Source organism: Acidimicrobiia bacterium (assembly GCA_009694375.1).
In the GTDB taxonomy this organism is placed as follows: domain Bacteria; phylum Actinomycetota; class Acidimicrobiia; order Acidimicrobiales; family VFJN01; genus VFJN01.
In genome coordinates this window covers 54,166-110,434 of sequence record SHVB01000005.1, presented here as the reverse complement: position 1 = coordinate 110,434, position 56,269 = coordinate 54,166, and the positions used below count along the sequence as shown (strand labels likewise).

The window sequence follows — 56,269 nt, the reverse complement described above, 5'->3', positions numbered from 1 at the left end:
GAGGAGATCCGATGAGCATCGACGTGTTTATTCTCGGCGGCTATCAAACCGACTTTGCCCGCAACTACGCCAAAGAGGGCCTGGAAATCAGCGACCTCGTGGCTGATGCCGTGGCCGGCACCCTCGCCGATGCCCAGGTTGCGCCGTCCACGATCGAAACGATCCACGTGGGCAACGCCTTCGGACAACTCTTCAACGGACAGGGCCATCTCGGGGCCATGCCCGCCACGGTTGCCCCCGACCTCTGGGGTATCCCCGCCGCCCGCCACGAAGCCGCCTGTGCCTCGGGCGGCATTGCCGTGCTGGCGGCGATGGCGGAAATCGAGGCCGGCCGCTACGACTGCGCGCTGGTGCTCGGCGCCGAGCAGGAACGCAACGTGCCCGGCGACCAAGCGGCTGGGCACCTCGGGGCAGCCGCCTGGGTGGGCCACGAGGGCACCGAGGCCAAGTTCATGTGGCCGCACATGTTCAACCTGCTCGCCGATGAGTACGACCATCGCTACGGGATCGACGACCGGCACCTCGCCGCCATCGCCGAGCTCAACTTCCGCAACGCCAAGGACAACCCCAACGCGCAGACGCGGGCGTGGTCGCACACGCCCGAGAGCTTTACCGCCGATGAAGACCTCAACCCAGTGATCGACGGCCGCATCCGCCGCACCGATTGCAGCCAGGTCACCGACGGCGGCGCCGGCGTGGTGTTGGCGGGGCGTCGCACCGCGGAGGCGTGGGCCGTCACCCAAGGTCGCGACCTCGACGACGTTCCCCGGCTCCTCGGTTGGGGCCACCGGACCGTGGGTTTGCCCTATGCGGAGAAGGTACGGCGCTCGGCGAACCACCCCTACGTCCTCCCGCATGTGCGCCGGGCCATCACCGACGCGTTCGGGCGCGCCGGGGTGGCCGACGTGTCGGGGATCGATGCCATCGAGACCCATGACTGCTTCACCCCCTCGGAGTACGCCGCCATCGACCACTTCGGCATCACCCCACCCGGACAAAGTTGGCAGGCCATCGAAGACGGCACCCTCGAACGCGACGGGGCCACCCCGATGAACCCATCGGGCGGGCTGATCGGCGGCGGCCACCCCGTGGGCACCACCGGTGTGCGCATGGTGGTCGATGCGGCCCGCCAGACCAGCGGGAGGGCGGGAGCCACCCAGGTTGACGGCGCTCGACGGGTGGCCACCCTCAACATCGGTGGGTCCACCACCACCACGGTGACCTTCGTCGTGGGAGTAGGGGCCTAACGGTGGCCTCGATCCTGCGGAACACCGTTGCGTCCACCCTGCCGGCCGACGACCAGCACCCGTATCGGAGCGGGGCGTGGCGGCCGAACGTGCGGGAGTGGGACGCGGATGACCTCGAAGTGGAAGGGGAGCTCCCGGCCGATCTCTCCGGGGTGTACCTCCGCAACACCGAGAACCCGGTGCATCCCGCCATCGGGGCGTACCACCCCTTCGACGGCGACGGCATGCTCCATCAGATCGCCTTTCACGACGGGGCGGCCAGCTACCGCAACCGCTTCGTGCGCACCGACGGGTTCCTCGCCGAGCAGGAGGCGGCCGAGTCGCTCTGGACCGGCATGCTCGACACCCCGGAGCACTCCAAGCGGGAAGACGGTTGGGGCGCCCGGGGCCGCATGAAGGACGCCTCCAGCACCGACGTCGTGGTGCACAACGGCCAGGCCCTCACCAGCTTCTGGCAGTGCGGCGACCTCTATGCCCTCGATCCGCGCACGCTCGAGCAGCACGGCAAGGCCACCTGGGCGAGCAGCTTCCCGTCACCCACCGGGATCTCCGCCCATCCCAAGGTGGACGAGCGCACCGGCGAACTGCTCGTGTTCGGCTACGGCAAGGAGCACCCCTACCTGCACCTCGGGATCGTGAACGCGAAGGGCGCACTGGAACGATCCATCGATGTAGAGCTCCCCGGCCCGCGCCTCCCGCACGACATGGCCTTCACCGAGCACTACGCCATCCTCAACGACCTGCCTCTCTTCTGGGACCCGGAACTGCTGGCGGGCGGGATCCATCTCCCGCGCTTCTTCCCCGACGTGCCCAGCCGCTTCGCTCTCGTGCGGCGCGACGGCACCGGCCCCGTGCGCTGGTTCGAGGCCGACCCCACCTACGTCCTCCACTGGATCAACGCCTACGAAGACGGCGACGAAGTGGTGCTCGACGGCTTCTTCCAGCACGACCCCTCCCCGCGCAAGCGCGGGGCCGTCGATCCCCACCTGGCGTCGGTGTACCGCTACCTCGACATCCACCAACTCCAAACTCGTCCTCATCGGTGGCGGTTCAACCTCGTCACCGGCGAAACCCGCGAGGAGTCATTGTCGGATCAGATCATGGAGTTCGGAATGATCAACGCACAGCGCGCTGGTCGGCCATACCGCTACACCTACAGCGTCACCGGCGAGCCGGGTTGGTTCCTGTTCAACGGCCTCGTGAAGCACGACCTGCACACCGGTGCCGAGCAGTCCTACGCCTTTGGCGATGGCGTGTTCGGCAGCGAAACCCCCTTCGCTCCCCGCCCCGGCGGCACCGCCGAGGACGATGGTTACCTCGTGACCTTCACCACCGATGTGGGCCGTGATCTCAGCGAGTGCCTCGTGTTCGACGCCGCCGACATCACGACCGGCCCCATCGCCCGTGTGCGCCTCCCCGAGCGCATCAGCTCCGGGACCCACTCCTGCTGGACACCCGAGTCCTCCCTGCCGCCCGACTGACTACCGATCCGCTCGACCAACCGAGTGCCGGTACAACCGCGCTCAGAACCGGCCTGAGGGTGGGAGCAAGGGCACGTCGAGGGCGTCGTACAATCCCGGCTCGGCCGCTCGCAGGAACGGGATGGCATTCACCAGTCGTCCCACCGCCGTGGCGTTGCCACCCGCCGCCCGGTTGCCGCCCTCGTCGGTGGCCTCGACTGTCACTTCAATGTGAGGTTGGCCCTCGATGATGATCCGGTGGGCACCGTCGCCGCCGTCGGGCGGCATCGGCCAGTCGGTGGCGCAGGTCGGGCTGATGCGCGTGACGTGCTCGATGATGATCACCGGCCGACCTCCCACGATGCCCTGCACCTCAAAGCGCAGAGCCCCTTGGGTACCCGCCTCGAAATCGCCCATCACATTGGTGACCATGTGCTCGAGCGGTCGACGTTCGAGGGTCTCGCGGATCTCGTCGAGTTCCATGCCGAGAGCGCGGGCCATGAGCCGCACTTGCCCGCCCCACACCATGGTGGGGATGGTGGGGGCCACCATGGGCGGTTGGTAATCCATTGGCTGGCCCATGCCCACGAGGTAACGCACCGAATTCGGCTGGTCGTAGGAGGAATAATCGAAGATCTCCTGGCAGCGGATCTGGGTGATAGTGGACCCAAGGCCAGCCACGAACAGGGGGAGGATGTCGTTGCCCCAGCCCGGGTCGATGCCCGACACGAACAAGGCCGAACCTCCTTGCTCAGCGGCCTCGATCACCGGATCGCGCACCTCGCTGGGTGCCGAGCGCGGGTCGTAGAGCGCATAGATCGCGGGGGTGACCACCACGGCCCCGGCCCGCAGGGCGCAGGCGACATCGGCCAGCGCGTCGTCGGGCCGGACGTCGCCCGACGCGGCGTAGACCACCGCCCTCGGACCCGCCTCCAGTACCGCCGTTGCGTCGTCGGTCGCCACCACCCCCAGGACCTCATCCATCCCGGCCAGTTCCCCCGCGTCGCGGCCAACCTTCTCGGGGTTGTGCACCACTACCGCGCTGAGCCGAAGTCCCGGGTGAGCCACCACGGCACGAATAGCCGCCCGCCCCACGTTGCCGGTCCCCCATACCACCGTATCGATCATCTATTCGTCCCCTGCTGCCACAAGATCAGTACATCTTTCCACGCCCGGGGGCATACACTCCTTCCGGTGACCACCCTGAACGACTTCACCGCCTCATCTCTCACTGGACAGGAAGTCAACCTCTCCGACTATCGGGGCAAGGCCGTGTTGGTGGTAAACACGGCCTCCACCTGCGGCCTCACCCCGCAGTACGCCGGCCTCGAAAAACTGTACGAGCAGTACGAGGAACAGGGCCTGGTGGTGCTCGGCTTCCCGTGCAACCAGTTCGCTCGTCAAGAAGCCGGCGATGCCGAGGAGATCAAGGAGTTCTGCCAGATCAACTACGGCGTGACGTTCCCCATGTTCGCCAAGATCGAGGTGAACGGATCTGGCACCCACCCCCTGTTCCAGTGGCTGCGCCAGGCCAAGAGCGGCGTGTTCGGTAACCGCATCAAATGGAACTTCACCAAATTTCTCATCGGCCGTGATGGCCATGTGATCAAGCGTTACGCCCCCAACACCCCGCCGGAAAAAATCAAAGACGACATCGAAGCGGCCCTCAAGACGGGGTGAGGCGAAACACCCTCAGCGAGCGGCCCGAACGATCCTCGTACCGGTCATAGATTGGCCACACGTCACGCAGCCTGGCCCACGCCTCCTCCCGTTCATCATCGGTGAGCAAGCGGGCCACCACCGCCACGGAGGTTCCATGACGGGTCACCCGCGCCACGGGATTGGCCAGGAGGTTGGCCGTCCAGGCCGGGTGATGCTCTTTGCCGAAGTTGCTGCCCACCACCAGCCAGGTGCCCCCGGGTTCGCTGGCACAGGCAAGGGGGGCGTCGCGCCCTTCCCCGCTGCGCCGCCCAGTGGTCCTGAGCACCAACGAGTCCACGAACAACTGGCTTGTGAGTATCCGGCCGCCCGTAACTTTGTGCACCGCCCGGTCGAGAGGCGGGAAGATCCGAGGGCCGATCCGAGCAAACGCGGCGCTGCTGGCGATCGGGTGCACCACCCGACGCGCCAGCCATGCCTGCCACCAACGCCAGCGTGACGGCCGGGCGGGCGGTGACCCGGCCGGCGCCAACCGGCCGGCATGGTGCGGCGCCAGATATCCCTCCGCCGCCAACCAGCGCAAGGCCTCCTCGACGGAATCGCGTACCGAAACCCGAGTGAGGTCGAGCAGGGTCTCGGTGTCCGAGTCGTCGGTGGGAACCATCGACACCATGATCTCAGCGCCGTCTCGCGTGAGGGGATAGCGGGAGCAGCCGATGCGATGTGCCACATCGAACAGCGCCCCCAACCCCATCATCAGCCAGTCGGGCACCACCACCCGCCGGCACGCCACGCCCGTGAGTTCGTCGCACAGATCGGCCAAGTCGGTCCAGGTAAGGAAGTCGCCACCGAGCATCAACCGGCGCGGTCCCTGCCCGACCACCACCATCCGGGCCAACGCCTCCGCCAGGTCCTCCACGTGGATCAGAGCCACCCCACTGCGGGGCATCGGCCACACCGCACTCAGGGCTCCCGCGAGGCCCTCCATCATTGAGTCGTGGGTGGGTTGGTGCGAACCCACCACGCCCCCGGGGTACACCGTGGTTACCGGGGCTCCCTCCTCCTGCAATCCCCGGGCGAAACGCTCCACCGACAATTTCGCACGCCCGTAGGCGGTGCGGGGCGAGGCCAGCGCGCTATCGGCGGTGATGACCGACCCGTCCGGCGGGATGAAGACGGCCACCGAAGACACATGGATCACCGGGTCCAGGCCCCGCTCCGCGGCGCCTCCCAGCACCACCTCGCCACCCACCACGTTTTGGGCCGAGCCGTCGGCCCGAGTGCCGGTGACCGCCACGGCCGCCGCCGCATGGATCACGGCGTCGGCGCCGTCGAGCAGACGCGCCACCGCCTGGGCGTCCACCATGTCGCCCTCGATGAGTTCGAGGCGGGTCATGTCCACCCCCAGCGCCCCCAGCACCCTGGCGGCCTTAGCCGGGTTGCGCACCAGGAGTCGAGGGCGATGACCGTGCGCCAGCAGACGCACCACGGTATGTGATCCCACAAAGCCAGTGGCTCCGGTGATGGCCACGGTCATTCCAGTCCGGTCATCCTCAGCCAAAAGACACCCCGTCGAACCGGTCGATCACGGCGAAGTCGCTCACGGGGCGGCGAGTGAGTTTGGTGGCCCGCCTCACCGGATGCCCGAGGAACACCATCGACGCCAGCGCCCAGGTGTCCGGAAGGCGCATTAGCGGGGCGGCCGCCGGTTCGGCCCGGGCCAAGAAGGTGGTCATCACCCCGCCGAGGTTGCGATCACGAGCCGCCAGCAGAATCGAGTGCACGAACGGGTACACCGATGCGCCCCCGGTGAGCGGCACCCGCGCCAGGTCCTTGTCCATCATGGCGATCTGCCCAAGATCGGCGGCCACCACCAACACAACGGGCACCGATTCGATGGCGTCGAGCAGCGGGTTGGGCTGCGGACCGAGCGGCTCGATCTCCGGCGGCGGCCCCACCACCGAGAACGGCGTGGCCCCGGTGATTCCCTCCGCCAGATATTCCGACCACACCGGGCCACACAGGTCCGCCAGCGCCCGCCGCAGCGACGGTTCCTTGATCACCGCCACCCGCCAGGGCTGGCGATTTCCGCCGCTGGGGGCAAACCGCGCCACCTCCAGCAGGGCCGCCACCTCCTCATCGGACACCGGCTCGTCGGTGAACTCACGGACGGAGGGATTGCTGCACAGCGCCTCGGCCAGGTCCATACCCCAAGCGTAGGGGCTGCGCTCTGTCAGGCTGTCAGGCATGCCTGGCGAAGATGTGTTCCCCGACCGTGACATGAGCCATCGCGACAAGGTGGTGTTCATGCTCGAGCGCGAGGGCTGGGCACTCGATGCGGTGCCCACCCGGGCCGATCTGGACCCGCCGTTCCCTCGCTACGCCTACACCATCGGTATCCAGGAGCGGTTCGGATTTCCCGAGCTCTGCGTGGTGGGGCTCTCCCCGGTGGCCTGCCGCGGCCTCTTCGATCTCGTGGTCGACGCCTTGGCGGCCGGCAGCGAGTTGCCCATTGGCGCGTCGTTCATCGGGCTTCTCGACGGAGGCCAACCGTGCGCACTCCTCCCGCTCGACGCCACCGCTAACGCCGCCCTCTTTCCGTCGCTGACCGAGCATCAACAACTCGCCGGCCGCCCCCCCGACAACTTCGACATGGTGCAGCTGGCCTGGCCCGATCGGGCCGGGGTGCTCCCCTTTGAACCGGGCTTCGCATCGGATCTGGTGGCGCACCAACTGCTCTTTGCCGAACCGCCGGGCTAAGGGGGATGCCGGCATCCAAGCGATGTCACCGTCAGTCCAGCGACGCCCAGAACCCGTCCAACACCGCCAACGCCTCCGCCGGGTACTGGTAGGGCCAGAAATGTCCAGCCCCGGTAATGGTGGCGAACTGCGCTCCCAATGCGGCCGCCACCTCCATCGCCAATGTCTCATCACCAAAGGGATCGTCACTGGCGTGCAAAACCAAACCGGGGGCCACCGTGGGCGACCACGGACCCCAATGGTCGTGAAGGTTGGGGGTAGCGGACCGATAGAGATCGAGGATGCAGGCCCCCATGGTGGCGTCGAAGGCCGTGGCCATGGCCAGCGCATCGGCGGCCGGAACGCCCATGAATTCGAACGGGCCGGCTCGCTCACGCGGGGTCTGGGCGTCGGTGTTCTCTACAAACGCCTCGCCATCACCGGGGGTCTGCCAGATCTTGGCGAAGTCGTGCCACTGGTAGCGGGGGTGGATGATGTTGCCCACATCGGCGGCCCAGGAGTGCAGTCGGTCGCCGAAGGCGGTCGCCACCCGGTAGGTGAGGGCGGCCCCCCAGTCGTGACCCACCAGATCGATCGGCCCCTCGAGGGGATCTAACTCGCCCAGCAACCAGTGCACGTAGTCGTCCTTGGTGGCCCCGAAACCGTTGGGACGGGCGCAGTCGAATCCCGGCATCGCCAGAGCGAGCGAGGGCCGAGACGAGCGACTGCGGATGCTGTCCCAGATAGCGGCGGTTTCGGGTACTCCGTGGACAAAAACGATCACGCGCCGAACCTAGTTTCTGCGCTAGAACCCTGCGCAAGCCCACCCATCCCCGCTACTGCGATCGGACCCTGCCATGCCGGAACATCAGCGTCCCCGCCCCCCTCGGCTACTAACCGAGCAGCCCGTGAACGATGGCGGTCGCGTCTGATGTCCGGCGCTCGTCGCGTTTCGGTGATTGGAGATGCGCGTCATTACGTGGGTCCGGAGTTGGCTCGTCACCTCGCCGCCCGGGGCCATGACCTCGTGCTCGGGGATCCCACCCCGGAACTCGTAGCCGAAGTTCACGCCGCCGGCGCGGCGGTGGAAGTAGTACCAAACGTCAGCAACCTGGCGCGGCCCGAGTCCGCCCCGGCCCTGGCGGAAGCGGCCCTGGCCCGCTTCGGTCGGGTGGACTCAGCGGTGGCCTTCGCCGGGCAGATCGTGACGGGTCGGTTCACCAACTCCACCATCGAAGACCTGCGGACCGTTCTCACGGGATGTCTGGAAGGCCCCTACCACTTCCTCAAGGCGATGGTGGACCCGATGATCGAACAGCGCTCCGGGCAAATCCTCCTGATCACCAGTGCCGCCGGAGCCCGCCCCACGCCCGGAGCGCCGTTGTATTCAGCGGCCCGGGCCGGATCCACGATGCTGGCCCGCAACGTGGCGGCCGAGGTGGCGCGTCACGGGGTGCAGGTGAACGCCGTGGGCACGAACTTCATGGATTTCCCGGAGTTCCTGGCCGCCTCGGGGGCCACCGACCCTGAGGTACGAGCCCGCGTGGAGGCCCAGGTGCCGATGGGACGGCTCGGCACGATGGAAGAGTTCGCTGCGTTCTGCATGGCCTTTGTCGATGGGACCAGTGGCTTCACCACCGGCCAGTTCGTGGCGTATGCCGGCGGCTGGGCCTAACCCAGGGCCCGGCCGATCCTGATCCCCAAACCCCTCGTGGGGTTGGCTCCCACCATTAGGTTCGCGTTGAGCGATGGAGGCCGCCGGTATGAACCCGTTACGCATCTTGCCCATGGCCATCGTGATGGTCGCAGGCCCGCAGATGATCACCGCCATCATGCTGGCGACCAGCCAGCGGGCCAAAGCCAACTCCGCGGCGTTCCTGGCGGGGGTGACCGCCGCCACCACCATCGCCATGTCGGTGTTTTACCTGGCGGCCGTCTATGCTCAGAGCTCGAGATCGCCTTTCGCTCTCGGCCAGGCATTCGACATCGCGGTGGTGGTCCTGCTCCTGGTGCTGGCCCTCGTGGTGTACCGGCGACGAAGCCGGTCCGAGCCACCCTCCTGGATGGGTAAGTTGCAGGACGCCAGGCCAGGCTTCTCCTTTCGCATCGGCTTCATCCTCTTCCTAGTGATGCCTACCGATGTCATCACCATGTTCGTGGTGGCCAACGTGCTGGCCAGCCAGGGCGAACCGTGGGTGACCATCTTTTTGTTGGTGGCTGCAACCGTCATGCTTGCGGGCATCCCGCTGTTCATCCTTCTCGCCTTCGGGCATCGAGCTGAGCACGACCTCCCACGCCTGCGTCATTGGACCACCACCCACTCGTGGATCGTGAACGAGGCGATCATCGGCGTCTTCCTGGTGATGTCACTGCGCGACGTGCTCCCCAGCTAAGTGGCGGTGGCGGGTTCGGCGGTAGCCGACGCGCCCGGTTGACTCGCCAATCGCTACTCTGAGGGCGCGCCCTGACCGAAAGGAGTTGGCGTGGCCCGCTTACCAACTCCTGTCGATACCCGACCACCTCAACCCAGGGTCACCTGGGTTCGCCATCCGGCCGATGTTGCCCGCATGGTGGTCGCTGCCATGATCTGGCTGTCCTTCACGGCCATGAGCGTTGCGTACTCGGGTCAAACCCTCGGTCTCTCCGAGGACCTCGTTCAGTTGGTAGCGGCCCTCCCCGATTCGCTGGCCCAACTGGTGGTCGGACTGGTCCAACTGGCGGCGGTGGCGGCCCCGTTGGTGGTGCTGATGCTCGTCCGCCGGGGCCGCTGGCGCGAGTTGGTATTAGCCGCCGGAGCCGCCGCCGCTACGGTCGTCGCCACCGTCTTGACCGCCCCCTTCCGGGCCCCAGCGGTTCCCTCCGAGGTGATCGCCGCCGGCGAGCAACCGTCCTGGGTGACGGGCGCAGCCTTCCCCTCCGGGACCTATCTAGCCGCTGCGGCCGCCGCCGCCACCGTCTTGTCCCCCGACTTGCCCCGCGGTTGGCGACGGCTGATCTGGTCCAGCGTGGCGGTGATCTCCTTCGCCCGGGTGGTCACCGCCCTGGAAACCCCCGTCGGCCTGCTCACCGGCATCGCCGCGGGCGTGTTCATGGGCTCGCTGGTGATGGTGGTGGCCCGGGCACCCCTGCGCTCGCCGCCAGTGGCCGACATCGAAGCCGCCCTCATAGCGGCGGGCGAGCCGGTTATGACGGTGACGCTCACCCCCACCCGTCACCGTCACGGTCCCACCTACGAGGCCACGGGGGCCGACGGCCGCCGACGATTCATCAAGCTCGTAGGACGCGACGAGCGAGACGCCAAGTTACTGATGCGCGCCTGGCGTGCCTTGAGGGTGGCCAGCCCCGCCAACCGAACCGCCGTGGGGGTCTCGGAGACCATCAACAACGAGGCCCTCCACCTGCTCTTCGCCGCTCGCGCTGGCGCGTCGATTCCCCACCCCGTTGCGGTCGCCAGTGCCCCGCAGTACGGGGCGATGCTGGTAATGGACTTCGTGGAGGGCCAAGGCCTCGACACCATCGACAATCCATCCGACGAACTGCTCCGGGGCGCCTTCGATCAACTCAGCATGCTGCACAAGGCTCGGATCACCCACGGCTGGCCCAGCCTGCACCACATCTGGGTCGGACCTGATCAGACGGTGAGCCTCATTGACCTTCGCTGGGCAAGGTTCTCGGCCACCGAAAGTCACCTGGCCCAGGATCTCGCCGGGATGCTCATCGCCGTGGCCGCCGCCCATGGCGTCACTCGCTCCGTGGCAGCGGCGTCAGCCTTCTCACCCCAGCAACTGGGTGTCACCCTCCCGCTCATCCAACCTCTGTCCCTGGATCCCGAGACGCGAGCGGCGGTGCGCGGAACCAAGGACCTGCTCAGCGAACTTCGCACGGAGATACAACGGGTCGCCCAGGTGGACACCTACGAAATGGCGAAACTTGAGCGGCTGAGTTTCCGCAAGCTCATCGTGTTCGTCGCCACCCTGCTGTTGGCCACCGTTCTGTTGACGTTGCTGGGGAACATCAACGAAATCTGGGCGGCCATCAAAGGGGCCAACCCGGCCTATCTCCCCTTCCTCCTAGTCATTCCGCTGCTCGGATACCCCGCCGGGGCGGTCAGCCTCATGGGGGCGGTCCCAAGACCCATCGCTTTCCTTCCCACCACCGAGGTGATGTTTGCCCAGGCTTTCCTGAACCGGTTCACCCCCGCCAACGCCGGCGGGATGGCATTGCGCACCCGGTATCTGCAGCGCAATGGCATTCCGCTGGTCAACTCCGCTTCCAGTGTGGCGATCACCAGTGCCGCGTCGGGGGTGGTGCAAGTGGTCCTGGCGCTCGTCTTCTTCACCTGGGTGGGGAGCTCCAATAGCGCCATCAACGTGTCGTTCCCCGCGGGAATGCTTCTCGCGGTAGTGGCCCTCGTGCTCCTGACCGTGGTGGGAGTTGTCTATGCCACTGCGAAGGGGCGCAAGTTGCTCCGATACCTCCGGGTAAACCTCGCCTCCGCCTTCCGGGATCTACGGACGCTCGCCCACCAGCCTTCCAAGTTGCTGCTGCTCTTCACCGGAGCGCTGGCCGGAAAACTCGCCTCCATCATCACGTTCGCGTTGACGATCGAGGCGTTCGGTACCTCATTGAGTTTTGCGGCCGTGGGGGCCATGTACATCACTGCCACCACGATCGCTTCCGCCGCCCCTACCCCCGGTGGCGTCGGTGCTATCGAAGCCGCCCTCATCGCCGGCCTCGTGGGCTTGGGGGTAGAAGCCGGGGAGGCCGCCGCTATTGTGCTGGTGTTCCGTCTGTTCAGTTATTGGTTGCCCATTCTGCCCTGCTGGTTGTTCCTCGCCCGAGTGCAACGATCAGATCTTGTCTAAGCCGCCGCCGGCACGCCGCTTAATCCGCAGGATTGGCCTTCGTGGCGTTGGTCCGCCAGCGCCGCGAGCCCTAAGTTTTGAAGCCTCGGTTGCCTACAGGAGATCACATGACGAAAGTAGAGGCCAGCACGCAAGAGGGCCGCTCGCGGCGCGTTGAGGTTCCCCGGTCGTCCCACGCTGAGTGGGTGCCGGCGGCCAACCGACGCAATCCGGTTGCTGTGCTCCAGCAGGAAAACTCCACCCGTGTCCCCGAGTTGGTTCCGATCCGCATGCAGCGCATGGCCGATTCCCCATTTTCCTTCTTCCGAGGAGCCGCCCGGGTCATGGCCCTCGATTTACTCGAGACGCCGATCACTGGGCAGAAGGTACAAGTCTGCGGCGATGCGCACCTGACCAACTTCGGGCTCTTCGCCACCCCGGAACGTAAACTCGTATTCGACCTAAACGACTTCGACGAGACACTTCCTGGGCCTTGGGAGTGGGACGTCAAACGGCTCGCAGCGAGCGCGGCCATTGTGGCCAAGTGGCGCGGCTTCCCGCGCTCGGTGGGCCAGGAAGCGGTGCACGCTGGCGTGACGGCCTACCGAACGGGCATGGCTCGCCACGCCCGACAATCATTGGTGGATGTGTTCTACGAGCAACTCGTACCCGAAAACGTGCGAGCCACGGCCTTGGAACAGTTGCGGGAGGTTTCGTTCCAATCCACGATCGCCGCCAGTCGCAAACGAACCTCAGACCGGCTGCTGCGTAAATTAGCGGTCAAGGTAAACGGCTCGTACAGGATCGTCGACAACCCCCCGCTCATCAACCATCTCAACATCCTGACTAACGAACCCGAGGCCCTTCTCGGCCTGTACAACGGGTATCTGTCGTCCCTCCCTCCTGAGCGGGCCGAACTGGTGGCCCGCTACGAGGTGGTGGACTTTGCCCGCAAGGTCGTGGGGGTAGGCAGTGTGGGTACTCGCTGTTTCGTGGCGCTGCTCATCGACCCCACCGGGGCGCCGCTGTTCCTTCAGATCAAACAGGCTGTGAATTCGGTGCTCGCGATCCTTCCCGATGCCCCCACCGTTGAGCACAACGGCAAGCGGGTGACCGACGGGCAGCGCCGCATGCAGGCCGCCAGCGACCTCTTCCTCGGCCACAGCCAAGCGTTGGACTTCCAAACTTACGTTCGCCAACTAGCCGACATGAAGGGGAGCATCGATCCCGCCACGATTCCGGCCGCCGCACTAACCAGTTACATTGCGCGCTGCGGAGAAGTGCTGGCCCGGGCGCACGCCCGCTCGGGAGACCCCGCTGCCATCAGCGGCTATCTGGGGAGGGATTCGGAGGTGTTCGACCGGGCGATTGTGGAGTACGCCGATCGCGTGACCATTCAGAACGAGCTCGACCACGCCGAACTCGTGCAAGCCATTGCGGATGGCAGCGTTCCCGTTGCCGACCTGTAACCGCACTGCAGGCCCCTGGCCTTCGGGGCCTCGGTCGAACTCGGCTGCGGTGCCGAGCTGGCGTTCATCCGGGCCAACTTCCGCGTCGACGCCCTGCTCGGGCCGGGCATCGGTGGTGAGGTCGATGTCACCCCCGACCGGACGGCCCAGCACCAGGTTCCGCACGCTGCCGCCCACCAGGTAAAGGTGGTGGCCGTCGGCCTCGAAGCGCGCCACCAGCGGGCGCCCGCCGCGAGGATCGGGGCCAGCCGCTCGGGGATCACCCGCGACGGCTGCTGGGGGGCGGTCACCGGGTCCGAACCGCCCGGCGCCCTCCGAAGGCGCTGCCGCCGCCCGCCTGGGAGAGGGCGATGCGTAAGTCCTCGGGGTCGCTCGACACCGCGAGGGCGTCCCGCAGTCTCACCAGCCCGTCCCGGACCAGTTCCGAACGGTGGGAGCAGGCCAGGGGGTCATAGGCTGTCGCCTGTGCCGGACCCCGCCGCGCTTGTTGATCTCGGTCGCTATCCGGTGCTGTCTCCCACCGGTGCGGGTGCATCGGTGATCGGGCACCACGCCGCCGAACTGCAGAAGCACGGGGTGTCGATCTTGCCCGGCTTTCTGCGCGACGACGTCCTGGCCGCATTGGTGGAGGAAAGCGACGGCCTGGCGGCGGGGGCCCACCGCCAGGATGTGCAGTCCACTCCGTACCTAGAAGTTCCCGATCCTGAGGCCTGGCCAGCGGACCACCCCCGACGGGCATGGGCCCGGTCGTCGGTGCACACGGTGGCCTACGACCGCTTCTTGGCGGCCACCTCGGGCTTACGGGCGCTGTTCGAGTGGGACGCCCTGCTGGATTTCGTGTCTCGGCTACTCGGACGCGCCCCCCTCTATCGCTACGCCGATCCGTTGGGGGCGATGAACCTCACCGTGATGCACGAGGGCGACACCCTCGGATGGCATTTCGACCAAACAGACTTCGTCGTGTCGCTGGCTCTTCAGTCCAGCGATGGCGGGGGCGAGTTCCAGAACGTGCCTTGTCTGCGCGGGGAAGTAAGTGAGGAAGCCGATGAGCACTACGACACGGTGGGACGAGTGCTGGCGGGCGAGGCCCCGGAGTTGATCACCACCGTCCCGATGGTTCCCGGCACCCTCGTGGTGTTCGAGGGACGGGGGTCCCTGCACCGGGTCACCCCCGTGCAAGGCCCCACAGCACGGTTGGTTGTCTTGTTGGGCTACGACACGAAAGAGGGCACCATGAGTTCGGATGTGCTGAAAGAGATTCGCTATGGACGCCGTCACCCCGGGGGAGTGTCCGGATGATGGAAATCGGTGAATGTTTCGTGGGTTCGGGGGCCGCCGCCGCCCACCTCAACACCGTGCTGGGTCTTCGAGACGGGCCGGTCGGCCAGGCCTGGGCCACCGCCCTGGCCACCCCCACCGCCGGGCACGCCCCGTTTGTGGTGGTACTGCGGCCAGGGTTGCCGGTGGTGCCCTTCACCCTCTTCGTGAACAAGGCCCGCATCGACGGCGACGAGCACGCCCGGCTCACCTGGGGTGCTGCGCAGGCCGGGGTGGCTGCCGGGGTGGCCGATGCGGTCGTCGCCGGCACGATCACCGAGGGGTTGGTGCCATCACTGGTGGTCATCGCGGCGGTGTGGGTCGATCCCCTGGCTCGGGACGCCGAGGTGGTGTTCGCCAACAACCGGGAAGCCACCGCCGGCGCGCTGGCCCTGGGCCGAGCAGGCCTGCCGGAGGCGGCTGACGTGGTGGCCCAGCGCGAGTTGGCCTGGAACCCCTTCTTCCGTCCAGCCTGATGCGCGAACTCGACGATGCGGGGACGCGCTCGGTGGTCGCCGTGCATCGGTTGCAGAGCGCCTACGGCGATTCCGTTACCCGGCGGGCTTGGGATGAGGTGGTAGCCCTCTTCGATGCCGACGCGTCGGTGCACATCGATACCCGCACGCGCCCGGCCTTCACGCTCACTGGTCCCAAGGCGATTGCGACCTTCATCGAGCAGAGCCTGGAGGGGTTTGCCTTTTTTGAGTTTGCCATTCTCAACGCGGTGGTCGAACTTACGGGGGAGGCCACCGCCACCGGGAGGGTGTACATCTGCGAGTTGCGTCACGATCATGCCGGGGAGTGGACCCAGGCCTACGGCCTCTACCGGGATCGATATCGGCGTAGTGACGGCCACTGGCGCATCGCCGACCGTCGGTACACTTCGCTGGCGCGCACCGGTGCGCGCGTCGAGTCCTTCGCGTTCCCGGACCCGCCCCGCTAGCGCGGCGGCGGCGTGGGGGGTTTCCTTCCTTAGCGTTCGAGGGCGGTCTTGAGGCGGGCGAGGGTCTGCTCCATGCCGCGGGCCACCACTTGGGGCCGACGAAGGACGGTCTCGTAGGCAAACTTCTTCCACCCCTCGCTGGGCGCATAACTGCAGGACTCGGTCACCGAGGTGGAGCCATCCCGTTCCACGAACTCGTAGCGCCAGGTCGTGTACCCCTCGGCGAAGAACTCGAACACCTGGTTGGTCACGCACTCGGTTACCTCGGAGGTGGTGGTCCACTTCTTGAGGGTGATGGGGCCCACCTTGGCGATGTTGTCGCCTTCGAACTGGGCACCCAGGGCTGGGCCCGTAGCGGGAGCAACCCAGCGGCCGGCGGTGCACTCGGGGCTCCACTCGCCCATACGGGTGATGTCGGCCACCGCCGAGAACACGTCGGCAGCCGGGCGGCGGATGATGGTGGTCGTGGAGGCGGTGAGCATGGGGAGGTTCTAGCCTCTGGGGGGCAGAGGTCGGTAATAGCCGCTCCGGCTTGGGCAGAGGATCTGTGCCACAGTCGGCCACCATGGATTCCGATCCGTCGACCCGTCCGAGGTTCATCCCCTGCAGTGGTGAGTCCTGGCGCTCCCCATGGGCGATGTACGCCGGTTTACGCGATGGCGATCCGGTGCACCACGCGGAGGAACTCGACTATTGGGTGCTGTCGCGCTTTGCCGATGTATTCGCCGCCGTGCGCGACACCCGCACGTTCTCCTCGGCCGAGGGGCTCACCTTCACCTACGACGAGCGCAACAAAGCGGGCCTCGCCGAAGCCGCCCCGATGGTGATGATGGATCCGCCGGAACACACCGCCTTTCGTCGATTGGTGGGCCAGGGGTTCACTCCCCGGCATGTTCAGGAGATCGAACCGGCGGTGCGGACCTTTGTGGTGGAGCGTCTTGAACGCCTCCGCGCCGCCGGTGGGGGTGATGTGGTGGCCGATCTGTTCAAGCCCATGCCGAGTTTTGTGGTGGCGTATTATCTCGGGGTACCCGAGACCGACTGGGGGCGCTTTGACGCCTGGACTCAAGGCATCGTGGCCGCCAACGCCGCGGGCGACCCCCTGCAGGCGGGGGCGAGCGTGGGGGAGTTGTTCGAATACTTCAGCGACCTGATCAGCCAGAAGCGGGCCCACCCCGGCGAGGACACCATCTCCGCGCTCGTCGCCACCGGGGCGAGGGATGTACCGATCATGCAGGTGCTCGGCTTTGCCTTCACGATGGTGACCGGTGGTAACGACACCACCACCGGGATGCTCAGCACCGGCGCCGAACTCCTCACGCGCCGGCCGGATCAGCGAGCCCGTCTGCTGGCCGATCCGAGCCTGTTGGATACAACCGTGGAGGAGATGCTGCGCCTCGCCGCCCCGGTGCAAGGTCTGGCCCGCACCACCACCTCGGCGGTGACCCTGCACGACGTGACGATCCCGGTGGGTAAAAAGGTGTTGCTCCTCTATGGCTCGGCTAATCGGGATCCCCGTCAGTTCGGGCCCACCGCGGAGGACTTCGACGTAGACCGGCGGATCGGCCCCATGTTGTCCTTTGGCTACGGTGCCCACCACTGTCTGGGGGCGGCCGCCGCTCGGTTGCAGGCCCGCATCGCGTTGGAGGAACTGCTGGTCCGGTGTCCGCGTTTTGCGGTCGACTATGCCGCCGGTTCGTTTGCGGCCGGACACTTCGTGCGGCGCTACGAGACACTGCCGTTCATCGCCGACGCGCTCTAGTACCCCTTCGCCGGGCGAACCGGCTAGGGCAGAGCGTGCGGCCAGTCTTCGCCCCGGAGGGCGGCCTCGGTGCCCCCGTCCATGGTGATCACCGACCCGCAGAAGAAGGAGGCCTCCGATGACAGCAGGTAGACGAGCAGACCCGCCACTTCCCGGGCGTCACCCGCCCGACCGATCGGGATCGGGTAGATCTCGCCGAGGCTCAGGATGAACTCGCGCGAACCCGCCGTCATAGGGGTGTCGATGAACCCGGGGCAGATGGCGTTGAGACGGATGCCCGTACCGATCCACGCTTCGGTGGTGGCGTGGCGGCGCACCCAACGGGCCAGGGCCAGTTTGCTGGCGCCGTAGGCCCCCACTCCGGGGCCAGCCAAGGCGCGGGCGGCGTCTTCGTCGCCCGCCAGACAAGCCTCCACGTGGGCGAGTCGCAACCCCGGCTGGGTGGTGGTGGAGTTGGAACTCACCGCCACCGCGCTGCCCCCGGCAACGAGCAAGGGGCGGAGCCCTTCGAGCGTGGCGATGGCGCCGAAGTAGTTGATGGAGGTGACCAGCGCACCGTCGTCGTGGGTGACCCCCGCCGCCGCCACGAGGCCGTCCAGTGTCCCGCCGCTCTGCTCGGTGATGGCCGCCACCATGGCGGCCCGGCCCACCGCCGAGGCCAGATCGGCGATCACCTCCGCGTCGCGCACGTCCACCCCGATCACGGTGTCGCCCTGGGCCTCCAGCCGGGCCCGCAGCGCCCCTCCGATTCCGCCCGCCGACCCGGTGATGGCGATCGTGCTCATCCCACTGGTTTAGCGCTCGGCTTCGAGGCGGGCGACAACCGGGGCCACCGCCGGCGCCTGGTCAGCTTCGGTCGCCGATCCACATGCTCACAAGGTCGGCCACCTCATCGCGACCGCCGGTCTCGAAGTAGTGCTCACCGGGGACCCATTCCAGGGTCTTGTCCACCGACGCGAGGGCATCGCTGATGGAACGGGCATCGCTGGGGAACACCCCGCGATCGGCCAGCGACTGCACCACCAGGGCGGGGACGGTGATCCGAGCGAGGTGGGGGGCGGCCTGGCACTGCGAGGCTTCGAGGCTCCACATCGCCAGCCAGGAGCGCAGGGTGCTGGTGCCCCCGAGGGTGAACGGGCCGTAGTTGGCGCCGCGAGGGTCGCCGGCGTAGCAACCGGCTAACCGGTCGGAGGGATCGAGGCTGAGGTCGGCGAAGCGCAGGTCGGCCCACGCTCGGTGCACGTTGAAGGTCCGGTCCCAGGCGCCGGCCGCGGCGAGCCGATCAACTTCCGTGTACACCCAGGCGGTGATGCGGTGGTTGCGGGCTTCCTGGGCGCTTCGGTAGCGGGCCACGAAGGCGGCGTCGTAGGGCGCGTCGTGCTGGAACATGTCGAGTGACGGGTCGACCGACAGCGGGTCGGTCTCGTCGGTGACGGATGGATCCATCCAGGTCGACATCACCTCGGCTCGCCCGAGGTGGGCATTCAGCGACACGTAGAGGTCGGCTCCGGGGAGGTTGAGCACCGCATCGGGAAGGGGCAGGCCGATCGCCGGTTCAATCGACGGGCTGATGGTCTGGGAGAGGTAGGTGGCCATGAGGGATCCGCCGCCGCAGTTGCCGAGGATCACCACAGTGTCGATCCCCGCTTCCTCCCGGAGCCAACGCACCCCGGCACCGATGTCGATGAGGGCGTGCTCGAGCAAAAAATACGGCTCGTTGCCGCGGTAGCGGGTGTTCCAACCGAGGAAGCCGATGCCGCGCTCAGCGAGGCGTTCGGCCATGTAGTGCTCGGAGAAGTCGAGGTTGTAGTGGGTGGCGATGCAGGCCACGCGCGGTGCCGGGCCGGTGGGGCGGTAGTAGATGCCCTGGCAGGGATGAGGGCCGTGGCCGGCGAGGGTGCTGGTGGCGGAGGTGAGGGCTACCGATTGGCGTTGAACGGTGGTCATGCGGGCAACAAGGTAGGCCAGATTCGCAATGATGGGTACGGGTGCGCGACCGGCTGGAGCGTGCGAGAATGGGGATGTCCGTCGATCCTCTGGGAGTCCCGATGACCGCCTCCTCTCCTGTGCCCCTTGATGCCACGACGCTGAACAAATCGCTGCGAGCCACCTTTGAGAGCGGACGAACCCGTCCGCTGGCCTGGCGGCAGGCCCAACTGGCCGGGTTGCGGCGCATGATGGAGGAAGCTGCCGAGGAGCTGGTGGAGGCCCTGCACACTGACCTGGGCCGGCCCCGGATGGAGTCGTACGGCGCCGACATTGGTCATACCAAGATTGAGCTTCGCTATCTCGCTAAGCACGTTGGCTCGTGGATGAAACCCACCCGAGTGCGGGTGCCGCTTACCGTTGCTCCCGCGACGGCCCGGATCGTGCCGGAGCCGCTGGGGGTGGTGTTGGTGATCGCGCCGTGGAACTACCCGGTGCAGTTGCTTATCGAGCCGCTGGCCGCCGCGCTGGCGGCGGGCAACTGCGTGGTGGCCAAACCCTCCGAAATGGCCCCGTCCTGCAGTGCCGCCTTGGCTCGCCTCTTGCCGCTCTACCTCGATCCGGAGGCGGTGGTGGTGGTGGAGGGAGGCGTGGAGGACACCACCGCGCTGCTCGCCGAGCGGTGGGATCACATCTTTTTTACCGGCTCCACGGCGGTGGGGCGGGTGGTGGCCGTCGCGGCAGCCCAGTACCTCACGCCCACCGTGTTGGAACTGGGTGGCAAGTCGCCCACCTACGTGCACGCCAGTGCCAACCTCGATGTGGCGGCCCGCCGCATCGCCTGGGGCAAGTTTCTCAACGCCGGTCAAACCTGCATCGCGCCGGACTACGTGCTGGTTGATGAAGAAGTGAAAGACGAACTGGTGACCAAACTGTCGGCCCAGATCACCGAGTTCTACGGCACCGATCCGCAGGCCAGCCACAGTTTCGGGCGCATCGTGAACGAGCGACACCTGCGGCGCTTGGAGGGCCTGCTGGCGGCCGGGGCGGGCACGATCGCCGCCGGTGGTCAGGTGGATGCCGGGGCCGGCTATGTGGCCCCCACCATCACGGTGGAACCGTCTCCCGAAGCTCCGGTAATGCAGGAAGAGATCTTCGGGCCGATCCTTCCCGTGCTCGGGGTGGCGAACTCCCGCGCCGCCACGGCGTTCATCACCGCCCGGCCCAAGCCACTGGCGCTCTACGTGTTTGCGGGCCGGGGCGATGTGATCGACGAGATCATTGGCGCCACGAGTAGCGGGGGGGTGTGTGTGAACCAGACGATCATGCATCTCCTCCCCTCCAACCTGCCCTTCGGCGGGGTGGGCGACAGCGGCATGGGGTCGTATCACGGCCGGGCCGGGTTCGACGTGTTCAGCCACCGCAAGAGCGTCCTGAAAAAGCGCTCCAAACCTGACCTGAAACTGCTCTACCCGCCGTACACGCCCAAGGTGGAGAAGATCGCCCGGCGCATCCTCCGCTAGCGCAGGTTACATAGGAAGCGCTATGTTTCTTCGGTGGCAACCCAGGGGGAGCGGAAAACAGAGACGCGTCAACGCCTGCTCGACGCCGCCGCCGAACTCTTCGCCGAGCGCGGTATCGAGGGGGCATCGGTCGATGCCATTGCCGAGCGGGCCGAGCGCACCTCCGGGGCGGTCTACGACCATTTCGGGGGCAAGGACGGCCTGTTATACGCGCTGCTCGAGGGGTGGGCCGACGACGTCGCGGCCGTGATCACCGCCGAACTGGCGGCGGCCTCCACGCTCGATGATCGGTTGGCGGCGCTCTGGCGCAACGTGGCCCATCCCCCCACCGGGGAGGGTCAGTGGATCCGTCTCGAGCACGAACTGTGGTCGTTTGCGGCGCGCCATGAAGGGGCGCGCGCCCGTTTGCGACAACGCTACGAGGCCGCTTGGGCGGGCATAGATAGCGCCATTGGCGAGTGGGCCCGCGACGAAGGCATGGCGCCGCCATCTCGTCCCCTCGGCTCGGCGGTGATCGGCGTGTTGCTCGGTCTTGAGATGATGCGCCGCCTCGATCCGAATGCCATTGATGATTGCACTGCCGTCGCCACCCTCCGGGGGGCTGTCGGTGCCACGCAGCCGCAAAAGGAGCACGCCCGATGACCATGACCCAGCCCAACATTGAGGGGATCAACCTTCTCGCCGCCACCTGGGGCCGGGGTGAGCCCCATGACCAGTTCGATCGGCTGCGCGCCGAGGCGCCGGTCTATTGGCACCCCGAAGCCGACGACACCGGTTTCTGGGCGCTCACCAAGCACGCTGATGTGCGAGCGGTGAGCCACGACCACCAACGGTTCTCCGCGGAAGTGGGGGGCACGTTCATCCCCACCTCCGATGAGGAGGCATTGGCCCAACTGCGTCTCACGATCCTGAACATGGACCCGCCTCGGCACAACCGCTACCGGCGACTCGTGTCAAAGGGGTTCACGCCTCGCATGATCGGGGCACTGGTGGAGGAGATCGAACGACGCGCCGTGGCGGTGATCGATGATGTGTGCGAGCGCGGTGAGGTGGAGTTCGTCGAGGAAATCGCGGCGCAAATCCCCGTGCAGATGATCTGCGAGATGATCGGCCTGGAGAAGGAGGTGTGGCCTCGCATGTTCGAGATCTCCAACCAACTCATCGGCTCGCGTGATGATCCCGACTTCCAGGAGATTCCGGGCGGGCCCGAGGCTTCGGCGATGGAGATCTACGCGCTCTGCGATGCCGTGGCAGCCGACCGGCGGATCAACCCGCGCGAAGACATCATGACGCTGCTGGTGCAGGCCGAGGTCGACGGTGAGCGCCTCGACGAATTCGATCTGAACATGTTCTTCCTCACGCTGGTGGTGGCAGGCAACGAGACCACCCGCAACCTCATCAACCACTCCATGCTCGCCATCATCGAGAACCCAGATCAGGCGCAGCGCCTCCGCGACGACCCGTCACTGTGGGACACGGCCACCGACGAGATGCTCCGCTGGGGAAGTTCGATCCATAACTTCCGTCGCACCGCCACGGAGGACACCGAAGTACGAGGCGTGCCGATCAAACAGGGCGACAAGGTCGTGTTGTATTACGCGGCGGCCAATCGGGACGAGGATGTGTTCGTGAACCCGCACTCTTTCGATGTGGGCCGCACGCCCAACGATCACCTGGCCTTTGGCGGGGGCGGGGTGCACTACTGCCTTGGGGCCAGCCTGGCCCGCGCCGAGATCCGGGCCACCATGCGCCAGATCGTGGAACGCCTACCCGACCTCGAACTGGTGGGCGAGCCCAACCGCCTTCACTCCGACTTCGTCAACGGCATCAAAACGATGCCGGTCCGTTTTACTCCTACTGCGCCCTCCTGGAAGGACTGACCATGCATACCCAACTGTGCGAAGACCTTGGTATCGAGTTCCCCATCTTTGCCTTCACTCATTGCCGCGACGTGGTGGTGGCGGTGAGCAAGGCGGGCGGTTTCGGTGTGCTCGGCGCCGTTGGGTTTACGCCCGAACAACTGGAGATCGAACTCCAGTGGATCGACGAGCACGTGGGCGACAAGCCCTATGGCGTGGACATCGTGATCCCCGGGAAGTACGAGGGCATGGATGAACTCGATCCGGAGAAGCTCGGCCAGATGCTGCGCGACATGGTGCCCGACAGCCACGTGCAGTTTGCCGATCAGATCCTGGCCGACGCCGGTGTGCCTGATCTTCCCCCCGAGGAAGACGAGCGCATGCGTCTGCTCGGCTGGACCGAGGCGTCGGCGCTGCCGCAGATCGAGGTGGCCCTGGCCCACCCGAAGGTTCGCTTGATCGCCAACGCGCTCGGCACCCCCCCGCCGGAGGTCATCGATCACATCCACGCCGCTGGTCTCAAGGTGGCGGCGCTGTGTGGATCGCCGTATCAGGCCATGAAGCACAAAGACGCGGGCGTCGACATCGTGATCGCGCAAGGCGGCGAGGGTGGCGGACACACCGGCGAGGTGGGATCGATCGTGCTCTGGCCTCAGGTAGTCAAGGCCATCGCTCCCACCCCGATGTTGGCGGCGGGCGGCATCGGTTCCGGGGGCCAGATCGCGGCGGCCCTGGCGCTGGGTGCCCAGGGCGTGTGGGCCGGATCGCTGTGGCTCACGGTGGAAGAGGCCGATCTGCCTCCCGCCCAGAAGCAGCAACTACTCGACGCCGGCTCGCGTGACACCGTGCGCAGCGCGTCCTTCACCGGTAAGCCTTGTCGCATGCTCAAGAGCGACTGGACTGAGGCCTGGGACCGGCCCGACACCCCCGACCCGCTGCCGATGCCGATGCAGTACATGGTGTCGGGCAACTGCGTGGCTCGGGGCCACCGTTACGCCGATAAGGCCCAGGCGGTGCAGTTCAACCCGGTCGGGCAGGTGGTGGGCCAACTCAACTCGGTGGAAAAGACCGCCGCGGTGATCCAACGACTGGTGGAGGAGTACATCGACTCCGTGGACGGTCTCAACGTGCTCCAGGAGGCGTAACCCCAGCCGGAACTGGCCCCCCGCGCGCTACCGTCGAACGATGGCCGTTGCCCCTCCTCGCATTGGTTTGGTCCTCGGGGCCGGCGGCGTGGCCGGCGGCGCGTTCCATGCTGGCGTGCTGGCGGCTCTGGAAGAGGCCACCGGATGGGACCCGCGATCGGCGGCGGTGATCGTAGGTACCTCGGCGGGGGCCATCACCGGAGCGGCACTGCGGGCGGGGTTCAGCGGGGCGGACCTGCTTGCCCAGGCCCAGGACCGACCGCTCTCGGAGGCGGGGGAGGCATTGGCGCAGCGCATCGGTCCGCCAGGATCGCCGCTCCCACTGCGCTCCACGCGCCAGCGCCGGCCCCCGGCGGAGTTGGCCGGCACGCTGGCCCGGGTGCTGCGTCGACCCTGGGCCACGCGACCTTGGTCGCTGTTGGCAACGCTGCTACCCGAAGGGTCGGTGAGCACCGACGTGATCTCGATGGGCATCGGGCGTCTCTACCCGGCGGCCTGGCCCGAATCGCCGCTGTGGATCTGCGCCGTGCGCCAAGCCGATGGGCGTCGCGTGGTGTTGGGACGCGACGGGTCCTGCCCGCCCCTGTCGGCGGCGGTGGCGGCTTCGTGCGCCATCCCGGGCTTCTTCAGCCCGGTGACGATCGACGGCGACCCCTACATCGACGGTGGCGTCCACTCGCCCACCAACGCCGATGTCCTACTCGAGGCCGGGCCGCTCGATCTGGTGATTGTGAGTTCGCCGATGTCCCGTCAGGGTCGGCGCCCCCGATGGGCTGCCGATCAGGCCATGCGCGGCTTCGCGAGTGCGTTGCTCGATACCGAGGCGCGCCGCCTGCGGCGCCGGGGTGTGCCGGTGGTGGGGTTTCAGCCCGGTGCCACCGTGCTGGCGGAGATAGGGCTCAACTCTCTGGATCCATCCCGGCGCTCGGGCATCGCCACGGCCGCCCATGCTGCCGCCCGTCAGCGCTTGGCGGGCGACGATCTGATCGAGCGCACGGCGCCGCTACGCCCGTCCGCCCGGTCCCATGAGCGCTCCTACCGCTGATGTTTACCCACCGGCAGAAGCCGGGGATGGGTTAGGGGTGGCGAGGTCTCGGAGTTCGCGTTTGAGGATCTTGCCGGCGGCGTTGCGGGGGAGCGGGGCGTCCACGATCATCACGATGCTGGGCACCTTGAAGCCGGCCAGTCGCTCCCGTACGTGGTTTTGGAGTTCCTCGGCGCCGAGGGTTTCGCCGGTCCGTGGGTAGATCGCCACGCCTACCTCCTCGCCGAGGCGCTCATGGGGCACGCCGAACACGGCGGCTTCGTGCACCGCAGGGTGCTCATAGATAGCCGCTTCCACCTCGGCGCAAAACACGTTCTCGCCGGCCCGCAGGACCATGTCTTTGGCTCGGTCCTCCACATAGACGAACCCTTCCTCGTCCACGCGACCGAGGTCGCCGCTGCGGAGCCAACCCTGGACAATGGTCTCGGCGGTGGCTTCGGGTTTGTTCCAGTAGCCCCGGATGAGGTGAGGTCCCTTGAACCAGATTTCACCCCGCGCACCGATGGGCAGGTCCCTGCCGTCAGGATCGCGAACGGCCAGGTCCATGATGGGGGTGGCCCGGCCCGTGCTGGTGGGGTGGGTGAGGTAGTCCTGTCCGTTGTTGCCGGGTCCGTAGGCGTTGGTCTCGGTCATGCCGTAGCCGATCGAGGGGCCGCCGCCGCGAAAACTCGACGCCACCCGGCTCACCAGTTTCGGCGGGGCGGGGGCACCACCGCCCCCGATGCTCACGAGGCTGGAGGTGTCTGTTTGGGCAAACCGGGGCGACTCCAGCAGGTCCCAACTTTGGGTGGGCACGCCTACGAAGTTGGTGATCTGCTCTCGCTCGATCAATTCAAGGGCGCGGTCAGCGTCCCACTTATACATGATCACGAGTTTGAGGCCGGCGGAGAAGCACGACAGCAACACGGGAACGCAGCCGGTCACGTGGAACAGCGGCACGATCAGAATGAAGGAGGGGGGCAGGCCCGCAACCTCGGCTTCGGGTCCTCCCTCGCGGCGGACGCGATCCAGCACCGACTTGCAGCCGAAGCCCATGAGCGCCTGCACCACGGCCCGATGGGTGGATACCGCTCCCTTGGGTCGTCCGGTGGTGCCGGAGGTGTAGAGGATGGTGGCGTCGTGGTCGGGGGTGATCACCACCTCCGGCATCGGGGCACCGAGTTGGCGCACATCCTCCCAGCGGTCAGCACCCTCGGGAACGGCGCCGAGTTCGCGCACTACGACAAGGTGCGTGCCGAGGCGGCGGGTGGTGGCATGGGCGCGTTGGGCCCGCTCGATGTCGGCGATGAGCACGCGGGCGCCGCAGTCTTGGAGGGCATAGTCGAGTTCGTCGCTGGTCCACCAGGCGTTGAGCGACACCGAGATGGCCCCGATGGAGGTGATGGCGGCGAAGGCGATAACCCATTCGGGATAGTTCCGCATCCCGATCGCCACCCGGTCGCCGGGAACCACGCCGTAGCGGTCCACCAGCAGGGAGGCCATGGCGTCCACGTGCACCATCACTTCGGGGAAACTCCAACGCTCGTCCTCGTAGACCAAGAAGGTGTCCTCCCCCCGGTCGCGGGCGGTGGCGAACACTTCGCGCAGGCTCGGCGGGGCGTGTTTGAAGGCCTTCACCTCCACCCCGCCTATGTCGATGGTCTCAATCTCGAACCGCTCGCCGGGTCCTGTGACCACCGCAGTGGCTTCCTCGTAGTTCAGCACGTTGCCTTTGCTAGCAGAGCGAACCGGGGGCGATCACTGTGGGGCGGCCAAGGTAGCCATCGCCCCCAACATGGCGAGCAGCTCATCGGAGGGATTTTGGCCCAGGTCGCGGGCTAACGCGATGAGGTTCACCACCAGCCGTTCGCCTTCGCCCCCGCCGGCGTAGGGCCCCCCGGCCAGGTCGAAGGCGGTGTCAAGGGGCGCCATTCCGGCCTGCAGGCGGGGGGTGCTTTCGGCGACCAGCCACTCGAAGTAGCCGCGCTGGTCCACCACACATTGGCGGTCGCCCAGCGGGCCATGGCCGGGAACCACGATGGCTGGTTCGAGCGCCAGGATGCGATCGCAGGCGGCGATCCAGCTCGCGATGGGCCCGGCCCAGGCAATCGGGTGGCCACCGTGACAGACGAGATCGCCGGTGCACACCACCTGGCGATCCAGTATGTGCACGATGACGTCGCCCTGAGTGTGGGCGGGGCCGAGTTCGTATAACTCCACCACGCGATCACCCACCCGCAGGGTGAGCGCGCCGTCGAAGGTAGTGGTGGGGGCGTGATCTCGATGCCGTCGGTCACCAGCCCAGCGTTGGACCAACCTCAGCCGCCATCGGGCTGCAGAGAGGCCCACGTGCTCTCGGCGATTTCGTGGGGGCCGCGCCCGAAGGGGATCATCCCCCGGAACGTAGTCGGACTCGCCAGGCCCTCCGTTCCCATTTGAAACCCGCAGCCCTAGGCTGAGGGCATGATCGCCGCCGCCCCGGAGTCGACGGGTTCGCCCCCGAAGCCGTTGCTGCGGGGCTGGCTGCACCTCGTCTGTTTCTTCTTGGCCGTTCCCGCCGCAGTGGTGGTGGTGGCACTGGCGTCGGGGGTTCGGGGCCGCGTGGCTTCTCTGGTCTACGCGCTGGGGCTCATCGCCCTGTTCGCCGTGAGTGGTTTCTACCACCGGCTCAACTGGACCTCGGCCAAGCAAGCGTTGATGCAAAAGCTCGACCACGGCACCATTTTTGTGATGATTGCCGGGAGTTACACCCCGCTGTGTGTGCTGGTGCTACGAGGATGGATGGCATGGGCGATGCTGGCGTTGGCCTGGACCGGCGCCGCCATTGGCTTCGCCCTGGCCTTCACGGCGGGACGGGCCAGCCGCTGGTTGCGCGGCGTGCTGTATTTCTGCCTCGGATGGGCGGCGGTGGTGGCGATCCCGCAGCTGTGGAACCACCTCAGCGGCGTCGAGATGACCCTGTTGGTGGTGGGAGGCGTCCTGTTCACGCTGGGCAGTGTGTTCCTGTTCACCCGCTGGCCGGATCCCTTTCCGCGGGTGTTTGGCTATCACGAGGTCTGGCACGTGCTGGTGGTGGCGGCGGTGGTCTGCCACTTCGTGGCCATCGCCTTGGTGGTCCACACCCCGGCACCGGCGTAGGAGGGCGATGGAAAAGATCATTTTCCTGCTCTGGGCCGATCTCCAGCCAGCCCTCGGCGACCGGGTGAGGAGTCAACTCCTCGGTGAGGTGGCGCCTCACCTGCTCAGGTTGGGCGCTCGGGGGGTGACGGTGAATGTGCACGACACCCGCGCCGCCGAGGCCCCCAGCCCGGCCCCGCCGCCGGTCGGTGAGGCGGCCCCGGTGGCTCAGGTTTCCGTCTGGCTGGATAGTTACGACAAACGGCCCGGTGTGGACGATGCCCTCGCCACCATCGGGTTGCCGGTATCAGGGCATCTTGTGACCGAGTCGTGCTACGACGACTACGGCACCACTCCCCATGCGGCTCCGCGGGATTGGCCCGACGGGGAACCTTCGCCGGGCGTGTTGACCGTGGCCCTCGTGCACCGCCGCAAGGGGTTGGCCTATGGCGAGTGGATCGACAAATGGCACGGCACGCAGTCGCCCGCCTCCGGTCGGCTTCAGCCCCGTACCCGATACATCCGCAACGAGGTGCACCGCGGGGTTACCTCCGATGCCCCGGCGATCGATGGGATCGTGGAGGAAGGCTGGCCCTCCGCCGCCCACGTGGCGGATCCCATGCTGTTCTTCAACGCCGACGGCGACCCAGCCGTTCTGCAGGCCAACCTGGCGCTGATGATGGTCAACGTGGCGGCTTGTCTGGATCTGGATCGTCTCCGCAGCGTGACGATGAGCGAGCACTTCGTGAAGACCTGATCCGCTTACCCGGGCGGATTAGAACATCGATTCGGCGTACCGATTGAGGCTGTCGATCTTAGTTTGGAGCGGCTCGGCATCCTGGGTCCGGTCGTAGGCCCACCGGAATCCCACGATCACGTCGGTGACCCCCATCTCCTCCAGACGGCTGATGCCATCGGGCGAGTAGGCGTCCATCGAGATCACGTGGATCTCAAAGGGGTCCGATGGGCGTCCCTCCTGGGCGCGAAGTTCGTGGAGACGGGTAATCAGGCCGGGCAAGGCCTCAAGATCCCCGCCCCCGTGGATCCATCCGTCGTTGCGGACCGCTCGCCGTAAGGCCGGCTCCGAATGGCCCCCCACGATGATGGGGATCGGGGTGGAGGGCACCGGGCACTGTTTGATGCGCGGCACGTCGTAGATCTCGCCGTGGAACTCAAACCACTGTCCGGTGAGAAGGCCGCGCATCACCTCGATGCTCTCGTCGGCTCGCTTCCCGCGGCGAACGAAGGGCACGTCGCACACCTCATAATCCTCCGGCCACGGGCTGGTGCCGATGCCGAGGGTGAGCCGGTTGTTGGTGAGCACGGCGGTAGACGCCGCCTGCTTGGCTACCAGCACGGGATGGCGCACGGTGAGTTTGAGCACCGAGATCACGAAACGGATGCGTTCGGTCACCGCTCCCATGGCCGGGATGATGGAGAAGGGCTCGAGGAACGGCTTGTCCTCGATGAAGCCCCGATCGCCATCGGCGGTATAGGGATAGACGGCGTCGGATTCAGCCGGGTAGCAGATGCTGTCGGGGACCAGGAAGCCATGGAAGCCGGCCGCATCGGCGGCCTGAGCCAGCGGGAGGTAGTAGCTCGGATCGGTCATGGCCTCGGCGAAGGTGAACCTCACTGGACCAGTTTCTCCGACAAGGTCCACAGGGCATCCGCCGACTGGCGGTCGAGCGCGTAGCCCCGTACACCTTCACGGGCCGTGGGGTCTTCCGTGATCTGGGCGATGTGGCAGTCCTCTAGGTACACGCCGCCCTGACCGTCGAGGTCGCGCGAGGTGGCGGCGTACACGCTGGTCGCAGCGCCTTGCGGAATGGTTTTCCACGGCATCTCTACCGTGGCATCGGCGAGGTGATCGATGAGGATCTGCAGTGATTCGTTGGTGAGGTGGCGACCCAGTTCGGTTTGGATACCCCCGGGATGGACGGCGAAGGCTCGCACCCCCTGAGAACGGAAACGGTCGTCGATGCCTACCGCGCACAGTGAGTTGGCGGTCTTGGACCGCCCGTAGGCCATCCAGGGGTCGTAGGGAACCTGTTCGAAGGCGGGATCGTCGAGGTCGATGTCGCCGAAGCGGTGGCCGGCCGAACTCAGAAGTACCACCCGGGCCCCGCCGGCGGCGATCAGGGCGGGCATGAGGCGGGTAATGAGCAGGAAATGGCCGAGGTGGTTGGTGCCGAACTGCAACTCGAATCCGTCCACCGTGGTGGCTTTCGGGCACGCCATGATGCCGGCGTTGGCGATGAGCACATCGAGACTCGCATGGTCGTGGAGCAAGTCGTCGGTGAAGGTTCGCACGCTGGCGAGATCGGCGAGGTCCACCCGGCGAAGCTCCAGGTCTGCCGCCGGCACGTGGACGCGCACTTCCTCGACGGCGGCGGCGCCCTTGGCGAGGTCGCGCACCGCCATGATCACCGATGCCCCGGCGGCGACGAGGGCCCGGGTGGTCTCGAGGCCGAGTCCGGTGCTGGCACCGGTGACCAGAATCCGTTGGCCGGTGAGGTCAAGGCCGACGATTACGTCGTCGGTGGTGGAGTGGAAGCCGAAGGTTGTCATGGGGGTCGATGTTGGCACGGATTGGGCAGCGGACCTCTTTGCCTGCTCGGATAGGCCCTCGTGGACGACGCCTTCTCCGACCTATTCGACGCCAATGCCCGCTACGCAGCGCTCGACCACGAGGTGGCCGGCACTGGCACCGCCCGCCGGGGCCTCGCCATCCTCACCTGCATCGACTCCCGGATCGACCCATTGGCGGTGTTCGGGCTCGAGCCGGGAGACGCCAAGATTCTCCGGAACGCCGGTGCCCGAGTGACCGAGGACATGCTGCGCAGCCTGGCGTTGGCGGTGGCAGCCCTCGGGGTCGTTCGCATCGCGGTGGTGCAGCACACTGATTGCAAGATGACCTCCGTCACCGATGCGGAATTGCGTGCCGCGGTGGCCCAAGCCACCGGTCGGGTGATCGAAGGGTTCGAGCCCCTGGCGATTTCTGATCAGCGGCGGGTGCTGGAAGACGACGTAGCCCTCGTACTGGGCAGCCCGTTGATCCCCGACGGAACCGTGGTGGCGGGGTTGGTGTACGACCTGCATTCGGGCCGTCTGGCCCCCGTAGTCCCGCCCGCCGGTTGGTGAGCCGTCGCCCGGATGGCTAACTCAGGCCGAGCATCTTGGTGATTCCGTGGTCACGGCCGGCGGTGTAGCCACCGTCCACGGCGAGGGCATGACCCGTAACGAAGGATGCGTCCGACGACAGCAGGAAGGCGGCGGCGGCGGCAATCTCCTCCGGCTGTCCGTAGCGACGCAGGGCATGTTCGATCCGGTAGCCCTCGGCCACATCCTCCATGCCGGGCAGTTCGAACAGGTCGTGGGTCATCGGGGTCTGGATGAAGCCAGGACAAATGGTGTTGGCCCGGATGCCCGAGGGCCCGTAGTCGATCGCCAGGTTCTTCGTGAGCAACACCACTCCGCCTTTGGCCGCGTTGTAGGCGCTCCCCCCGGCGGTGCCCTCGAGGCCCTCAATGCTGGCAATGGTCACGAGAGACCCGCGCTCGCCCTGCACCGGGTCTTGGCTCAGAAGTTGGGCGATGGCATGTTTCATCACGAAGAAGGTGCCGGTGAGATTGACGCTGATGACGCGATGCCACTCCCCGGCGTCTACCTGATGGGCGGGTCCGCCTCCTGCTACCCCGGCTGCGTTCACCACCCCGTCGAGGCGCCCCCCGTGGGCCACGGCGGCGGCCACGAGGGCCTCGACGGCGGCCTCGTCGGTCACGTCGGTGGCTATGTACGCCCAGCGGGGGCCGAGGTCGCCGGGCCCGGTGCCGAGGTCAGCGCCTACCACGGTGGCGCCGTCAGCCAACAGGCGCTGGGCGGTGGCTAAGCCGATCCCCGATGCCGCCCCGGTGACCACTACGACCTTGTCTGTGACGGTGCTCATAACTGCTCCTTTGTTTTCGGGTAGAACACTGTTTATGCGCTTCGCCTTGTTCTACGAGATTCCGGTTCCTCGCCCGTGGGGCCCGGATTCCGAGCGGCTGGCTTACCAACAGACCATCGAGCAAGCGGTGGCCGGGGAACAATACGGCTGGGACGCGTTTTGGACGGTGGAGCACCACTTCTTGGAGGAGTATTCGCACTGCTCGAATCCGGAGGTGCTCTTCGGGGCCATCGCCGCCCGCACCGAGCGAATGCGGTTGGGCTTCGGTGTGCGCCTGATGCCGAAGCCGTACAACCACCCGATCCGTACGGCGGAGTCGGTGGCGGTGCTCGACCTCATCTCCAATGGCCGCGTCGACATGGGTACGGGCCGCTCGTCTACCCGGGCCGAACTGGAGGGCTTCGGGATCGATCCCGCCGACACGCGGGCCATGTGGCAGGAGGCGATCGGTCACGTCGTGGGCTGTTGGACCAACGACGAGTACGAGTTCGAGGGCGAGCACTGGTCGATGCCGCGCCGCCGGGTGTTGCCCAAGCCCATCCAGTCGCCCCACCCGCCGATCTGGGGGGCCACCAGTTCCGAAGACGGCCATCGGCAAGTGGGCGGCCTCGGCTTGGGCCTGTGTTCCTTCGCGGTGGGCGTGGCCCCTGAAGAGGTGAAGGAAAAGATCGACATCTATCGACAGGCCATCTCCACCTGCACCGCGCCGCTCGGGGCCTACGTGCACAACCAGGCATCCACTTTCACGATGGCGGTGTGCGCCCCCACCACTGCCGAAGCCCGGGCCACGGCCCGCGAGAGTTTTGAGTGGTACCCGAAGGCCGGGGCTCGGCTCATCGCCTCGGTGGCCGATATGCAGGCCGATCGTGGCCAGGATCTCGGTTCTTACGCGTACGCCGCCGACCTGAAGCAGGTGGCTGATGATGGTTCCCTCGACTTCCTGGATCTTGAGTATCTCGAGGGGATCGGCGCCTGTGTGCTGGGTACACCGGATGAGTGCATCGAGACCTGTAAGCGGTACGAGGCGGCGGGGGTCGACCAACTTCTGTGCCTTGTGAACCCCTACAAGATTCCCCACGATGCCGTCATGCAGACGATCCGCATGATGGGCGAGCACGTCATCCCGGCCTTTCGCTGATCCGGCGCGGAGGGTTGTTGGAGCGGCGTGTGGTCATGCCGGCCACCGGCCGCTAAAACTGGGTGTATGTCTGACCCCGCTGTCCTCGTGGAGCGCCACGACCACGTCCTCATCATCACGCTGAACCGACCGGAAAAGCGCAACGCCTTCAATGCGGAGATGCTCTGCTTGCTGGGCGATGCGTGGGACCTCCTCGATGCCGATGACGATCTTCGGGTGGGAGTGATGACCGGCGCGGGCGGCAACTTCTCCGCCGGGGCCGACCTTGATCGACTGGTGGGCGCTCTCATCTCGGGCAAGCCGGCCGAAGACGAGTACGAGGAACGGATCCGTCAGGACTTCACCCTTATTTACAAAGGGTTCCTCAAGGACCACTACGTGAAGAAGCCGATCATCGCGGCAGTGGAGGGCTACTGCTACGCCGGCGGGATGGAAATCCTCCAGGCCTTCGACATCCGCGTGGTAGCGGAGAACGCGCAACTGGCCGTTTCGGAGGTGCAACGGGGCCTGTTCCCCATGTCGGCCAGCACGATCCGGCTACCCCGTCAGATTCCGTACACGGTGGCGATGGACATGCTCATTGTGGGCAACCCGATCACGGGGGCGCGGGCGTATGAAGTAGGGCTCGCGAGTCACCTCACCCCCGGTGGCGGGGCGCTGGCGGTGGCGCAGGAGGTGGCGGAGCGCATCTCCGCCAATGGCCCACTGGCGGTGCGTAACATCAAAGCCTCGGTGACCGCCGCCCTCGAACTCACCGAGGCCGACGCCTTCGCCCGTGAGTTGGAACTGGGCATGGAGGTCATGGCGAGTCAGGACGCTCGGGAGGGACCCCGGGCGTTCATGGAGAAGCGCAAACCCAACTTCACCGGGACCTGAAGCGGTGGACCGGTGGCTAAGGTCATAGCAATCGCCGCTGGCGCCGTGGGCGCTTCGCCGGTTCGTCTGGATGGGTAACAGGAGGTTCACTATGGCCAAGAAGCCGTCCCGCTCCGGCGGTCGTGTCACCCCCAAGGGCACGCAGCCCGCTGGATCCAAGTCCGCCAGCCCACCCCCGGCCCGGCCCACCTTCGGCCCCGTCCGGCTGCCCGCCACTCCCGGCCGTCCGGGAGCCGTTCCCGGCGGTCCCACCCGCTCCGGCCGCCGCGGCAACCGCTAACCCCCACCCGGCGTCGTCGCAGCATCGGGCCCGGCGGCGGCCCGCAACAACGACAGAACGCGTAGGCGGGGGGTAACGGGAGGTTTGGCTCAGCTGCTGCGTCGGCGTGCGTTGCCACTGGCGGGGCGGCCCGGGCGGGCGGCTCCAGCACCAGTGGGTCGTCTACCGGGCTTGGCTTTGCCGCCGGTGCTGGCCGGCTTGGGGCGGGGGGTCCAATCCCCCTCCGACACCGCGCGGGGGCTTTCGCCCTTGCGGTGTCCCTTACCCCGGGTGGGCTTGGGGTTGGTGGAGCTGCTGGGACGAGCCGGACGAGCCGGACGAGCCGGACGGTCCGAACGGTCCGGACGAGCCGGACGGTCCGAACGAGCCGGACGGTCCGAACGAGCCGGACGGGGGCGGTCCTCGGCCCGGGCCCGTTGGCGGCGTGACACACCGTCGAGACCGTCGCCACGGTCCACCGGCGGGGCCGGAGTGGCGGCCAGTACCGCGGCGGCGGTAGCCACGGTCGCCGCCTCGATGGGCTCCCGGCGCCGGAGTTCCCGCTGCATCTTGCGCACGTCTTTTTCCTTTTCGGGGGAGATGAGCGTGATCACCGTTCCCGGCTCGCCAGCCCGGCCGGTGCGACCGGAGCGATGGACGTAGTCCTTGTCGGTGGCGGGCGGGTCGTACTGCAAAACGCAGGCCACCCCGTCCACGTGGATGCCGCGAGCGGCAACGTCGGTGGCCACCAGTACGTGCACATCGCCCTTGCCGAACGCTCGCAACGCCTTCTCGCGCTGGCTCTGGCTGCGGTCACCGTGGATGGCCTCGGAGCGAATACCGGCCTTGTTCAGCTGTTTCGACAGACGCTCGGCACCATGGCGGGTCCGACTGAAGACGATGGCCGGCCAGCATCGCTGCACGATGGCGGTGGCCACCTCGATGCGCTCTCCGTGGGACACGGCCCAGAAGCGATGGGTGACCTCGCCCTGTACCTCGAGCGAAGCCGCCTCGTGATGCACCGGGTTCGTTTGGTAATTGCGGATGAGCACGTCGACATCGCCGTCGAGGGTGGCGGAGAAGAGCATGGTCTGGCGGTTCTTGTTGGTGAGGTCGAGGAGGCGACGGACTTCGGGGAGGAACCCCATGTCGGCCATGCGGTCGGCTTCGTCGATCACCACGATGCTCACGTCGTCGAGGCGCAAAGAGCCGCGCTCGAGAAGGTCTTTGAGGCGACCGGGGGTGGCCACCACTACTTCGACGCCCTTGGCGAGGGCACGCATCTGGCGGTCCATGCCGGCACCGCCGTACACCGCCAGCACCTCGGTTTTGGTGCCCCAGCACAGGGCCATGAGTTGGTCTTGTACCTGCGACGCCAGTTCCCGGGTGGGTACCAGGACGAGTGCCTTGGGGCGGCGGGGGGCCGCCTTTTCAACTCGGGCCAGCAACGGAAGGCCGAAGGCGATGGTCTTACCGGAGCCGGTCGGGGCCTTACCGCACACGTCGCGGCCCGCGAGGGCATCGGGAAGGGTGGCGGCCTGCACCGGGAACGGCTCGGCGATACCGAGGACGTCCAGGCGCTCGCACAGGCGAGCGGGCACGCCGAGTGAGGCAAAGGTGGGGGACATGGGGGGGTTCTCCTGCATCGAGGGGGCAGGGACGCGCGCACACTCGATGGAATAGACCGACGGTGGCCGATCTCGTGTCGAGTGCAGCGATTCGTACGCTGCTGATGGGTGGCAGTCTCAAGCCACAGCTCGACACGGCCCGCCAGCGACTGCTGGCGCCTCATCACTATACCGGTCCCCGCCCCCACCACCACTATCGGTATCCCTCCGGGGGCCGTCACGGGCACTGGGTCTGTTGGCGCCCGGGGTGCCGGGACGAAGTTCTAGGGTCCACCGTCATGGAACCAGCGATGGCCCGCAAGATGTGGCGGACCCTTGAGCCGTACCACGCGATGATCTACTTCGCGCCCGAGGCCACCGCCGCCTACGAGGCGCTCGGCGTGGAGAGACGCGACGGGTACTTCGCTTCCCGAGCAGCTCCGATGGGGGCGGTACCCGCCGAGGTGGTGGTGGCTACGTTCTACAATTTCAACCCGTTGGTGGTGCACGCCGCCATCCCAGCGGTGTGGGCCATCGCCGACCCCGCTCAGCTCATCCAGGCCCGTCTCGCCGCCGCTGACGCCGCTCTCGAACGGGGGCTCGGTGACGCGAGCCAGGACCCAGGCATGGGGCGTGCCGCCGAGTTGGCCCGCCTCGCCGCGCAGGGTTGTACGGCGCCGGGTCGTCCCCTCTATGCGGGCCACGCCAGCTTGCCCTGGCCCGCCTCGCCGCGTCTGGTCCTTTGGCACGCCATCACACTGCTGCGGGAGTTTCGCGGCGACGGCCATATTGCCTGCCTCCTAGAAGCGGGTCTCGATGGGGTGGATGCTCTCGTGCTGCATGCGGCCTCGGGTGATGTGCCGCGGGCAGCCCTCCAAGAGTCGCGCCAGTGGGACGACGCCGCCTGGGACGCCTCGATTGGCCGGCTGGCTGATCGCTCGCTGGTGGATCGCACGGGGGGGTTCACCGAGGCGGGGTTGGCGTTGCGGCAGCACATCGAGGACCACACCGATCGTCTCGCGCTCGCCCCCTGGCTGGTGCTCGGTCAGGAAGGTTGTGACGAGTTGCGTCGCCTTGTGCGGCCGCTGAGTGCTGCGATCGTGGCGAGCGGCACCTTCGGGTTCCGCTAAGCCCACGGGCGGCTCCGGTGGGCCAAGTTGACGGGGCATCCCCTGCTCACCGACCGGGGGGACCCCGGCGGGGATCAGGGTTGGGGGGTACGTTCTTCCATGCCCCACGGTGAGCCGTGGTCGACGAGCAGGTCGAGGAATGGCTGCGCTGGGAAGGCCTCCGGTCCGAGTACCCCCGTCCCCGACCAGGCCCGCGTCGCGAGCAGTTCCAGCGCCACTACCGGGTTGATGGCGGTCTGCCAGACGACGGCTTGGGAATGATCGCGTCGCATGGTCTCTTCGTTGTCGGCCAGATGGTAGAGGTACACCTCCCGGGGACGGCCATCCACACCGGTGCCGGTGACCCAGGTACCCGCGCAGGTACGCCCCCGCATGCGGTCGCCCAGGCCGGCGGGGTCGGGGAGGCAGGCCGCCACGACGTCGCGCGGAGACACATCCATCCCCCGCACTTTTACCGTGGGGGTGCGATCGAGCCCGATCTTGTTGAGCACCTGCAACACCTCGATGAACTCGTCGCCGAGGCCGTACTTGAACGTGACGCGGTCGCAGTCGACCCAGCGCGGGATGAGGAGTACTTCCTCGTGTTCCACGTTCACACATTCAACGGGGCCGATACCCTCGGGGAACACGAACGTCTCGGGCTCGGAGAAGGGCGGGGTGGTGAACCAGCCTCGGTCTTTTTCCCAGATCACTGGAGGGTTCAGACATTCTTCGATGGTGGTCCAGATGGAAAACGTGGGGGCGAAGGCAAAACCATCCACCACGAGGTCGGCGCCGTCTCGGACGCCACATTCGCTGATGGTGCTGAAGAGGGAATCGGCGGCATGACGGGCGAACACATCCGAAAGGCCCGGCTCCACCCCCATGCCCACCAGGGCCAGCAACCCGCGTTCCTCCCACTCTGCCGCCTGCTCGAACTGCTCATCGCCCAACTTCACCCCGGGCTGTTGATGGGGCTGGGAGGGGTGCGGTTTCGACAGCGACATGGCCATGTCGAGGTAGGTGGCGCCTGCATCGAATGCCCCACCAAAGATCGGCATCACGAACCGAGGGTCGGCCGCGTTCAGGACATGGGTGCATCCGTGGGTACGGATACAGGTGGCCACCTCGTCCCGATCCGATGCATCAAGAGCCACGCCGATGAACCGTGGATCACCGGTGGCTTCGGCGGCCGCGCCGGCGCGGGATGCGTCGAGGTCGGCTAGCACCACCTGCTCGAAGAAGGTGCGCCGCCGGGCGATCATGGCGAAGGCCGCCCCAACCCCGCCACTACCCACTACGAGGATCTTCACGTCGCTCTCCTGTCTTGAAGTTGGAACCATGTCGATACCAGGGGAAGCCATGCTCGCCGGAGTGAGTGCAGCGGTATCGCTCGGGGCGGCAACTCAGCAAAGGCCGGGAGACCCTCGCCGTCGATGGCGGCTCCCATACGCTGGCCCATCCATGTATTGAGCGCTACGCCAGAGCCGTTGCAGCCCGTCGCATACCAGAGGCCGCCCTCCTGCCCGCAGTGGGGGAGGCGGTCGAGGGTGAGGGCCACCTGGCCCCCCCAGGCCCGTTCCACTTTGGTGCCGGCCAGCTGCGGATAGACCTCCAGCATGGATTGATAGAGGTAGTCGCGGGCCTCCTCAAGGCCCACGCTACCCAAGCGTTTTCGTCCGCCAAACACCATGCGTCCGGCATCGTCGAGGCGCCAGTACCACAGCAGATTGCGGTCGTTGAAGCACATGCGGCCGGTGGGGAGAACCGCCTGGGCGACCTCGGGAGCGAGTGGCTCGGTGGCGATGATGAACGACCCCATGGGGAGGACGCGGCGACGCAGGGCGGGCACGAGCGCATCGGCGTAGGCGTTGGTGGCCAGGAGCACGTGGCCGGCATCGATCACCCCGCGGGGGGTGGAAACGGTCCAGCGGGTCGCAGCCCGGGTTACCGCTGTGGCCGGAGTGTGGGGGTGCAATGAGGCCCCCGCCGCCTCCGCTAGTCGGGTGAGGCCCGCATGAAAGCGGGCGGGGTGCAGCCCCCCGCTGCGCTCAACCACGAGGCCTGCGGAGAACGCCGCAGAGCCGACCTCGGCACGCAGTGCCTCTCCCCGCACCACACGCGCGGCGGATCCAACCGAGGCCAACTCGGTCGCCAGGGCGTCGAGGCGAGCCGGCGCCCGCTCACCGTGGGACAGGTAGAGCTGGCCGGTGCGTTCGTAGGCGCAGTCGATGGATCCGGCAGCGATCACGTGCTCCACGTGGTCGAAGGCAGCTTCGACGGCAGCATGGAGGCGAAGCCCGAGATCGCCGTAGCGCGCCTTGAGCGACGCCGGCCCGGCCTTGAGATCGGGCAGTACCATCCCACCGTTACGGGTGCTCGCACCCCATCCAAGATCGTGGGCATCGAGAACTGCGACGGATCGGCCTCGATGAGCCAATTCGGTCGCTGCCGAGAGGCCGCAGTAGCCGCCACCAATAATGACGACATCAACCGCGTCCGGCAGCGGCTGTGGCGCTACCGGGTGGGGGGTGGCGGTTTCCTGCCAGAGCACGCCCGGCGCATATCCGGGCGAGAGATGAGTCATCATAGGAAACGATGGTAACTAACTCCTTAAGATATATGGGAATGTAGCGGCGTGAGTGAGGCAAGCCAGCCAGGGCCAACCGAGGTGAAGATCGCCGAGGTCACCGACCCCTCAAACGATGTGATCGTCCTTGATCACGTCGCCAAACGCTTCGCTGATTTCGTGGCCGTGCAGGATGCCTGCTTCGGTATTGAGCGGGGGTCGTTCTTTTCGATGCTCGGCCCCTCGGGCTGCGGCAAGACGACAACTCTTCGCATGATTGCCGGGTTTGAATCGCCAACCTCGGGGAGAATTTTTCTCGATGGAGACGACGTCTCGCGAACCCCGGCATACCGGCGAAACGTCAACACCGTCTTTCAGCAGTACGCGCTGTTTCCCCATATGTCGGTGTTCGACAACGTGGCGTTTGGTCCTCGGAGCCGGAAGGTGCCGAAGCGGGACATAACACAGCAAGTGGGCGAGATGCTGGAAATCGTGCGCATGAACGACTTCGCCACGCGCCGTCCCGCCCAACTCTCTGGTGGCCAGCAGCAGCGAGTGGCCCTAGCCCGCGCCTTGGTGAACAAGCCGTCGGCGCTCTTGCTCGATGAGCCCCTGGCGGCGTTGGACCTCAAACTGCGGCAGGCAATGCAACTCGAATTGAAGCGTATCCAGCGCGATACCGGCGTCACCTTCGTGTTCGTTACTCACGATCAGCAAGAAGCACTGACGATGAGCGATCACATCGCGGTGATGAGCGATGGTTGGGTGGAGCAGATCGGCACCCCGGCCGAGATCTACCATCGGCCGGCGACGCCGTTTGTGGCCGGGTTCATCGGCGAGGCCAATCTGTTGCCGGGCACGGTCGAGCGGGTGGATGGAGGTCTGGCGGCCGTGTCGGTGCCGGGTGGCACCGTCTCGCCGCGCTCGGCGGGCGAAGTGGGTGTCGGCAGCGACGCGTTGGTGATGATCCGCCCGGAGCGGGTCCAGGTGGGGCGCAACCCACCCGTTGAGGGCTCCGATGGAGTGCCCGTGGTGCTGCAAGAAGTGATTTTCCGCGGGGCAACACTGCATGTAGGCCTCGCCGGCAGCGATGGCGCCCCCCTGGTGGCCCACCTCGGCGATGATCACTCGCTCGATGGTCTCGGGCCCGGCGATCACGCCTGGGCTACCTGGCCCCGCTCCGACGCCTATCTTGTACCCAGCGGGAAACCCGCTACCACTGATCCTCACGGAGGAACGCCCACATGACTAACACCCCGATGAACCCGCGCCCCGCGCTTGGGCCGCTGCTCTCGCGCCGAACCTTGCTCGGTCGGATGAGCGCCCTGGCTGCTGCCGGGGTAGTCGGCCCCGGCCTTCTGGCCGCCTGTGGTAGCGACGACAGCGGCGACGCCAACAACGCCGAGGGCTCCTCGAACTCACTCTGGCACGAGAACTGGCCCGCCTACATGGATGAAGAGACGCTCGACCTGTTCCGAAAAGACTCCGGTCTCGACTTCAAATACACCGAGGGATTCAACGACAACAACGAGTATTTCGCCAAGGTGCAGGCGGACCTAGCCGCCAAGAAGTCGATCGGTCCCGACATCATCACGCCCACCTTTTGGCTGGCCGCCCGGCTGATCGACCTGGGCTGGGTGCAGGAGGTCCCCTTCGACAACATCCCGAATGCCGCCAACCTCGTTCCCCAATTGCGCAAGCCGGCCTGGGATCCGGATGGTCGCTTCTCGCTTCCCTACGCCTCGGGTATGACCGGGATCGCCTACAACATTACCGAGACGGGCCGGGAGTTGACGAGCACGGGCGACCTGTTCGATCCGGCGTTCAAGGGACGGGTGGGGATGCTCCTCGAGATGCGCGACACCGTTGGCCTTACGATGCTGCTCACCGGCCAGGACCCCACTAAGGCCACTTTTGAGGGTGCCACCGAGGCCTTTTCCATGATCGAGGACGCCACCTCCAGCGGACAGATACGGGCCTTCACCGGCAACGACTACATGGACGATTTGGCTACCGGTAACTACGCCGCCTGCATCGGGTGGTCTGGCGACGTCTTGCAACTATCGCTTGATAACCCCGATATTCGCTTCGTTATCCCCGACGAGGGGGGGATGCAGTGGAGCGACGTGATGGTCATTCCTTCGGGGTCGAAGAATGCGGCCAACACCGCCGCATGGATGAACTACCTCTACGACCCTGAAAACGCCGCTCGCATCACGAGCTACGTGGGCTACAACACACCGGTGGAGGGGGTTCAGGCCGTCATGGCCGCCGGGGACGAGGCGCAGCAGGCCCTGGCGAAGAGCCAGCTCCTGTTCCCCGACCCCGCCACGCTCGAACGGCTCAATGTATTTGCGAACCTCGACAACGAGGCCGAAGCCGCGTTCGACGAACGTTTCTCGGAAATCACCGGGGCCTAGAGCGCGAATCTGTGGTGAGCCGGAGCGGGGAGGATCGTTCTCGGCGGTCGTCTGGCATCGTGCCGTACGGCCTGCTGTCGCCGGGCGTCTTGTGGCTGCTGCTGTTTTTCCTCGTGCCGCTGGTCACGCTCGGGCGGACCTCCCTATCGGTGAAGACCAGTCGCTTCGACCCCAACGACATCCGGCTCACCTGGGAACTCTCCAACTACACGAACGCCATCGGGGATTACTCCGAGCAGTTCCTCCGGTCCTTCGCCTACGCCGGTATCGCCACGGTGGCCTGCATTCTCATTGGCTACCCCATCGCCTACGTGATCGCCTTTCGTGGTGGTCGGTACCGCAACGTGCTCCTGGGTCTGGTGGTGATTCCATTCTTCACGTCCTTCTTGATCCGCACCCTGGCGTGGGTGAATGTGCTCTCCGATAAGGGGCCGGTGGTGTCGGCGATTGAGTACCTGCAGTTCAGCGGCTTGCTCGAATCACTAGGGATCATGAGCGATGGGCGGCTGTTGTCTACCCACACGGCGGTGATCGGAGGGCTCACCTACAACTTCCTCCCCTTTATGATCCTGCCGATCTATGTGAGCCTGGAGAAGATCGACCTCGGGCTCGCCGATGCCGCCAAGGACCTCTACAACAACGGCTGGCAGGCCTTCCGAAAGGTTGTGCTGCCGTTGTCGTTGCCGGGTTTGTTTGCCGGCAGTCTGCTCACCTTCATCCCGGCGTCCGGCGATTTCATAAACGCCAAGTTTTTAGGGGGGCCGCGTAACACCATGATTGGGTCGGTCATCCAGGATCGCTTCCTCGTGCAGGGAGACCTCCCCACCGCGGCGGCCCTGAGCTTCATGCTGATGATCATCATGACGATAGGCACGCTGATCTACGCCCGGATGCTCGGCACCGACGATCTCATTTGATGAGTACCGGCTCCCAACCCCCTGAGACCGCCCTCGGTCGGGCCGGCCGGTGGGGGCTCACAGCCTTCGCGGCGGCGGGGTTCGTGTATCTTTTCCTGCCCATCGCCGTCATCGTGGCCTATTCGTTCAACAAGCCACGCGGGAAGTTCAACATCATCTGGCAGGAATTCACGCTCGATAACTGGAAGTCTCCCTTCGCTCCCGGTCCCCTCACCGACGCCATGGTGCTCTCGCTCAAGGTGGCCGCTATCTCGGCGGTGGTGGCCACCATCCTGGGGACCCTGATGGCGCTGGCCCTCGTGCGCTACCGGTTCCGAGGCGGAGCGCTCATCGGCTTGCTGCTGGTACTGCCCATCACCACGCCCGAGATCGTGATGGGCTCATCGTTAGCGACCTTGTTCATCAGCCGGGGCGTACAGCGGGGTTTCGTCACAATATTGATCGCCCACGTTCTGTTCTGCACGTCGTTTGTGGCGCTCACGGTCAAGGCCCGTATTCGCGGCTTCGACTGGAACCTGGAGGATGCCGCCATGGATCTCGGGGCGAGTCCGTGGCGCACGTTCAGCCGGGTGACCCTGCCTCTGATCACCCCCGGGATTCTCGCCGCCGGGCTGCTCAGTTTCGCCCTGTCCATCGACGACTTCATCATCACGTTCTTCAACTCAGGCTCCGAGGAGACGTTTCCCCTCCGGATCTTTGGGGCCTCGCGCGCCCAAATTTCTCCCCAGATCAACGTGCTGGCCACCGTCGTGCTGCTCGGCAGCATCACCTTGATGCTGGCCGGGGTGGTCTTCCGGCGCCGGACGGACGGGCACTGAGCAACCCGGGGCTTTCGTTAGCGGACACCCCAGCTGTAGGTCTGTTTTACGAGGCTCATGTAGGTGAAGACCTCGGTTTTGGATACGCCCTGGATGGCTCGGACATGGTCGTTCACCAACGCGAGCAGGTGCTGTTGATCGGTGCACACCACCTCAATGAGAAGGTCGAACCGTCCCGCAGTGATGACTACGTAGGCCACTTCGGCCAGGTGTTCGAGGGCGCTGGCGACTTGGCGTACATCGCCGACCACCGAAATGGCCACCATGGCCTGGATGTCGAACCCAAGGGTGACAGGGTCGGTGACGGCCACCACTTGCATGACCCCGCGTTCGGTTAGCCGTTGTACGCGTTGGCGAACCGCCGCCTGGGAGAGGCCCACCTGCGGAGCGAGTTTGGAATACGGCGCTCGTCCATCAACCTGCAGGAGACGGATGATCGCCTTGTCGGTGTCGTCGAGCTCCGTTGCGGGTTCCGGCATCACACGACGCCGTGGCTGGGGGTGCCGGCGGGTCTTGTGAGGGCTTCGGCCACCACCGCGTTGACTACCTCACCGCCTTCGGTATTGAGACCGTGGGCCAGGGTGTGGTCGGCGCGGCCGGCCTCGGTGATGCCCAGGAGAGCCACCTCCACGAGGTAGGGGAGGGTGGCGTTGGTGAGGGCGTGGGTGGAGGTGATCGGTACGGCGCCGGGCATGTTGCCGACGCAGTAGTGCACCACACCGTGTTCTGTATAGGTGGGGTCGTGGTGGGTGGTCTCGCGCGAAGTCTCCACGCACCCGCCCTGGTCGATGGCCACATCCACGATCACCGCCCCGGGCTTCATCGTTCGCACCATGGACTCGGTGATCACTACCGGGGCGCGGTCCCCCGCCACCAGCACGGCCCCGATCACGAGGTCGGCTTCGGCGATGCATCGCTCCACGGTGCCGCGATTAGAGGCCAGTGTGGTGATGCGCCCCTTATGGATCTGGTCCACGAAGCGCAGGCGGTCGAGGTTCTTGTCGAGGAGGTTCACTTCGGCTTCCATGCCCGCCGCGATCCACGCTGAGTTCCAACCGACGTTGCCCGCCCCGATCACCACGACGCGCGCCGGTTGCACCCCGGGGGCGCCGCCCAGCAGTACGCCGCGTCCGCCCTGGGGGGCTTCGAGGAAGCGGGCCCCCGCTTGGACGGCGAGCCGCCCCGCCACTTCGCTCATGGGAGCGAGGAGCGGAAGCGAGCCGTCGGGCCGCATCACGGTCTCGTAGGCGATGCCGGTGGTACCGGCCGAGCACAGCGCGTCGGCCACCTTCGGATAGGCGGCGAGGTGCAGGTAGGTGAATAGGGTCAGGTCGGGCCGTAGGTGCACGAACTCACTGGCCTGAGGTTCCTTGACCTTCACGACCATGCCGGCGCGGGCCCACACTTCGTCGGCGCTGGCCACCACTTCGGCCCCGGCGGCCCGGTAGACGTCGTCGGGAATGCTGGCGCCCGCCCCGGCCCCGGCCTGCACGAGGACCTGAACGCCGTGGCTGTCCATTTCACGCACGCCGTCGGGAGTGAGGGCGACGCGTCGCTCGTCCGCCTTGATCTCCGTGGGGACGCCCACCGAGAGTTTCATCGATCGAGTTCCTTCCACGCCTCCAGGAGCACTTGGTGCAAGGTGGCGGAGATCAGGTCGAACTCGTCGCCGCCCGCCACCAGCGATGGCGAAAGTTGGATGACGGGGTCTCCCCGGTCGTCGGCCCGACAGATGAGGCCAAGTTCGAGGAGCCGCTTCGACAGGAACCCGCGGATGAGCCACTCGCACTCGGGCTCGGAGAAGTCGTCGCCGTTCTTGGTGAGTTCGATGCCGTAGAAGAAGCCCATGCCCCGTACCTCCCGCACGATGGGCAGGTCGGTGAGGGTGTTGAGGGAGGAGCGGAACTCGCTTTCAAGGCCCTGGACGCGGCCGGGGAGGTCTTCGCGTTCCATGATGTCGAGGTTGGCAAGGGCCACGGCGCAACTCACGGGGTGACCCCCGAAGGTGACGCCATGCAGGAAAGACTCGGCATGGCCCATGAACGGCTCGGCCAAGCGGTCGGAGATCATCACGCCTCCGAGAGGCGCGTAGCCCGAGGTCACCCCCTTGGCGAAGGTGATCATGTCGGGCTGATAGCCGAGTCGACTGGCGCCGAACCAACCCCCGAGTCGTCCGAAAGCGCAGATCACCTCGTCGGATACGAGCAGCACGCCGTGGCGGTCGCAGATCTCTCGTACTCGCTGGAAATAGCCCTCCGGCGGCACCAGGCAGCCACCGGCGTTCTGCACTGGTTCCAGGAAGACCGCCGCCACCGTTTCGGGTCCTTCGGCGATGATCATCGCTTCGATGGCATCGGCCCCTGCGAGTGGATCATCCGGGTTGGCCCGGTGGGCCTCGAGGGTGTTGGGCACGTGACGGGCCTGCCCGCTCAGCATCGGTCGGAACGGATCTTTGATGCCTTCCAGGCCGGTGATTTCCAAGGCGCCCAGGGTGGTGCCGTGGTAGGCCGTCTGGCGACTGATCACCTTCACTCGCTCGGTTTGCCCGATGGCGAGGAAGTACTGGCGAGCGAGTTTCCAGGCCGACTCCACCGCTTCGCCGCCCCCGGTGGTGAAGAAAACGCGGTTGAGGTCGCCGGGGGCCATGGCGGCGAGCCGGGCGGCTAGTTCGACGGCGGTGGGGTGGGCGTAGGTCCAGAGGGGGAAGTAGCCGAGTTTGCCGGCTTGGGCGGCGGCGGCGGCGGCGATCTCGTCGCGACCGTGGCCAACTTGCACCACGAACAGCCCGGCCAGACCATCGACGTAGCGTTTGCCCTGGTCATCCCAGACGTAGGCGCCCTCCCCGCGTTCGATCACCGTGAGGGGGCTGCCGGGTTCGCCCTCGAGTCGGGAGAAGTGGAGCCAAAGGTGGTCGGCCGCCGCTGCCGCCATTTCGTCGCTGGTCATGGTCATGGATTGCCTCCGAAGTGATCAACGGTATCCGTTGCGAAAAGAATTTTTTACTACTACCTCGCCCGTAGTATGGCATAGTGACGCTAGAAACGCTTGCAACGGAGGGTTTGCTCGATGCGTAACGAGAATTTCATTGGTAACCAATGGCGGGCATCCCGCTCCGGTGCCACGGACAACATCGTGAATCCGGCCACTGGCGGGATCATCGGTACCGCTCCGGCCAGCGACGCCGCCGATGTGGACGATGCCGTGCAAGCGGCGGCCGCCGCTTTTCCGGCCTGGGCGGCTCAGACGCCGCGCCAGCGCAGCGAGGCACTCCATGAGTTGGCCCGTCGCATCGGCGACGACATCGAGACCCTCTCGGCGATCGAGTCTGAGAACGTCGGTAAACCGGTGTCGATTATGGAGTTCGAAATGGATCTCACCCTGGACAACTGGAACTTCTTCGCGTCGGCGGGTCGGTTCCTGGAAGGCCGCGCCGCCGGGGAGTACATGGAGGGTTACACCTCGATGTTGCGCCGGGAGCCCTTGGGCGTGGTCGGTTCGATCGCCCCCTGGAACTATCCACTGAACATGGCCACCTGGAAGGTGGCACCGGCGCTGGCGGCCGGGAACACCGTCGTGCTGAAGCCGTCGGAACTCACGCCCTATACGGCATTGCGTCTCGCCGAACTTGCCGCCGATGTGTTGCCCCCCGGTGTATTCAACGTGGTGTGCGGCCAGGGTGAGACCGCTGGCGTGGCGCTGGTGGATCATCCCGAGGTGGCGATGGTGTCTCTCACCGGCTCGGTGGCCGCCGGCCAGGCCGTTGCCCGAGCATCCGCCAACACGCTCAAGCGGGTGCACCTCGAGTTGGGTGGCAAGGCGCCGGTGGTGGTGTTCGACGACGCCGACCCGGCGGCGGTGGCCGCGGGCGTTCGAGCGGCGGGCTACTACAACTCCGGTCAGGACTGCACCGCCGCCTGCCGGGTGATCGCCGGCCCCAAGGTCTACGACGCGCTCGTAGCGGCTCTCTACCAAGAGGTGACCGAGATCCCCTTCGGCGATCCCACCCTGCCCGATACGGAGGTGGGTCCGGTGGTATCGGCTGAGCAATTGGCGAGAGTGACGGCGATGGTGCGCCGGGCCACCGAAGCCGGAGCCGAAGTGCTCACCAGCGCTACTGCTCCTGGTGGTGGGGGCTACTACTACGCCCCCTCCATCGTGGTGGGCCCCGCCCAGGACAGCGAGATCGTCCAGCGCGAGGTATTCGGCCCCGTCGTCACCGTGCAGCGCGCCCCCGACGAAGAAACCCTGCTGGCCTGGGCCAACGGGGTGGACTACGGCCTCGCCGCGTCGGTGTGGACCAGCGATGTTGGTCGAGCGATGCGAATGGCGGCGGGTTTGCGGTTTGGCACCGTATGGGTGAACGACCACATCCCCATTATGAGTGAGATGCCGCATGGCGGCTTCAAACAGTCCGGGTACGGAAAGGACATGAGTATCTACGCGGTAGAGCACTACACCGAACTCAAGCACGTGATGATCAAGCACTAACTCCGCCGCCCCTGACCGGCGTTGGCGGGCGACGCCGGTCAGTCGGGCCGGGGAAAGCCGAGGTCGACGGTGCTGGTGGAGGGGTCGGGCCAACGAGTGGTGATCACTTTGTTGCGGGTATAAAAGCGCACGCCTTCGGCGCCGTACATGTGGCTGTCACCGAAGAGGGAGTCGCGCCAGCCACCGAAACTAAAGGCGGCCACCGGAACCGGGATGGGCACGTTGATGCCCACCATCCCCACCTGAACCTCTTGTTCGAAGTGTCGTGCGGCACCACCGTCTCGGGTGAAGAGCGCCACCCCGTTGCCGTACGGGTTGTCGTTGATGAGGGCCAGGGCTTCGTCATAGGTCGAGGCTCGCACCACGCAGAGCACCGGACCAAAGATCTCGTCTCGGTACACATCCATGTCGGCGGTCACCCGATCGAGCAGTGAGGCACCGAGAAAGAAGCCATCACCCGCCACGGTGGTGGTGCGGCCGTCGACCACGGTGATCGCCCCGGCGGCCGCTCCCTTGTCCATATAGGAAGCCACCCGGTCGCGGTGCTCGGCGGTGATGAGTGGTCCCATCTCCGAGGCGGGGTCAGCGCCTGGACCCACCACCAGTTTGTCCACGCGCAAGCGGATGGCCTCCACGAGGGGGTCGCCCACCTCCCCGACCGCCACGACCACCGATACCGCCATGCAACGCTCGCCGGCGGAGCCGTAGGCGGCGCTTACCGCGGCATCGGCGGCGAGGTTGAGGTCGGCGTCGGGCAGCACCACCATGTGGTTCTTGGCCCCTCCGAGAGCCTGGACCCGCTTGCCGTGCGCGGTACCGGTTTCGTAGATGTGCTTGGCCACCGGGGTGGACCCCACGAAAGAGACCGCCGCGATGTCCGGGTGTACCAAGAGTCGGTTGACGGCTACTTGGTCGCCCTGCACGACGTTGAGCACCCCGGGGGGTAGGCCCGCCTCCAGGAAGATCTCGGCCAAGAGCAGCGATGCCCCCGGGTCGCGTTCGGAAGGCTTGAGGATCACTGCGTTTCCGCACGCGATGGCGTTAGGCAGCATCCACAGCGGCACCATGCAGGGAAAGTTGAACGGCGTGATACAGGCCACCACGCCCACCGGTTGTCGCAACGAGTGCACATCGACGCCGCTGGCGACCTGGGGGGAGAATTCCCCCTTGAGCAGATCCGGAATGCCGCAGGCAAACTCGATGCACTCGAGGCCTCGCTGCACCTCGCCGGCCGCATCCGACAGGGTTTTGCCGTGTTGGGCGGTGATGACAGCCGCCAACTCATCCCCCCGGCGCACCACTGCCTCGCGCACCGAGAACAGCACCTGAGCGCGACGGGCGAGGGGAACGTCCTGCCAGGCTCGCTGGGCCGCTACCGCGATGGCCACGGCGGCGTCTATTTCCTCGGGCGAGGCGAGATCCACCTCACCGGTGCGGTGACCGGTGGCCGGGTCGTAGATGGGTGCTGTGCGTCCGGACGTACCCGGAAGGGATCGGCCGCTAATGAAATGGTGGAGGGTGTTCACAGCGCTCAGCCTACGATCTGATGTGGACTTCGTGACGATGATGGAGCTCGAACCGCAGGGCGGGGATGTGTTTCTGGCCCGCGGTCCCCAGTATCCCTGGGGTGGCCTCTACGGTGGCCAGATCATTGCCCAGGGGCTGCGGGCCGCCGCCGCCACCGTGGCCGAGGCGTACCGGGTGCACTCGTTGCATGCCTATTTCATCCGCCGCGGTGATGCCGATGCGCCCATCCGATTCGAAGTGACGCGCGCGCGCGATGGCCGCTCCTTCTGCACGCGCACCGTGGTGGCCCGCCAGGACGACACGGGGGTGATGCTCACGATGTCGCTGTCATTCCAGGTGGAAGAGACCGGCCACGATGTGCAGATCGCTCGGATGCCTGCGGTGCCGCCGCCGGAAGGGTTGTCGGGGTACTCGTGGAGCCCGATGTTTCTCCGCCGTTTCGCCCAGTTGCGCAACGAGGAAGAGGGGCGCGGCGTGGCATGGCTCAAATTGCAGGACACCATCGGCGATGACCCGGTGCTTCAGGCCTGCGCCTTGGCCTACTTATCGGATGACTTACCCACTGATGCGGTGGTGGCCCTGCACCCAGAACGACCTGCGCCGAGCGAGGGGGATGCCTTCGAGTTGGGCTGGATGTCGGCCAGCCTCGACCACGCGATGTGGTTCCATCGCCCGTCACGGGCGGACGAATGGCACATCCATGACTTCGCGAGCCACGGCTACCTCGCCAGCCGAGGGCTGAGCATCGGTCATGTGCTGAGCCGAGAGGGCATTCACGTGGCCACCATCGCCCAAGAGGTTTTGTTGCGCAAGAGCCCCTAAGGCACCCCTGCGCTAGTCCACGCGCTCGCCGTACATCCAGCCCAGGGGATCGGCGATGAGTTCAAGGCGCTCCCCGTCGGGACCGCGGAAGTAGAGGCTCGTGTCGTCCACCTGGTCGTAGGACACACCGTCGTGATCAAGGCGGGCTTTGGCCTGATGCCAATGCGCCGTCTCGATAGAAATGGCCAGATGGTGCAGGCCACCGAGCACCTCGCGGTATGCCTCAGGGTCAACCCCCGGCAGGTCGAAGAAGGCCAGGGCATTACCCCCGCCGAGGTCGAAGAAGAAATGGGTGGAGCCGGGCCAGTCGCGGTTTTCGAACATGGTGGTGAGCGGGAACCCCAGTACCTCTTGGTAGAAGCGCGTGGTGCGCTCCACATCTCGGCAGATCAGAGCGACATGGTGCACTCCCCGGGCATTGGACGGCGGCCGATCGTCGCGCACGGTGAGGTAGGCGGTCCGAATGCGGTCTCGCTCCTGTTGCAGGCGATGCCGTTCGGCATCGTTTATCGCGGTGGCCTTTGCCGAGTACGAACCCGTCACCGCTTCAGCCCGCCGTCGCGGCCTGCAGAGCGCCGGCGAGCTCGGCGAACTCCGCCCGCTCCGTCTCGTCCAACCCCTCGTAGGCGTGGGCGATGGCCCGGTTGGTGTTCACTTCGGCCTCATCCCACGCGGCCGCTAGGCCGTCCACCTCGGCTAGTTCGGGCCAGCCAAACAACGGGGCCATACCAGGGCTCTTCAGCGACAGGGCCTGCAGCGGGGTGAGACCTGCCGCGATCACCGTGGCGCTATGCAAGCCCCCGCGTAGTTCGCGCAATGCATTCATTTGGTGGACCGCCCGCGCCTTCGGTTCCGCCGGTACCGCCAGGGCCCGCCAGCCCGAGAACACTGCCGTGCCGGCCGGTCGGGCCTCGGTCACAACTTTCCCGGCCAGGTCGCCGAGGCGAGCAACGTCAAGGTCATCGGGCACGTGCTCCTCGGCCCAGCCATGACAGCACGTGGCGAACTCGCCGGCGGCCTGGGCGGGGGGCATGACGGCCCGGCCTTGATCCCACAGGGTGCGCAGGCCGGTGGGTTCGAAGAAGAAGAAGGCGGCACTGACGACGTCGGCATCGACATCACCGAGCACGCCGCCGCGGCCTGCGACATAAAAATCGAGTCCCCCGAAGCCAAGAGCGGCGCCGTGTTGGTAGGTAGAACCCGCCAGCATGAAGTGGCTGCCTATCTGGGTAACGGCGGCGGCCGTGGCGGTGGCGGCGGTGAGGGTATCCATTGGTTTTTCCCCTTCGGCGACTAGGAACGGTCCGTCGGCTACGTGTCTAGCCGTTGGCACGCGCGATGATCTGGTCCTTATTCCTCGGCGGTACCGGAATACCCGCCTGACCAAAACCGGAGGCCCCCGTGGCGACCGTCACTGTCCCTGTTCGTTCTTCCGCGCTGTCGTCGTTCATGCGAGTGGGCCTGGCGGCCTCCGGGGCCTATGTCGGCGCCTCGGTGATTGCCAACGTGGCCAGTCTCAAGATCGGCTTCGTGCTTGGCCGGGGCGTGGACATGGGTACGTTCGTGTACCCGATCACCTTCACGTTGCGGGATGTGATCCACAAGGCACTCGGCAAACGAGCGGCCCGCACCATCGTGTTTACCGGCGCGGGGGTGAATGTGTTCATGGCGCTCTATCTCCAGTTCGCCGCTCGGGTCCCTGCGGACATGAGTTATCCGCTAGGCGCGGAGTTCTCTGCCGTCCTTTCCCCGGCCTGGCGCATCACCGTGGCTTCCATCGTGGCCCAGGTGATCAGTGAACTCACCGACACCGAGGTGTACCACTGGTTTGTTACCAAGGTCACCGCCGGACATCAGTGGGCCCGTGTCGTGGTGAGTAACGGCATCAGCCTACCCATCGATACCGCCCTGTTTTGTGTCCTGGCGTTCGGGGCGATCCCCGGCCTGCGCCAGAACGCCCTCACGTTGCCGTGGGCGGTGGTGTGGGACATCTTTGTGATGAACCTCGGGGTCAAGGCGCTGGTGACGCTGGCCAGCGTGCCGCTGATCTATCTCAGCGGCGACCGCGACTGGAGCACCGACAAGGAAGATGCCTGACCGGCTTCGCAGGTCGTGAAGGCATCCCTCAGCACATCCTGGAACGCGTCACCGTTCATGGTGTCGCCCTCGGGATCGGTGATCTGCTCGTAGGTCAAGTGGTCAACCACCTCTCGGGCGTAGCAGCGCGTCCCGTCCGCCCCGAGCGCGGCGGCCACATCAGCCACGAGGAAGCCCCAGAGGCTGGGGAGGGTGATCGAAGTTTCGGAACGGCCGGTGAGCGCCATGTCCAGGTCTTCGCCAGGATCGCAGGCCTCGATCCCAGGGTGACCGTCAATATTCCGGCGGCGGGCCTCACCGCCGGGCATCGCCTCAACCCACTCGTCGATGGCATCGGCCATCTCTCTCTCGTCGCGCCGCTGATCACCGATGAAGCCGAGACGCACACAGGTGATGCCGTCTCGTTCGAAGGCGGCGAAGTCGTCGCCGTTCCACCCGCGAGCGGCTTCGAAGGCCACTTTGGGGTCAATGCGCTCGGCCAGGATGAAGTACCAGCTGGTGGCACCGAAGGGATCGGTGTCGAAGAGTTCGACATCCTCATCGAATCCGAGGTCGAGGGGCTTTTCGCCCTCGCCGTTGAGATAGCTGGAGGGGTCGAAGATGGCTTCTTCGGTGCGGGGAGGTTCGTTCAAGGCGCTATCGACGGCCGTGTTTCCCCCCTGGTTGAACAGCATCACCACAAAGGGTTGCCCGAGCGCGTACGGGGCCCCCGTCGCGCCCCTCAGGAAGGCGGGCACGTCGGCGGTGGCGGCGCCACTGGTGCTGAGCTCCCGTTCGTATTCCTTCTCGTAGGCGTCGAGTTCATCGGGGGTGAGTTGGGTGGAGCGGTATGCACTCTCCACCCGCATGGCGTCGCCCTCCACCAGGGCCCGGAACACGGTGGCCGCACTGGAGTCTCCGTCGGGGTCGGCTACCTGATCGAGGTCGAAGTGCTGGTCTTGGAGTGCGTGGGTCAGTTCGTGGGCGAGGGTGACTTGGAGGCCCGCAGTCATCGTCGTGCCTCGAACGCTGATCCGTTTGGTGCGGGGGTCGTAGAACGCCAACGAGCCACCGTCGGCCATCTCGTCAAAGGCGGTCACGAGATCCACAGCCCCGGAGGCCACTCCCAGCGCCCGCAGTTCGGCGGCGTACCGATCGAGTGCGTTCCGGTTGTCGTCGCCGTTGGTGGCGGTGGAGAGTTCGGTGTATTCCTCCGCCGTGAGGAAGTCCACGTGCACGGCATGATCGAACATCAAGTCGCGCTCCCCCTCTACGAACTCGGCAATGGATGCCACTCGCGGGTCCCACTCCTTGGGGTGGTCCTCCCCCGGTTTCGTCAGGGTCGTGATCACCACCACCCCAGCGAGGGCGACGGCGGCGATGGTCGCCGCCAGGACCCACCGCCGCGCTCGGGGCGCCCTGGCGTTCCCGAGGGGCGGCGGGGGCAGCGGGGGCGGGGGGAGGTTGGTCATGGGTGATCGGACGCCTCACGCTAGGGCAGCGCGCTAGTGGAGGGGCAGCAGAGCAATGGTGTCGTCGGGATCGATCGCGCCGGCGGTGGGGGCGGTCACCGCGACGTTGGACGCACCGCGGCCGGTGAGGTGGAGCACGATCGCCACTACCGCCGCCAGCAGATTCCCGGCCAGGAAGGCCGCCGCCGCCCCTTCGATGCCGTATTCGGGCACCAAGACGAGAGCCGGTACGAGGATCGCCAGGGACAGGGTGCCGGTGATGGCCACGGTGACCCGATGGCGATGCTGCACCCGTGCCTCGGTGAGGTAGACCGAGGTGATCGCCCACGGGATCGCCGCCGCCACCAGGCGGGGCAACACCTCTGCCGCGGCCGCGTAGTCGTCCCCGTAGAGCACGGTGATGAGGTTGCGGCCCACGGTGGCCGCAATGGTCGCGAACACCATGAGCCCGGTGGCGATGACCAGGGCTAGACGCACCTGACCGCGGAGGTGGGTGCCGTCCCGGTCGCCTTCGGCCAGGAGAGCCTGCCCGATGGCGGTGGGGACGTAGCAGGCGAGGGATGCCACCCCCCAGGCCACGTAAAAACTGGCATTGAGGTCGGCAGTCACGTAGATCAGCACGATGACCGGCATCACAAAGGTGGGGGCCTGGTAGGTGATGGTGGACGCCCAGTTCACCGCCGAGTAGTGCACCATGGCTCTCGTCGTGCCCGGACGCGGGCCCCAGTGGTGGCTGTCACCAGTGATCTTGGGCAACAGGGCCATGCCGATGAAGCCAGACAGGGCGGTGGGGAGGGCGGCGGCCACCAGGAGCCATACCGCTCGATCGTGGATCAGCGGAATGAGCAGCAGGGGAAAACGCACCACCCCCACCAAGATGGCCCGGGCCAGCACGAGACCCCAGCGGCGTTGGGTCATGAGGCGCACGTCGAGGAGGAGCGACAGTGCCGTGCCCACGCACAACACGGTGAATATCGCCGGCCCCGCCAGTCCGTCCCATTGGCGCAGTTCCTGTACCGCCTCCGGGTTCAGCAAGGTGATGTAGGCCACGCCGATCAATGCCGAAGCCGCCGTGGTGGCCAGTGCCCCCCAGGCAAACAGCACGTGGTCGTCTCGACTGCGCCCGGCGGCGTAGCGGGCTACCGCCACCGGCTGGCCCAAGCCGGCGACGAAGGCCACGAAGAGAACCGAGGTGTACAGAGCGGTGGCGTAACCCACATCGGTTTGTTCGTCGGCACGCGCCGCGATGAGCCAGTAGATGGCTCCCGATGCTGCCGTTACCCCGGCGGTGAGTACGAGCGCGATAGAACCAGTGAGTAGGTGACGATGCCCTGAACTCAAGACACGGAGCTGACGCAACATCGACCGGGAGGCTACCGGCCGGTCACGGTGGCTCGGGGGAGGCAACCGGCGCCCCTCGCTCCACCGTGGAGGCATTGGCTTGCGCCGATGTTGACCGGCCGGTCAAGGTTGGGAATGGTTGAGGGAGAAACCCAATGAGTGACAGCGCCATCACGTTCCCGGGGGCCCGGCGGCCCGATAGGCAAACCACGGTGGACAGCCACGGCCTGGCCATCGCCGTGCATGAATGGGGGGATGAGGCCGCCCCGCCGATTCTCCTCGCCCACGGCGGCTTCGACTTTGCGGGAACCTTTTCGGTGTTCGCCCCGATGCTGGCCGACGCCGGGTTTCGGGCGATTTCCTGGGATCATCGGGGTCACGGCGACTCACAGTACGCCGCCCTCTACAACTGGGAGGCGGATCTGCGCGACGCCGCTGCCGTGTTCGACTCCATTTCCTTCGCCCCCATGCCGGTGATCGGGCACTCCAAAGGGGGCAGCCTGATGCTGCAGTTGGCCGATGCCCTTCCCCACCGGGTGAGCCACCTCATCAACCTCGACGGCCTACCGTCGCGCCGCAGTTTTCCTGATGTGTCTGACCACCAGCGCACCAAACTCATGGCCGACGAACTCACGGCCTGGCTCGACCATCGCCGGTCGTTGGCGGATGCCCAACGTAAGCCGGGCACCATTGCCGAACTAGCGGAACGACGGGGTCGCATGAACCCTCGCCTCGATGCGGATTGGCTGCGCTACCTCGTCACCATCGGGGCTCGGGAGCAGGCCGACGGCTGGCGCTGGAAGATCGATCCGACGCTGCGGTTGGGTGGGTTCGGACCCTGGCGGCC

53 protein-coding genes and 2 pseudogenes (1 of these 55 cut by a window edge) are annotated in these 56,269 nt (G+C 66.5%); 31 read left to right on the top strand and 24 right to left on the bottom strand.

Translation table 11 applies throughout. The features are described 5' to 3' along the window. The first annotated feature begins 11 nt into the window (after positions 1–11). Positions 12–1,247, top strand: coding sequence for a thiolase domain-containing protein (locus EXQ71_05260; GenBank protein ID MSO86910.1), 1,236 nt, complete (start codon positions 12–14; stop codon positions 1,245–1,247). A 2-nt stretch (positions 1,248–1,249) separates the two neighbouring features. Then, complete coding sequence (locus EXQ71_05255; GenBank protein ID MSO86909.1) at positions 1,250–2,728, top strand: apocarotenoid-15,15'-oxygenase; 1,479 nt, start codon at positions 1,250–1,252, stop codon at positions 2,726–2,728. Positions 2,729–2,770: 42 nt separating this feature from the next. On the opposite strand, the gene EXQ71_05250 is transcribed toward EXQ71_05255, so the two are convergent. Continuing rightward, positions 2,771–3,835: a dihydrodipicolinate reductase gene (locus EXQ71_05250; protein ID MSO86908.1), complete on the bottom strand. Its 1,065-nt coding sequence runs from the start codon at positions 3,833–3,835 to the stop codon at positions 2,771–2,773. A 66-nt stretch (positions 3,836–3,901) separates the two neighbouring features. Here EXQ71_05250 and EXQ71_05245 point away from each other — a divergent pair, with 66 nt between their 5' ends. Next, entirely contained in the window at positions 3,902–4,387 is a 486-nt protein-coding gene (locus EXQ71_05245; GenBank protein ID MSO86907.1) for a glutathione peroxidase, read from the top strand. On the opposite strand, the gene EXQ71_05240 is transcribed toward EXQ71_05245, so the two are convergent. Beyond that, positions 4,374–5,903, bottom strand: a complete 1,530-nt coding sequence (locus EXQ71_05240) for a nitroreductase family deazaflavin-dependent oxidoreductase (protein ID MSO86906.1) — start codon at positions 5,901–5,903, stop codon at positions 4,374–4,376. The genes EXQ71_05245 and EXQ71_05240 overlap by 14 nt on opposite strands. Positions 5,904–5,919: 16 nt before the next feature. Beyond that, on the bottom strand, positions 5,920–6,573 hold the full coding sequence (locus EXQ71_05235; GenBank protein ID MSO86905.1) for a nitroreductase family protein: 654 nt from the start codon (positions 6,571–6,573) through the stop codon (positions 5,920–5,922). A 40-nt stretch (positions 6,574–6,613) separates the two neighbouring features. On the opposite strand from EXQ71_05235, the gene EXQ71_05230 reads away from it, so the two are divergent. Beyond that, positions 6,614–7,126, top strand: a complete 513-nt coding sequence (locus EXQ71_05230; GenBank protein ID MSO86904.1) for a DUF4262 domain-containing protein — start codon at positions 6,614–6,616, stop codon at positions 7,124–7,126. Between the two features lie 31 nt (positions 7,127–7,157). Here the strand turns inward: EXQ71_05230 and EXQ71_05225 are convergent, their stop codons facing one another. Beyond that, positions 7,158–7,889, bottom strand: coding sequence for an alpha/beta hydrolase (locus tag EXQ71_05225; protein MSO86903.1), 732 nt, complete (start codon positions 7,887–7,889; stop codon positions 7,158–7,160). A 147-nt stretch (positions 7,890–8,036) separates the two neighbouring features. On the opposite strand from EXQ71_05225, the gene EXQ71_05220 reads away from it, so the two are divergent. The 4 genes from EXQ71_05220 (at position 8,037) to EXQ71_05205 (ending at position 13,418) form a co-directional block, all read left to right on the top strand. Beyond that, on the top strand, positions 8,037–8,780 hold the full coding sequence (locus EXQ71_05220) for an SDR family oxidoreductase (protein MSO86902.1): 744 nt from the start codon (positions 8,037–8,039) through the stop codon (positions 8,778–8,780). Between the two features lie 73 nt (positions 8,781–8,853). Beyond that, a complete protein-coding gene (locus tag EXQ71_05215; GenBank protein ID MSO86901.1) occupies positions 8,854–9,498 on the top strand; it encodes a hypothetical protein in 645 nt (214 codons plus the stop codon). 174 nt (positions 9,499–9,672) lie between these two features. After that, positions 9,673–11,970, top strand: coding sequence for a flippase-like domain-containing protein (locus tag EXQ71_05210; protein ID MSO86900.1), 2,298 nt, complete (start codon positions 9,673–9,675; stop codon positions 11,968–11,970). A gap of 107 nt (positions 11,971–12,077) precedes the next feature. Further along, positions 12,078–13,418, top strand: a complete 1,341-nt coding sequence (locus tag EXQ71_05205) for a DUF2252 domain-containing protein (protein ID MSO86899.1) — start codon at positions 12,078–12,080, stop codon at positions 13,416–13,418. 93 nt (positions 13,419–13,511) lie between these two features. Here the strand turns inward: EXQ71_05205 and EXQ71_05200 are convergent. Further along, positions 13,512–13,637, bottom strand: a pseudogene (locus EXQ71_05200) (hypothetical protein). Positions 13,638–13,883: 246 nt separating this feature from the next. Here EXQ71_05200 and EXQ71_05195 point away from each other — a divergent pair. From EXQ71_05195 to EXQ71_05185, 3 genes are read left to right on the top strand one after another with little or no spacing between them, the layout of a single operon-like run. Then, positions 13,884–14,717, top strand: a complete 834-nt coding sequence (locus tag EXQ71_05195; protein MSO86898.1) for a hypothetical protein — start codon at positions 13,884–13,886, stop codon at positions 14,715–14,717. Continuing rightward, the gene (fae, locus tag EXQ71_05190; protein ID MSO86897.1) at positions 14,714–15,211 is read left to right on the top strand and encodes a formaldehyde-activating enzyme; all 498 of its coding nucleotides are present in this window, start codon (positions 14,714–14,716) and stop codon (positions 15,209–15,211) included. The genes EXQ71_05195 and fae overlap by 4 nt, the downstream gene beginning before the upstream one ends. After that, entirely contained in the window at positions 15,211–15,678 is a 468-nt protein-coding gene (locus EXQ71_05185; GenBank protein ID MSO86896.1) for a nuclear transport factor 2 family protein, read from the top strand. Before fae ends, EXQ71_05185 begins: the two co-directional genes overlap by 1 nt. A 29-nt stretch (positions 15,679–15,707) precedes the next feature. Here EXQ71_05185 and EXQ71_05180 read toward each other — a convergent pair whose 3' ends face one another. Next, positions 15,708–16,160: an SRPBCC family protein gene (locus EXQ71_05180; protein ID MSO86895.1), complete on the bottom strand. Its 453-nt coding sequence runs from the start codon at positions 16,158–16,160 to the stop codon at positions 15,708–15,710. An 83-nt stretch (positions 16,161–16,243) separates the two neighbouring features. Between EXQ71_05180 and EXQ71_05175 the strand changes: the two genes are divergently transcribed. After that, on the top strand, positions 16,244–17,440 hold the full coding sequence (locus tag EXQ71_05175) for a cytochrome P450 (GenBank protein MSO86894.1): 1,197 nt from the start codon (positions 16,244–16,246) through the stop codon (positions 17,438–17,440). A 23-nt stretch (positions 17,441–17,463) separates the two neighbouring features. Here the strand turns inward: EXQ71_05175 and EXQ71_05170 are convergent, their stop codons facing one another. Together EXQ71_05170 and EXQ71_05165 are read right to left on the bottom strand one after the other, a co-directional pair. Further along, positions 17,464–18,225: an SDR family oxidoreductase gene (locus EXQ71_05170; GenBank protein ID MSO86893.1), complete on the bottom strand. Its 762-nt coding sequence runs from the start codon at positions 18,223–18,225 to the stop codon at positions 17,464–17,466. A 61-nt stretch (positions 18,226–18,286) separates the two neighbouring features. Further along, positions 18,287–19,387: an alpha/beta hydrolase gene (locus EXQ71_05165; GenBank protein ID MSO86892.1), complete on the bottom strand. Its 1,101-nt coding sequence runs from the start codon at positions 19,385–19,387 to the stop codon at positions 18,287–18,289. A gap of 68 nt (positions 19,388–19,455) precedes the next feature. Here EXQ71_05165 and EXQ71_05160 point away from each other — a divergent pair, with 68 nt between their 5' ends. From EXQ71_05160 to EXQ71_05140, 5 genes are read left to right on the top strand one after another with little or no spacing between them, the layout of a single operon-like run. Then, positions 19,456–20,889, top strand: coding sequence for an aldehyde dehydrogenase family protein (locus EXQ71_05160; protein MSO86891.1), 1,434 nt, complete (start codon positions 19,456–19,458; stop codon positions 20,887–20,889). A gap of 33 nt (positions 20,890–20,922) precedes the next feature. Then, on the top strand, positions 20,923–21,531 hold the full coding sequence (locus EXQ71_05155) for a TetR/AcrR family transcriptional regulator (protein ID MSO86890.1): 609 nt from the start codon (positions 20,923–20,925) through the stop codon (positions 21,529–21,531). A 2-nt stretch (positions 21,532–21,533) separates the two neighbouring features. Then, positions 21,534–22,769 (top strand): cytochrome P450, encoded by a 1,236-nt coding sequence (locus EXQ71_05150; protein ID MSO86889.1) that lies wholly within the window; start codon positions 21,534–21,536, stop codon positions 22,767–22,769. Positions 22,770–22,771: 2 nt separating this feature from the next. Next, complete coding sequence (locus tag EXQ71_05145; GenBank protein MSO86888.1) at positions 22,772–23,893, top strand: nitronate monooxygenase; 1,122 nt, start codon at positions 22,772–22,774, stop codon at positions 23,891–23,893. 40 nt (positions 23,894–23,933) lie between these two features. Continuing rightward, positions 23,934–24,938, top strand: coding sequence for a patatin-like phospholipase family protein (locus EXQ71_05140; protein ID MSO86887.1), 1,005 nt, complete (start codon positions 23,934–23,936; stop codon positions 24,936–24,938). 3 nt (positions 24,939–24,941) lie between these two features. Here EXQ71_05140 and EXQ71_05135 read toward each other — a convergent pair whose 3' ends face one another. Together EXQ71_05135 and EXQ71_05130 are read right to left on the bottom strand one after the other, a co-directional pair. Continuing rightward, entirely contained in the window at positions 24,942–26,642 is a 1,701-nt protein-coding gene (locus EXQ71_05135) for a long-chain fatty acid--CoA ligase (protein MSO86886.1), read from the bottom strand. Positions 26,643–26,675: 33 nt separating this feature from the next. Continuing rightward, a pseudogene (locus tag EXQ71_05130) lies at positions 26,676–27,310 on the bottom strand (MBL fold metallo-hydrolase). Between the two features lie 70 nt (positions 27,311–27,380). Between EXQ71_05130 and EXQ71_05125 the strand changes: the two are divergent. Then, positions 27,381–28,055, top strand: coding sequence for a hemolysin III family protein (locus EXQ71_05125; GenBank protein MSO86885.1), 675 nt, complete (start codon positions 27,381–27,383; stop codon positions 28,053–28,055). Between the two features lie 7 nt (positions 28,056–28,062). After that, complete coding sequence (locus tag EXQ71_05120; GenBank protein MSO86884.1) at positions 28,063–28,791, top strand: hypothetical protein; 729 nt, start codon at positions 28,063–28,065, stop codon at positions 28,789–28,791. A gap of 18 nt (positions 28,792–28,809) precedes the next feature. Here the strand turns inward: EXQ71_05120 and EXQ71_05115 are convergent, their stop codons facing one another. Both EXQ71_05115 and EXQ71_05110 read right to left on the bottom strand, forming a co-directional pair. Then, positions 28,810–29,670: a TIGR03619 family F420-dependent LLM class oxidoreductase gene (locus EXQ71_05115; GenBank protein ID MSO86883.1), complete on the bottom strand. Its 861-nt coding sequence runs from the start codon at positions 29,668–29,670 to the stop codon at positions 28,810–28,812. Further along, positions 29,667–30,605, bottom strand: coding sequence for an SDR family NAD(P)-dependent oxidoreductase (locus EXQ71_05110; GenBank protein MSO86882.1), 939 nt, complete (start codon positions 30,603–30,605; stop codon positions 29,667–29,669). Before EXQ71_05110 ends, EXQ71_05115 begins: the two co-directional genes overlap by 4 nt. 60 nt (positions 30,606–30,665) lie before the next feature. Here EXQ71_05110 and EXQ71_05105 point away from each other — a divergent pair, with 60 nt between their 5' ends. Then, the gene (locus EXQ71_05105) at positions 30,666–31,178 is read left to right on the top strand and encodes a carbonic anhydrase (GenBank protein MSO86881.1); all 513 of its coding nucleotides are present in this window, start codon (positions 30,666–30,668) and stop codon (positions 31,176–31,178) included. Positions 31,179–31,194: 16 nt separating this feature from the next. Here the strand turns inward: EXQ71_05105 and EXQ71_05100 are convergent, their stop codons facing one another. Further along, positions 31,195–31,983 carry an SDR family oxidoreductase gene (locus EXQ71_05100; protein MSO86880.1) on the bottom strand — a complete coding sequence of 263 codons (789 nt, stop codon included), beginning with the start codon at positions 31,981–31,983 and terminating at the stop codon, positions 31,195–31,197. 34 nt (positions 31,984–32,017) lie between these two features. Here EXQ71_05100 and EXQ71_05095 point away from each other — a divergent pair, with 34 nt between their 5' ends. Further along, a complete protein-coding gene (locus EXQ71_05095) occupies positions 32,018–33,121 on the top strand; it encodes an LLM class flavin-dependent oxidoreductase (protein ID MSO86879.1) in 1,104 nt (367 codons plus the stop codon). A gap of 66 nt (positions 33,122–33,187) precedes the next feature. Continuing rightward, positions 33,188–33,997 carry a crotonase/enoyl-CoA hydratase family protein gene (locus EXQ71_05090; protein MSO86878.1) on the top strand — a complete coding sequence of 270 codons (810 nt, stop codon included), beginning with the start codon at positions 33,188–33,190 and terminating at the stop codon, positions 33,995–33,997. 369 nt (positions 33,998–34,366) lie between these two features. Here EXQ71_05090 and EXQ71_05085 read toward each other — a convergent pair whose 3' ends face one another. Beyond that, on the bottom strand, positions 34,367–35,902 hold the full coding sequence (locus EXQ71_05085) for a DEAD/DEAH box helicase (GenBank protein ID MSO86877.1): 1,536 nt from the start codon (positions 35,900–35,902) through the stop codon (positions 34,367–34,369). Between the two features lie 260 nt (positions 35,903–36,162). Between EXQ71_05085 and EXQ71_05080 the strand changes: the two genes are divergently transcribed. Next, positions 36,163–36,993 (top strand): hypothetical protein, encoded by an 831-nt coding sequence (locus tag EXQ71_05080; protein MSO86876.1) that lies wholly within the window; start codon positions 36,163–36,165, stop codon positions 36,991–36,993. Between the two features lie 74 nt (positions 36,994–37,067). Here the strand turns inward: EXQ71_05080 and EXQ71_05075 are convergent, their stop codons facing one another. After that, entirely contained in the window at positions 37,068–38,285 is a 1,218-nt protein-coding gene (locus EXQ71_05075) for an ATP-binding protein (protein MSO86875.1), read from the bottom strand. Beyond that, positions 38,282–39,562 (bottom strand): FAD-dependent oxidoreductase, encoded by a 1,281-nt coding sequence (locus EXQ71_05070; protein MSO86874.1) that lies wholly within the window; start codon positions 39,560–39,562, stop codon positions 38,282–38,284. The genes EXQ71_05075 and EXQ71_05070 overlap by 4 nt, the downstream gene beginning before the upstream one ends. Before the next feature lie 117 nt (positions 39,563–39,679). Between EXQ71_05070 and EXQ71_05065 the strand changes: the two genes are divergently transcribed. From EXQ71_05065 to EXQ71_05050, 4 genes are read left to right on the top strand one after another with little or no spacing between them, the layout of a single operon-like run. Continuing rightward, entirely contained in the window at positions 39,680–40,789 is a 1,110-nt protein-coding gene (locus EXQ71_05065; protein ID MSO86873.1) for an ABC transporter ATP-binding protein, read from the top strand. Next, a complete protein-coding gene (locus tag EXQ71_05060; protein ID MSO86872.1) occupies positions 40,786–41,961 on the top strand; it encodes a spermidine/putrescine ABC transporter substrate-binding protein in 1,176 nt (391 codons plus the stop codon). The genes EXQ71_05065 and EXQ71_05060 overlap by 4 nt, the downstream gene beginning before the upstream one ends. A 14-nt stretch (positions 41,962–41,975) precedes the next feature. Then, positions 41,976–42,878 (top strand): ABC transporter permease, encoded by a 903-nt coding sequence (locus EXQ71_05055; GenBank protein ID MSO86871.1) that lies wholly within the window; start codon positions 41,976–41,978, stop codon positions 42,876–42,878. Next, a complete protein-coding gene (locus tag EXQ71_05050; GenBank protein ID MSO86870.1) occupies positions 42,878–43,696 on the top strand; it encodes an ABC transporter permease in 819 nt (272 codons plus the stop codon). Before EXQ71_05055 ends, EXQ71_05050 begins: the two co-directional genes overlap by 1 nt. A 17-nt stretch (positions 43,697–43,713) precedes the next feature. On the opposite strand, the gene EXQ71_05045 is transcribed toward EXQ71_05050, so the two are convergent. The 3 genes from EXQ71_05045 to EXQ71_05035 are packed head-to-tail and all read right to left on the bottom strand — an operon-like array spanning position 43,714 to position 46,648. Further along, a complete protein-coding gene (locus tag EXQ71_05045; GenBank protein ID MSO86869.1) occupies positions 43,714–44,175 on the bottom strand; it encodes an Lrp/AsnC family transcriptional regulator in 462 nt (153 codons plus the stop codon). Beyond that, positions 44,175–45,296 (bottom strand): alanine dehydrogenase, encoded by a 1,122-nt coding sequence (gene ald / locus EXQ71_05040; protein MSO86868.1) that lies wholly within the window; start codon positions 45,294–45,296, stop codon positions 44,175–44,177. The genes EXQ71_05045 and ald overlap by 1 nt, the downstream gene beginning before the upstream one ends. Next, on the bottom strand, positions 45,293–46,648 hold the full coding sequence (locus EXQ71_05035) for an aspartate aminotransferase family protein (GenBank protein MSO86867.1): 1,356 nt from the start codon (positions 46,646–46,648) through the stop codon (positions 45,293–45,295). The genes ald and EXQ71_05035 overlap by 4 nt, the downstream gene beginning before the upstream one ends. Before the next feature lie 114 nt (positions 46,649–46,762). On the opposite strand from EXQ71_05035, the gene EXQ71_05030 reads away from it, so the two are divergent. Next, a complete protein-coding gene (locus tag EXQ71_05030; GenBank protein MSO86866.1) occupies positions 46,763–48,184 on the top strand; it encodes an aldehyde dehydrogenase family protein in 1,422 nt (473 codons plus the stop codon). A gap of 38 nt (positions 48,185–48,222) precedes the next feature. Here the strand turns inward: EXQ71_05030 and EXQ71_05025 are convergent, their stop codons facing one another. Further along, entirely contained in the window at positions 48,223–49,710 is a 1,488-nt protein-coding gene (locus EXQ71_05025; GenBank protein ID MSO86865.1) for a CoA-acylating methylmalonate-semialdehyde dehydrogenase, read from the bottom strand. Between the two features lie 37 nt (positions 49,711–49,747). Between EXQ71_05025 and EXQ71_05020 the strand changes: the two genes are divergently transcribed. Next, a complete protein-coding gene (locus EXQ71_05020; GenBank protein ID MSO86864.1) occupies positions 49,748–50,533 on the top strand; it encodes an acyl-CoA thioesterase II in 786 nt (261 codons plus the stop codon). A gap of 12 nt (positions 50,534–50,545) precedes the next feature. Here EXQ71_05020 and EXQ71_05015 read toward each other — a convergent pair whose 3' ends face one another. Together EXQ71_05015 and EXQ71_05010 are read right to left on the bottom strand one after the other, a co-directional pair. Further along, complete coding sequence (locus EXQ71_05015; GenBank protein MSO86863.1) at positions 50,546–51,043, bottom strand: VOC family protein; 498 nt, start codon at positions 51,041–51,043, stop codon at positions 50,546–50,548. Positions 51,044–51,080: 37 nt separating this feature from the next. Then, positions 51,081–51,806 (bottom strand): hypothetical protein, encoded by a 726-nt coding sequence (locus EXQ71_05010; protein MSO86862.1) that lies wholly within the window; start codon positions 51,804–51,806, stop codon positions 51,081–51,083. A 128-nt stretch (positions 51,807–51,934) separates the two neighbouring features. Between EXQ71_05010 and EXQ71_05005 the strand changes: the two genes are divergently transcribed. Continuing rightward, complete coding sequence (locus tag EXQ71_05005) at positions 51,935–52,630, top strand: VUT family protein (protein MSO86861.1); 696 nt, start codon at positions 51,935–51,937, stop codon at positions 52,628–52,630. Here EXQ71_05005 and EXQ71_05000 read toward each other — a convergent pair. Both EXQ71_05000 and EXQ71_04995 read right to left on the bottom strand, forming a co-directional pair. After that, positions 52,582–54,081: a hypothetical protein gene (locus EXQ71_05000; GenBank protein MSO86860.1), complete on the bottom strand. Its 1,500-nt coding sequence runs from the start codon at positions 54,079–54,081 to the stop codon at positions 52,582–52,584. The genes EXQ71_05005 and EXQ71_05000 overlap by 49 nt on opposite strands. Positions 54,082–54,114: 33 nt before the next feature. Further along, the gene (locus EXQ71_04995; GenBank protein ID MSO86859.1) at positions 54,115–55,443 is read right to left on the bottom strand and encodes a lipopolysaccharide biosynthesis protein; all 1,329 of its coding nucleotides are present in this window, start codon (positions 55,441–55,443) and stop codon (positions 54,115–54,117) included. A 134-nt stretch (positions 55,444–55,577) separates the two neighbouring features. Here EXQ71_04995 and EXQ71_04990 point away from each other — a divergent pair, with 134 nt between their 5' ends. Beyond that, positions 55,578–56,269 carry the 5' portion of an alpha/beta hydrolase gene (locus tag EXQ71_04990; GenBank protein ID MSO86858.1) on the top strand. Its footprint extends 217 nt past the window's final position, so 692 of the gene's 909 nt are visible here — the first part of the coding sequence; it begins with the start codon at positions 55,578–55,580; its stop codon lies beyond the right edge, outside the window.

What these genes read in the sequence shown, in the direction of transcription:
- EXQ71_05260 (MSO86910.1), top strand. Translation starts at nt 12, where the DNA reads ATGAGCATCGACGTGTTTATTCTCGGCGGCTATCAAACCGACTTTGCC.
- EXQ71_05250 (MSO86908.1), bottom strand. Translation starts at nt 3,835, where the DNA reads ATGATCGATACGGTGGTATGGGGGACCGGCAACGTGGGGCGGGCGGCT.
- EXQ71_05240 (MSO86906.1), bottom strand. Translation starts at nt 5,903, where the DNA reads ATGACCGTGGCCATCACCGGAGCCACTGGCTTTGTGGGATCACATACC.
- EXQ71_05235 (MSO86905.1), bottom strand. Translation starts at nt 6,573, where the DNA reads ATGGACCTGGCCGAGGCGCTGTGCAGCAATCCCTCCGTCCGTGAGTTC.
- EXQ71_05230 (MSO86904.1), top strand. Translation starts at nt 6,614, where the DNA reads ATGCCTGGCGAAGATGTGTTCCCCGACCGTGACATGAGCCATCGCGAC.
- EXQ71_05220 (MSO86902.1), top strand. Translation starts at nt 8,037, where the DNA reads ATGTCCGGCGCTCGTCGCGTTTCGGTGATTGGAGATGCGCGTCATTAC.
- EXQ71_05215 (MSO86901.1), top strand. Translation starts at nt 8,854, where the DNA reads ATGGAGGCCGCCGGTATGAACCCGTTACGCATCTTGCCCATGGCCATC.
- EXQ71_05210 (MSO86900.1), top strand. Translation starts at nt 9,673, where the DNA reads ATGGTGGTCGCTGCCATGATCTGGCTGTCCTTCACGGCCATGAGCGTT.
- EXQ71_05205 (MSO86899.1), top strand. Translation starts at nt 12,078, where the DNA reads ATGACGAAAGTAGAGGCCAGCACGCAAGAGGGCCGCTCGCGGCGCGTT.
- fae (MSO86897.1), top strand. Translation starts at nt 14,714, where the DNA reads ATGATGGAAATCGGTGAATGTTTCGTGGGTTCGGGGGCCGCCGCCGCC.
- EXQ71_05185 (MSO86896.1), top strand. Translation starts at nt 15,211, where the DNA reads ATGCGCGAACTCGACGATGCGGGGACGCGCTCGGTGGTCGCCGTGCAT.
- EXQ71_05180 (MSO86895.1), bottom strand. Translation starts at nt 16,160, where the DNA reads ATGCTCACCGCCTCCACGACCACCATCATCCGCCGCCCGGCTGCCGAC.
- EXQ71_05175 (MSO86894.1), top strand. Translation starts at nt 16,244, where the DNA reads ATGGATTCCGATCCGTCGACCCGTCCGAGGTTCATCCCCTGCAGTGGT.
- EXQ71_05170 (MSO86893.1), bottom strand. Translation starts at nt 18,225, where the DNA reads ATGAGCACGATCGCCATCACCGGGTCGGCGGGCGGAATCGGAGGGGCG.
- EXQ71_05165 (MSO86892.1), bottom strand. Translation starts at nt 19,387, where the DNA reads ATGACCACCGTTCAACGCCAATCGGTAGCCCTCACCTCCGCCACCAGC.
- EXQ71_05160 (MSO86891.1), top strand. Translation starts at nt 19,456, where the DNA reads ATGGGGATGTCCGTCGATCCTCTGGGAGTCCCGATGACCGCCTCCTCT.
- EXQ71_05150 (MSO86889.1), top strand. Translation starts at nt 21,534, where the DNA reads ATGACCCAGCCCAACATTGAGGGGATCAACCTTCTCGCCGCCACCTGG.
- EXQ71_05145 (MSO86888.1), top strand. Translation starts at nt 22,772, where the DNA reads ATGCATACCCAACTGTGCGAAGACCTTGGTATCGAGTTCCCCATCTTT.
- EXQ71_05140 (MSO86887.1), top strand. Translation starts at nt 23,934, where the DNA reads ATGGCCGTTGCCCCTCCTCGCATTGGTTTGGTCCTCGGGGCCGGCGGC.
- EXQ71_05125 (MSO86885.1), top strand. Translation starts at nt 27,381, where the DNA reads ATGATCGCCGCCGCCCCGGAGTCGACGGGTTCGCCCCCGAAGCCGTTG.
- EXQ71_05120 (MSO86884.1), top strand. Translation starts at nt 28,063, where the DNA reads ATGGAAAAGATCATTTTCCTGCTCTGGGCCGATCTCCAGCCAGCCCTC.
- EXQ71_05110 (MSO86882.1), bottom strand. Translation starts at nt 30,605, where the DNA reads ATGACAACCTTCGGCTTCCACTCCACCACCGACGACGTAATCGTCGGC.
- EXQ71_05100 (MSO86880.1), bottom strand. Translation starts at nt 31,983, where the DNA reads ATGAGCACCGTCACAGACAAGGTCGTAGTGGTCACCGGGGCGGCATCG.
- EXQ71_05095 (MSO86879.1), top strand. Translation starts at nt 32,018, where the DNA reads ATGCGCTTCGCCTTGTTCTACGAGATTCCGGTTCCTCGCCCGTGGGGC.
- EXQ71_05090 (MSO86878.1), top strand. Translation starts at nt 33,188, where the DNA reads ATGTCTGACCCCGCTGTCCTCGTGGAGCGCCACGACCACGTCCTCATC.
- EXQ71_05085 (MSO86877.1), bottom strand. Translation starts at nt 35,902, where the DNA reads ATGCAGGAGAACCCCCCCATGTCCCCCACCTTTGCCTCACTCGGCGTG.
- EXQ71_05080 (MSO86876.1), top strand. Translation starts at nt 36,163, where the DNA reads ATGGAACCAGCGATGGCCCGCAAGATGTGGCGGACCCTTGAGCCGTAC.
- EXQ71_05070 (MSO86874.1), bottom strand. Translation starts at nt 39,562, where the DNA reads ATGATGACTCATCTCTCGCCCGGATATGCGCCGGGCGTGCTCTGGCAG.
- EXQ71_05060 (MSO86872.1), top strand. Translation starts at nt 40,786, where the DNA reads ATGACTAACACCCCGATGAACCCGCGCCCCGCGCTTGGGCCGCTGCTC.
- EXQ71_05050 (MSO86870.1), top strand. Translation starts at nt 42,878, where the DNA reads ATGAGTACCGGCTCCCAACCCCCTGAGACCGCCCTCGGTCGGGCCGGC.
- EXQ71_05045 (MSO86869.1), bottom strand. Translation starts at nt 44,175, where the DNA reads ATGCCGGAACCCGCAACGGAGCTCGACGACACCGACAAGGCGATCATC.
- ald (MSO86868.1), bottom strand. Translation starts at nt 45,296, where the DNA reads ATGAAACTCTCGGTGGGCGTCCCCACGGAGATCAAGGCGGACGAGCGA.
- EXQ71_05035 (MSO86867.1), bottom strand. Translation starts at nt 46,648, where the DNA reads ATGACCATGACCAGCGACGAAATGGCGGCAGCGGCGGCCGACCACCTT.
- EXQ71_05030 (MSO86866.1), top strand. Translation starts at nt 46,763, where the DNA reads ATGCGTAACGAGAATTTCATTGGTAACCAATGGCGGGCATCCCGCTCC.
- EXQ71_05020 (MSO86864.1), top strand. Translation starts at nt 49,748, where the DNA reads ATGATGGAGCTCGAACCGCAGGGCGGGGATGTGTTTCTGGCCCGCGGT.
- EXQ71_05010 (MSO86862.1), bottom strand. Translation starts at nt 51,806, where the DNA reads ATGGATACCCTCACCGCCGCCACCGCCACGGCCGCCGCCGTTACCCAG.
- EXQ71_05000 (MSO86860.1), bottom strand. Translation starts at nt 54,081, where the DNA reads ATGACCAACCTCCCCCCGCCCCCGCTGCCCCCGCCGCCCCTCGGGAAC.
- EXQ71_04995 (MSO86859.1), bottom strand. Translation starts at nt 55,443, where the DNA reads ATGTTGCGTCAGCTCCGTGTCTTGAGTTCAGGGCATCGTCACCTACTC.